Genomic DNA, 55,177 nt, shown 5'->3' with positions numbered 1-55,177 from the left:
TCTCCATCACCACCCCTTCCGGGTCGCGCAGCATGCCGGCCGTGCCGAGCGACTGCTCCGCGAGGTAGCGCTCGATCACCGCCGCCGTCTCGCCCTGGTTGACGAAGAGGATCTGCGCGCCCTCCGTTTCGGCGGCGACCTCCATCATCATCGGCAGCTCGCGGCGGCAGGGCGGGCACCAGGTGGCCCAGAGGTTGACCACCAGCGGCCGGCCCGCCGTTTCGGCCAGCGGGTAGGGGCGGCCCGACAGCTCGGTGAGGTGGATCGCGGGCAGGCGGCCGCCCGCCTGGTCGGGCAGCGCGGCCTGCGTCACCGCGACCCCCGACCCTGCAAGGCCGGCGGCCAGCAGCAGCGGCGGCAGCGCCTTCGGGTGGCGCAGCAGCGCCGCGACCAGCGCGAGGGCCAGCCCGAGCAGGCCCGCCCACGGCGCGAAACCGCCCTGCCAGAGCTTGAACACGTCGAGCGGCGCCGCGCGGAAGCTGTCGGCCTGCATCGCCACGAACCCCGCCCGCGCCGCGATCACCCAGCCGAGCACGGCGATGAGCGACCAGCGCCGCAGCGCCTCGGCCTGCGCCGGACGGCGCCAGGCGGCGATCTCGGTGGCGGCGATGAAGACGAGCACCGCGACGACGGCGAGGAAGCGTTCGCCCGAGAACACCAGCGGGCCGATCGCGACCGCGCTCATCGGATCGCCCGCGCAGAGGCGACGACCTCTTCAACCCCCGGCTCGCCGATCAGGCGGCTGCCCGGGGCCTCGCGCCCCGCCGCGTCGAGAAACACCATGGTCGGCGGGCCGACCGAGCCGAGGTGATCGAGCAGCGCCTGCCCCGCGGTGTCGAACTCCGACAGGTCGGCGGCGATGAGCGTGGTGTCCGCCAGCGCCTCGCGCACCGCCGGGTCGGGCCAGAGACGGCGATCGATCACCTTGCAGGTGACGCACCAGTCGGCGGTGACGTAGATCATCGCCGGCCCGTCGGCCTGCGCCAGCGCGGCGTCGAGTTCCGGCACCGAAGCAACGGGGGTGAAGGCGATCTCGTCCGAGGCGGGGCCGGGCGCAGCCGCGGCCGGGCGCAGGCCGGCCAGCGGGCGCATCGGGTCCTGCCCGCCCGCGGCGGCGCCGAGCCCCATGAACACGGCGACGAGGATCGCGGCGAGACCGGCGGTCTTTCGAAGCCGCGGCGCCGCGCCGGAGCCCGGCTCCAGCCGGTCCAGCCCGCCGATGAAGACGCCCGCGCCGAGCAGCAGCGCCGCCCAGAGCGCCAGCACGGCGGGGCCGGGCAGCAGCCGGCCACCGAGCCAGATCGCCATGCCGAGAAAGACGACGCCGAAGGCGGCCTTGACCCCCTCCATCCACGCGCCCGCCCGCGGCAGCATCCGCGCGCCGAAGGTGCCCGCGATCAGCAGCGGCACGCCCTGACCGAGCCCGAGAGCGAAGAGCGCGCCCGCGCCGAGCCAGGCGTCGCCGGTGCGCGCGATGTAAAGGAGCGCGCCCGCCAGCGGCGCGGTCACGCAAGGCCCCATGATCAGCGCCGAGGTGAAGCCCAGCGCCGCGGCCCCGCCCAGCGTGCCGCCCCGGCCCGCGCCGACACCCGACAGCCGGGCCGTCCAGGCCTGCGGCAGGCGCATCTCGTAAAGGCCGAACATCGACAGCGCCAGCGCCACGAAGATCACCGCGACCACGCCCACGGCCCAGGGCGATTGCAGCACCAGTTGCAGGTTCTGGCCCGACCAGGCGGCGATGAGCCCCAGAAGGCCGAAGGCCGCCGCCATGGCGAGCACGTAGACGCCCGAGAGCAGCGCGCCGCGCCGGGCGCCGACCGTGCCGTCCTGCCCGGCCAGCAGCCCTGCGAGGATCGGGAACATCGGAAAGACGCAAGGGGTGAAGGCGAGCAGCAGCCCGAAGCCGAAGAAGCCCGCCAGCACGAGAATCGGGCCGCCGCGGGCGCTCAGACCGTCGAGCAGGCCGCTGTCCTCGGCCAGGGTGATGCCGCCCCCGGATGCCTGTTCGGCCACCGTCTCCTCGGCGGGGGCGGGGGCGGGGGCAGGAGCGGCCGGGTCCGCCCCGGCGGCGGGCGCGGCCGCGGCCTCGATCGCGGGCAGGGTGTCGGTGACCGGCGGGTAGCAGATCCCGCCATCCTGGCAGCCCTGATAGGTCACGTGCACCGGGCCTTGCACCGGCCCGATCCGCGCCTCGGCCTCTTGGAAATACACCTCGACCGTGCCGAAGGTCGGGTCGTCCTGGGTGATGCCGGGCTCGGTCTCGAGCGGCAGCGTTGCCCCGTCCCCGGTCTCGGCGGAGAGGTAGTCGCGGTAGAGATAGTAGCCCTCGGCGATGTCCCAGCGCAGCAGGCGGCTGCCGTCCGGCTGCGGCTCGACCTCGAGCGCGAAGGCCTCGCGCGGGTCCATCGGCGGCGATTGCCTGTCGAAGGCGTCGCCCTGCGCGAGGGCGGCGGCGGCGAAGAGGGCAAGGGACAGCGCCGCGAGAAGCGGGGCGATGATGGCGCGCCGCAGGGCGGCAGGGTAGGGTGAGATCCGTGTCATGACGCCCCGATCGGCGGGCTACCTTAAGCGACCCTTAAGGCCGGTGGCGCAATGGCGGCGGCAAGGATGACAACCGGAGGCCCGATGCGGATTCTGATCGTGGAAGATGACGAGACGCTGGCCGACGGGCTGAGCGTCGGGTTGCGGCTGCAGGGCTTCACCCCGGAGCTGGTGACCTGCTGCGCCGATGCGCGCGAGGCGCTGGCGCAGGGCGGCTTTTCGGCGGTGGTGCTCGACCTGATGCTGCCCGACGGCTCGGGGCTCGACCTGTTGGCCGCGCTGCGGGCGGGCGGCGACCGGGTGCCGGTGCTGCTGCTCACCGCGCTCGACCAGGTGCGCGACCGGATCGGCGGGCTCGACGCCGGGGCGGACGACTATCTCGGCAAGCCCTTCGATCTCGGCGAGGTCAGCGCCCGGCTGCGCGCGATCATCCGCCGCGCCGAGGGGCGGGCCAGCGCGCTGCTCGAATGGAACGGGCTGCGGCTCGACCCGTCGCGGATGCGCGGCGAGATGGCGGGGCGCGAGCTGCGCTTTTCGCGCCGCGAATTCGCGGTGCTGCGCGCGCTGATCGAGACCCCCGGCGTGATCGTCGAGAAGGACCGGCTGGAAGAGCGTCTCTATGGCTGGCAGGAGGGGGTCGAGAGCAACGCCGTCGAGGTGCATGTCCACAAGCTGCGCGCCAAGCTGGGGGCGGGCTTCATCGAGACGGTGCGCGGCGTCGGCTACCGCCTCGCGGAGGCGCGGCCATGACCTCGATCCGGGTGCGGCTGTTCGCCATCCTGCTGGCGGCGACGGGGGCGGTCTGGCTCTCGGCGGTCTGGTGGATCCAGCACTCCACCCGGGCGGAGGTCGAACAGGTGCTCGACGCGCGGCTCGCCGAGGCGGCGCAGATGGTCTCTTCGCTGATCTCCGACCGGCGGATCGACGTCACCACGGCCGGGCCGGTGGCGCGCGACCTGCCCGTGCCGGCGGCGGGCGCGGACTATGCGCGCCAGCTGTCGTGCCAGATCTGGTCGCTCGACGGGGCGCTGCTGGGCGCGTCTGCGAGCGCGCCCTCGGGGCGGCTCGCGGCCGAGCAGACAGGCTTTTCCGACAGTCTCGTCGATGGCGAGGCCTGGCGGGTCTACACCATGATCAACGAGGATCTGGGGCTGCGGGTGATGGTCGGCGACCGGCTCACCGTGCGCGACCGCCTGGTCGCGGATGTGGCGCGCGGGCTGCTGCTGCCGGCGCTGGCGATCCTGCCGGTGCTGGCGGCGCTGATCTGGATCAGCGTCGGGCGCGGGCTTGCGCCGCTCGGCCGGATGGCGCGGGCGCTGGGGCAGCGCGCGGCCGAGGATCTCGGCCCGGTGGCGGCAGGCCCGCTGCCGCGCGAGATCCGGCCCATGGGGGCGGCGCTCGACGGGCTGTTCGCCCGCGTCGCCGCCGCCCGCGCCCGGGAAAAGAGTTTCACCGCCTTCGCCGCGCATGAGCTGAAGACACCGCTTGCCGGCATCAAGACGCAGGCGCAGATCGCCGCCATGGCACCGGACGAGGCGACGCGGCGGCAGGCGCTGGCGCGGATCGAGAGCGGCGTCGCCCGGACCGACCGGATGGTGCGCCAGCTCCTCGAGCTTGCCGCCGTCGACGGCGCTCCGGCGGGGGGCGGCGAGGTCATCGACGTGACGCGGCTGGTGTCCGATCTGGCGCAGGACATGCAGCGCCTGGCCGCCGGGCGGGAGGTGCGGCTGGTGCTGAAGGTGGCGCCGGGCCTGTTCTGCCGGATCCCCGATCCGGTGCTGCCCGCGGTGGCGCTGCGCAATATCGTCGAGAACGCCGTGCTGGCGAGCCCGGCGGGCGAAGAGGTGGTGATCGAGGGCGTGGCGCGGGATGCGCGGATCACGCTGTCGGTGCTCGACCGCGGCCCCGGCATCCCCGAAGCCGAGCGGACCCGCGTGACCGAGCGCTTCTTTCGCGGCACGAGCGCCCCCGCGGGCGGCAGCGGGCTGGGGCTGGCGATCGCGCAGGTGGCGGTCGAGCGGCTCGGCGGACGGCTTGGCTTCGCGCCGCGGACGGGCGGTGGCGAGGCCGTTCGGATCGCGCTGCCCTGCGCCGGACCGGACCGCGAAAGCGGCAGGACCCCGAAAGGCAAGGACGCGGCCGCGCGCGCATAAGCCTGCCTTGGGCGCGGTGCACCGGTCACGGCAAGGACGCACGCCGACCGCTGACGGGGCGGGGGCTTCGGGCCTCGTCGTAGCGATAGAGCGCACCCTTCGCGCTCTCCGACATCGTGCCGGCCCATGGCGTGCCGTCCGGTCCGGCGATCATGTCGTCGAGGTGGTTGCCCGCCAGATCCGGTTCGGGGTCGTGCAGGATCTCGACCCCGCCGGTACCGCTTTTCGGACCCTAGCGGTGCAACGCCTCGCCGGATCACAGGCATTCGTGCAGCGGATCCCGCAAGAGGGCTTCGCCGCAACCGGCTTTGGCGGTATCACCCCAAATCGGCGATGACACATGCACTTCCCCTGAATAATGTATGATAAGTGATGCCTAGAGTACGAATTGGCGGAAAGTCTTGACATCTGCCACATTCGATATGAACGGTTCGGCATGACTGCGATCGGGCCCATTGCGCTTTCCGCCGGGGAGGACAGCGTCGAGACCTCCTCGTCCTCGATCCATGCCGCCATCCGCCACGATATCCTGTCCGGCGCGCTCGAGGCCGATGCGCGGCTGAAGGTCTCCGAGCTTGCGAAGCGGCACAGGACATCGACCAACCCGGTCCGCGAAGCGCTGCAACAGCTGCGCGGCGAGGGGTTGGTGCTGTTCGTTCCCAACCAGGGCGCGCGGGTGCGGCCGATCGACACCGAGTTCGTGCGCGACGTGGCCGAGGTCGGCTACCAGCTCGAGCCCTATCTGCTGAAGCTCTTCGTCGAGACCGCCAGTGCCGAGGGCATCGCCGAGCTCGAACGCATCGAGCAGGAGATCGAGGGGCTGAACTTCAAGGACAAGGCGCGCCGCCATGAGGGGTGAGACGGGCTGCTGCGGGCCCCGGCGGGAAGGCTCCTGCGCGCCGCCCGTCGTGCCGCCCGTCGTGCCGCCTGCCGCGCCGCCCGTCGCGGAGCCCGGCAAGCATCTGCGCAACTGCGTGGCCGTGCCCGGCGGTGTCGCGCTGCTCGGGACGATGCGGCCCATGATCGAGGGCGATGTCGAAGGCCCCGCCATCCACAAGCGTGTCAGGGATCTGTGGTGGGAGGCCGGGGCGATCAGCGTGGGGCAGTTCCGCCGCTTCGTCGCCGCGACCGGCCATGTCACCGTGGCCGAGCGGCTGGGCTGGTCCTTCGTCTTTCACAGCCATGTTCCGGGCGGCGTAAAGGGCACGCTGGGCGTGGCGGGGCTCGAATGGTGGCGCCGGATCGACGGAGCGGACTGGGCTCATCCGACGGGGCCCGAAGGCGAGGCCCCCGCGGAGGATCTGCCGGTGACGCATGTCGCCTGGCAGGATGCGCGGGCGTTTGCAAGCTGGGCCGGCGGTCGGCTGCCCAGAGAGGTGGAATGGGAGCATGCCGCGCGCGGGGGATTGGGCGATGTCCGGTTTCCCTGGGGCGATGATGAGCCCGGGGAGGAGGGCGAGCACCGCCTGAACATCTGGCAGGGCCGCTTTCCCTCCCAGGATACGGGCGCGGACGGCCATACCGGGCCTGCGCCGGTGATGGCCTTCGCGCCGAACGGCTACGGGCTTCACCAGATGGTCGGAAATGTCTGGGAGTGGACGGCCGAGCCCTTCCGCGTGCGCTCCGCATCGAGCGCGGGCCGGCGGATCAACGCGGAGGCCAGGGGGCGGAAGCTTCTCAAGGGCGGCTCGTTCCTGTGCCACCGCAGCTATTGCTACCGGTACCGTATCGCCGCTCGTACCGGCAACACGCCCGACAGCACGAGCGGCCATACGGGGTTCCGGGTGGTCTATGATGCCCCACCCGGCTGAGGATCAGTCGAACGGGTGCAGGTGCTGCTCGGTCCGGGCGCGAGATCCATCCGGCGCGCCGGATGGATCTCGCGCCCGGCCTCTAGGCCGCACCGGGCGAGGCGGCTGCCTCACCTTGCGGCGGAAGATGGATCTCGTGCCGCATGCCGGGCAGGCTGCGGCTTTCGATCCGGGCGCCGATCTGCGCGCAAAGCCCCGTCACCAGCCCCGCGCCGAGGCCCGAGGCCGGTTCCGCCTCCGCATCATTGCCCGCCCCATCTCCCGGCCCGATCCCGTCATCCGAGACGATGACCCGGATCGCGCCGTCCTGCGCCGTCTCCAGGCGCAACCCGATCCGGCCGCGATTGGCGGGAAAGGCGTATTTGAGGGCATTTGTGACCAGCTCGTTGACCACCAGCCCCAAGGGCACCGCGCGGCCCAGGTCGAGATCGACCGGCACGGTGGTGCAATCGAGCGCGATGTCGGTGCCCTCCAGCGCCGAGCGGCGCAGCTTTTCGGCCATCTCCTCCAGATAGGCGTCGAATCGCAGCCGCCCGGCATCCTCGCCGAAGCCCAGCTGCGCATGCAGGTCGGCCACCGCCTCGATCCGCTTGGTCGCCGCCTCGAAGCATTCGGGCCGGCCCGAGCGGTGCGCCTCCAGCCGCAGCATCGACAGGATCAGGTGCAGGTTGTTCTTCATCCGGTGGTTCAGCTCCGAGAGCAGGATCCGCCGGCGCTCCAGCTCCGCCTCGCGCTCGGCCTCGCGCTGCCGTTCGGCGGTGACGTCGGTCAGCGCGCCGATCAGCCGGGTGCTGCCGTCGAAGAGCCGCACCATCCGCCCGCGGGTGCTGAGCCAGCGCGTCCGCCCTTCGGCGTCCCGCACCCTGTAGACCCCGGCCGTCTCCGCATCCTCCTCCAGCACGGCGCGCAGCTGCGCGCGCATCGCCTCGCGGTCCTCAGGGGCCAGCCGCGCCAGAACCGCGGCCAGCGGCCATGGCGCCTCGTCCTCGGGCAGGCCGAAAAGGGCGGCGGCGCGGGGGCAAGCGGTGATCTTGCGGGTCGCGGGGTCGAGCTCCCAGCTGCCCAGATCGGCGAGATCCGCGCTCATCCGCAGCAGCATCGCGGCGCGGGCGCGGGCCTCTTCGCGCCGGTGCTGCTCGGTGGTGTCGAAATTCACCCCGGTCAGCCGGACCGGGCGGCCCTGCGCATCGCGCGCGAGCCGGCCGCGCCCCTCGATCCAGCGCAGCCCCGTTTCGGGATGCATCACCCGGAACGACATGGTGAGCCGCTCCATCTCGTCCGAATCGAGACATTCGCGCAGATCCGCCGCGCAGCGCGCGCGGTCCTCGGGGTGCAGCTGCCCCATCCAGGCCGCGATCAGCGTGTCGGGGTCGCCCTGCGCGCCGAGATCCGGCGACAGGCCGTAAAGCCGGAACATCTGCTCGGACCATGTCACCCGGCCGGCGGTCATGTCCCAGTCATAAAGCCCCAGCGCCGCGCCCTCCTGCGCCAGCTCCAGCCGGTCCTGTGCATGGGCGAGCGCCTGCAGCGTCTCGCGCCGCTCCGTGATGTCGACGCAGCTGCCGATATAGCCGAGAAGGCGGCCCTGCGCGTCCAGCCGCGGCTTGCCGGTGTCGAGAAACCAGCGCCACGCCCCGTCATGCCGCCGCAGCCGGTATTCGGCCTGGAAGGGCTGGCCATCGCTCAGCGCCGAGGCATAGCCGTCGAGCGCGGGCAGATCGTCGGGGTGGATGCCGGTGAGCCAGCCGCCGCCGATCTCCTGTTCGAGCCTGCGGCCGCGAAAGTCGAGCCAGGCGGTGTTGAAATAGGTGCCTTCGTAATCGGGACCGGACAGCCACATCGGCAGCGGCGCCTCGTCCAGCGCGGCGAGAAAGCCCGCATCCTCGCGATGCCGCCCGGTTCTGTCGAAGCTGCCCGTCTCGATTGCTTCCATCGCGCCCGCCCGTGCTCCCTCCCGACCCATACTTTGGTGTAGCCCCAAGCCGCCCCGCTTGCCAAGATTGCCGCGTCTTGCCCCACGATCGGCGGATCGGCGCCGAGATGCGCGGCGGGGTTGCAGGCTGCCTTGCATCTGCACCGCGTCGGTTTCGGACCCCGAAATGGCGTGCATGGAATTGACCGGGCGCCGCCGAGCCTGTCGCCTGACATCATGTCAGCAGGAGTGCCCATGGGACCGCATGCCGCCCCCTTCGACCGCCCCGAATACGACCGCCGCCTCGCCGCGACCCGCCGGGCCATGGCCCGCGCCGGTCTCGACGTGCTGTTCGTCACCGACCCTTCGAACCAGAACTGGCTCACCGGCTATGACGGCTGGTCCTTCTACGTGCATCAGGGCGTGATCCTGCCGATGGAGGGCGAGCCCTGCTGGTGGGGCCGGATGCAGGACATGGCGGGCGCGCAGCGCACCGTCTGGATGGGAGAGCCCTGCATCCTGGGCTATGACGACCGCTACGTGCAGTCCTCCACCCGTCACCCGATGCAGGATCTCGCCGCGCGGCTGATCGGCATGGGGCGGGGGCGCGCCCGGATCGGCGTCGAGATGGACAACTACTACTATTCCGCCAAGGCGCATGCCGTGCTGGAAACGGCGCTGCCCGATGCGACGCTGGTGGATGCGACGGCGCTGGTGAACTGGCAAAGGCTGGTGAAATCGCCGCCCGAGATCGCGATGATGCGCCGAGCGGCGCGGATCTCGGAGACGATCGCGCATCTGGCGATCGAGCTGGCCGAGCCGGGGCTGCGCAAGAACGAGCTGGTGGGCGAGGTGATGCGCGCCGCCCTGCGCGGTGTGGGCGACGACTGGGGCGATTATGCCGCCATCGTGCCGCTGATGCCCTCGGGCGCCGATGCCAGCGCGCCGCATCTGACCTGGAACGGCGAGGAGATGCGCCGCGGCGAGGCCACCTTCTTCGAGCTGTCGGGCTGCGTGCGCCGCTACCACGCGCCTTTGTGCCGCACCGTGCATCTCGGCCCGCCCCCCGCCGAGATGGCCCGCGCCTCCGAGGCGCTGACCGAGGGGCTGGAGGCCGGGCTCGCCGCCGCGCGGCCCGGCAACACCACGCAGGACATCGCCGCCGCGCTGCACGCGCCGCTCCGGCGGATCGGCATCCATCGCCCCAATCGCTGCGGCTACCCGGTCGGGCTCAGCTACCCGCCCGACTGGGGCGAGCGCACGGCGAGCCTGAGGAAGGGCGACCTGACGGTGCTGGAGCCGGGCATGACCTTTCACTTCATGCCGGGGCTGTGGATGGAGGGCTGGGGGCTGGAGACGACAGAAACCATCCTGATCCGCGAGGAAGGCCCGGCCGAGACGCTGTGCGAGCTCGACCGCAAGCTCTTCGTCAAGCCATGAGCGCGCTGGACGAGACCATAGCGCTCCTGTCGCGCATGATCGCGCATCCCACCGTGTCGGACCGGGGCAACCGCGATCTGGTCGAATTCCTGGCGATCCGCCTGCGCGCCGATGGCGCGCGGGTCCGCATCCTGCCCGATATGGGCGGCGAGAAGGCCAACCTGCTGGCCAGCGTCGGGCCAAAGGCCGATGGCGGGCTGCTGCTGTCGGGGCATCTCGACGTGGTGCCGCCGGGCGAGGGCTGGTCCTCGGACCCGTTCACCCTGCGCCGCGCGGCGGGGCGGCTTCACGGGCGCGGCGCGTGCGACATGAAGGGCTTCGTCGCGGCCTGCGTCACCATGCTGCCGCGTCTGGCGCGGCGCGGCGCGCCCGTGCATCTCGCGCTCACCCATGACGAGGAGGTGGGCTGCCTCGGCGCGCAGGCGCTGGCGCGGGCGATGGCCGCCGAGGGGCCGCGCCCGGCCATGGCGATCATCGGTGAGCCGACGCGGATGCGGGTGATCGAAGGGCACAAGGGCTGCTTCGAATACACCACGCGCTTCACCGGGCGCGATGGCCACGGCTCGGCCCCCGATCTGGGGCTCAATGCGGGCTGGGCGGCGGCGCGCTTCGCGCTGCGGCTCGAGGCGCTGGCGGGCGAGCTCAAGGCGATGCGGCCCGAAGGCGTGTTCGATCCGCCATGGGCGACGGTCAGTTTGGGCCGGATCGAGGCGGGCGTGGCGCGCAACGTGATCGCGGGGCAGGCGGCGGTGGAATGGGAGATGCGGCCCGTCTCCGAGGCCGAGGCGCGCCACGTGAAACAGGCGCTGGCCGATCACGCCGAAACGGAGATGGCGGCGCATCCGGGGCTTGTCATGAAGACCGAATGCTTCGGCGAGGTGGCGGGGCTGGAGCCGCGCGCCGCCAATGAAGCGCGCGACCTCATGCTGGAGCTGGTGGGCGGGACGCCCGGCCTCGTGCCCTTCGGCACCGAGGCCGGGATCTGGCAGGCGCTCGGCATGGATGCGGTGCTCTGCGGTCCGGGCGACATCGCGCAGGCGCACCGGCCCGACGAGTATCTCGAAGAGAGCCAGCTCGCCGCCTGCCTCGACATGCTGGGCGCGCTGGCCGCCCGGCCCTGAGGGGCGGACGACCCGGTGCCGCGCCTCACTCGGTGGCGGGCGCGTCCATGTCATGGCCCGTCTCGCCGTGATCCATGTCGCCGTGATCCATGTCGCCGTGATCCATCGCGCCGTGGCCCATGCCGCCTTCGGCACCGGCCTCGGGCCGCGGCTCGACCACGAATTCGACCGCGACCTCGCCGGCCTCTTCGAAGATCAGCGTCGCGGGAAAGCGCGCACCGGTCTCGAAGGGGGTGTCGAGCCCCATGAACATCACGTGCCCGCCAAGGCCCGGCGCCAGCGACACCGTCTCGCCCGGGGCGATGTCGATGCGCTCCAGCGGCTGCATCGACATCATGCCATCGGCCTCGACCGACTCGTGCAGGCTCACCTTCGGAAAATCGGCCTCGACGCCGATCAGCGCATCCGCCGTCTCGCCGTCATTGCGGATCGTGAGGTAGCCCGCGCCGGTGGTCGCCCGGCTGGCCGTCTCGATGGCAAAGGGGTGCAGCACGGTCAGGCCACCGGCCTCGAAATCATGCGCCTGCGCGGCGCCGGCAAGGCCAAGGGCCGCGATGAGGGCGAGGGGGCGGAAAATCATGGTATCATCCTTGAAACGAGTGCGCCGCATCGGCGCGCGCCTTGCTCATACCAGCGGCGCGGCGAAGCAAAAAGCGACGGCTCGCCGCAGCTTGGCCCGCATCCCGCGCCTGCACGCATTGACCCCGGCCCCTTCCTCTGCGCCTGTGTCGGCCTAGTCTGAAGCGAACTCCGGGCCAGAGGAGCAGGGACCATGACATCATCCGCACCGCCACGCGACGAAACCGCGCTCGCGCCCTTCGTGGGCGCGGTGGCGCGCGGGCCGGGCCGGGGCCGCCACCTCACGCGCGAGGAGGCGGCGGAGGCGCTGCGGCTGATCCTCGACGGCACCGCCGCTCCAGAGGCGGCGGGCGCGCTCCTGATGGTGATGCGCTACCGCGGCGAGAGCGCCGAGGAGATCGCAGGTTTCGCCGATGCGCTGGCCAGCGGCGCGGATTGGCGCCGCGCGGCACCCGCGCTCGACTGGCCCTCCTATGCCGCCGGGCGCACCCGCGGCCTGCCGTGGTTCCTGCTTGCGGCCAAGCTGGTGGCGGGGGCGGGGCACCGGGTGGCGCTGCATGGCTGGAACGCCCATCGCCACGAGATCCGCGACGCGCTGCCGGGCCTCGGCATCCCGGTGGCCGAAAGCGGCGTGGCGCTGGGCGCGGCGCTCGACAGCGCCTCCATCGCCTATGTGCCGCTCGAAGCCTGGTCGCCCGGCGGCCACCGGCTGATCCGCCTGCGCGAGGTGTTCGGGCTGCGCTCCTGCATCAACACGGTGCTGCGCGTCGCCAACCCGTTTGGCGCGGACGCGCAGGTGCAGGGCGTGTTCCACCCCTCCTACCGGGGGCTGCAGACCGATACGGGCGCGCTGATGGGTCAGCGCAACCTGATGATCCTCAAGGGCGCGGGCGGCGAGTTCGAGCGCAACCCGTCGAAGGAGATCGAGCTCTTTGGCCTGCTCGACGGGGCCGAGGTCGACCTGACCGCGCAGGCGCTGCGCGACGAGACGCGGCGGCTGGCCGATCCGGGCGGGCAGGCGGGCGATCTGCGCAGGCTCTGGGCCGGCGAGAGCGACGACGCCTTCGCCACCGCGCTGGTCACCGGCACCGCCGCGCTGGCGCTTCTCGCCCTGCGCGCCGCGCCCGGCCTCGCCCGCGCCGAGGCGCTGGCCGAGGCGCTGTGGCAGGCGCGCGACCGTGCGGCATTGCCCGGGGAGCGCGCGGCATGAAGGCCTTTCCGATGTTCCTCGCCACCACCGGTCGGCGCATCGTCATCCTCGGCGGCGGCGAGCAGGCGGCGCAGAAGGCGCGGCTCGCCATCCGCACCGATGCCGAGATCGTCGTCGCCGGCTTCGAGTTCGACGACGAGCTGCGCGCGCTGGCCGAGGAGGGGCGGCTGCGGCTCGTCGATGCGCATGAGATTCACGCCGACCTGTTCGAGCGCGCCGCCATCACCTTCGTCGCCACCGGCTCGGCCGGGGCCGACGGGGCGCTGCACGCGCTGGCCAAGGGCTTGGGCGCGCCGGTGGTCAACGTGGTCGACCGGCCGGCGCTGTGCGACGCGCTGACACCCTCGATCGTCGATCGCGACCCGGTGGTGGTGGCGATCGGCACGGAAGGCACCGCCCCGGTGCTGGGCCGGCAGATCAAGACGGCGGTGGAGACGATGCTGGAGCCGCGCCTTGGCGCGCTGGCCGCGCTGGCGGGGCGGATGCGCGGCGCGGTGGGGCAAAGGCTCGCCCCCCGCGCGCGGCGCGATTTCTGGGTCTGGGTGTTTTCCGGCCCCGTCCGCCGCGCCCATTCCTCGGGCTCCGAGCGCCGCGCCGCGCAGCTCTTGAAGGCGCGGCTGGAGGAGGGGCCGGGCGCGGCCGAGGGCGCGATCGCCTATGTCGGCGCGGGGCCGGGCGAGGCCGACCTCATGTGCCTGCGCGGCGTGCGCCGGATGCAGGAGGCGGACCTCGTGGTACATGGCCCCGATCTGCCCGCAGGCATCCTCGAACTGGCCCGCCGCGACGCCGAGCGCCGCGTCGCCCCCGATCCGGTCGCGGTGGCGCTGGAGGCGGCGCGGGACGGCGCGCGGGTCGTGCTGCTCGCCCCCGGCGCGGGGCGCGAGCTGCCGCAGGCCTTGAGTGAAGCGCAAGGGCTCGACATCGAGCACGTGCCCGGCATCGGCTGAGCCGCGTCAGACCACGGTGACGTGGGTGCCGATGGCGACGTTCTCGTAAAGCGCCATCACGTCCTCGTTGCGCAGCCGGATACAGCCGTTCGACACCGACGAGCCGATGGTCTCGGGGTTGGTCGTGCCGTGGATGCGGTAATAGGTGTCGCGCCCGTCGCGAAAGAGGTAGAGCGCCCGCGCGCCGAGCGGGTTCTTTGGCCCGCCGGGCACGCCATCGGCGTATTGCGCGTATTTCTCCGGCTCTCGCGCGATCATGTCGTCGGTGGGCCGCCAGGAGGGCCATTCGGCCTTGCGCTGGATCACCGCGCCGCCCTTGAACTCCAGCCCCGCGCGCCCGACGCCGACGCCGTAGCGCATCGCCACGCCCGGGCGGCGGATGTGGTAGAGGTGGTAATCCTCGGGGATCACGTAGATGTCGCCCGGCGCGAGGCCGGGATGAACGCGGACCTCGGTCGGGCGCAGGGCGGCGCGGTCATGCGCCAGCGCGCCACGCGCCAGCGGCGTCGAGAGGGCTGCGAGAAGCAGGCTGCGGCGGGTCAGGGTCATGCGGGGTCTCCTTGTCGCGCATCCGTGCCCCGGGCGGGATCGGGGCGCGGTCTCGCTCCAAGGAAGGGCCGGGGGGCGCGATGGTCAAGAACCCTCGGGCTGTTATCCGATGACGCCCCTTGCCGGACTGGGGTTTCGGCGCGGGCCCCGCCTCAGAAGTCGCGCGGGGCGGCGCCGTCCTGCCAGGGCTTGATGAGGTTGCCAAAGCGGGTGAAGCGGCCCTCGAAGCTGAGATCGACCGAGCCGATCGGGCCGTGGCGCTGCTTGCCGATGATCACCTCGGCCTTGCCGTGCAGACGCTCCATCTCGTCCTGCCAGACCGCCATCTTGTCCATCTCGTGGTCGCCCGGCTTCTCGCGCTCCTTGTAGTATTCCTCGCGGAACACGAACATCACCACGTCGGCATCCTGCTCGATCGAGCCGGATTCGCGCAGATCCGAAAGCTGCGGGCGCTTGTCGTCACGGCTTTCCACCTGGCGCGAGAGCTGCGACAGCGCGACGACGGGAATGTCGAGCTCCTTGGCGATGGCCTTGAGGCCTTGGGAAATCTCGGAGATCTCGTTGACCCGGTTCTCGCCCTTGCCGGTGCCCTTCACCAGCTGCAGGTAGTCGACGAAGAGCGCATCGAGCCCATGCGTCCGCTTGAGCCGGCGCGCGCGGGCGGCAAGCTGGGAGATCGGCAGGGCGGGGGTGTCGTCGATATAGAGCGGGCAACTTTCGAGCTGCTTGGCGGCGTCGACGAAGCGGCGGAACTCGGTTTCGGTCATGTCGCCGCGGCGGATCTGCTCGGAAGGGACTTCGGAGGCCTCGGAAAGAATACGCGCGGCGAGCTGCTCGGCCGACATTTCCAGCGAATAGAAGCCGACCACGCCGCCATTGACCGCGCCCTCGGTGCCGTCGGGGGTGATGCCGCGCTTGTAGGCCTTGGCGATGTTGAAGGCGATGTTGGTGGCGAGCGAGGTCTTGCCCATCGAGGGACGCCCGGCGAGGATCAGGAGGTCAGAGCGGTGCAGGCCGCCGAGCTTCTTGTCGAGATCGACGAGGCCGGTGGAGACGCCCGCGAGGCCGCCGTCGCGCTGATAGGCGGCATTGGCGACCTTCACCGCGTCGGTGACGGCGCGCAGAAAGGACTGGAAGCCGCTTTCGGAGGTGCCCTGCTCGGCGAGCTTGTAGAGCTTCTGCTCGGCCTCGACGATCTGCTCCTTGGGCTCGGAGGAGACCTCGACCTTGGCGGCGCGGTCGGCGATGTCGCGCCCGAGCCCGATCAGCTCGCGGCGGATCGCCAGGTCGTAGATCATCTGCGCATAGTCGCGCGCGGCGAAGCCCGAGATCGCGGCACCGGCGAGGCGGGCGAGATAGGCGGGGCCGCCCAGCTCCTTGAGCCCTTCGTCGTCTTCCAGAAAGGTCTTGAGCGTCACCGGCGAGGCGAGCGCGTTCTTGGCGATGCGCTGGGCCGCGACGTCGAAGATGCGGGCATGGACCGGATCGTAGAAATGATCCTTCGACACGATCATCGCGATCCGGTCGAACACGTCGTTATTGGTCAGGATCGCGCCAAGGAGCTGCTGCTCGGCCTCGATCGAATGCGGCATCTGGTCCGGCTTCGCCTCTTCGAGCGCGCCCGGACGGAATGTCGTGATCTCGTTCATCGCATCTACCCCATGGCCCCGCACGCCGTGCCCGCGGCGCGTATCGACGCTGATAGACAGCGATGGGGCGGGGACGCAACTTGTATAAGGCTGTGGAAAACCGGTGGAGAAGCCGCGCCCTGCCACATATTGGCGCGCGCGGCCCCCTTGGGTCAACATCTGGTTTACGCCGGGGCAGTCTGATCGGCTATTCCAAGCCGACCGTCACTTCCTAGCCACGCGCCGCGGCCCAGCTCGCGGGGTTGCGCAGGTAGCGTTCGACCTCGTCGAGCGTGTCCTTGTCGAAGGCTTCGGAGCGGCGCGCCTCGGCCAGCACGTCCCACCAGGTGCACAGGTGGATGAGGCCGATGCCATGCTCGGCGAGGGATTCGGTCACGCCCTCGAAGATGCCGTAATAGAAGATCACCGCCGTCCAGTCGCAGCGCGCGCCGGTGTCGCGGATCGCCTCGACGAAGGAGAGCTTGGAGCCGCCATCGGTGGTCAGATCCTCGACCAAGAGCGCGCGCTGCCCCTCGCTCATCGCGCCCTCGATCCGGGCGTTGCGACCGTAGCCTTTCGGCTTCTTGCGCACATAGCTCATCGGCAGCGCCATGCGCTCGGCCACCATGGCGGCAAAGGGGATGCCCGCCGTCTCGCCGCCGGCGATGTTGTCGAAGGCCTCGAAGCCCGCCTCGCGCATGATCTGGACGCTGAGGAAATCCATCACCGTGGCGCGGATGCGCGGATAGGAGATGAGCTTGCGGCAATCGACGTAAGTGGGCGCCTGCTTGCCGCTTGCATGGGTGAAGGGCTCGGTCGCGTTGAACTGGACCGCGCCGATCTCCAGCAGCATGCGCGCCGTCAGCCGCGCGATCTCGTCCTTCGGGGGGTAGCCGGTGGGAATCATCGGTATCTCTTCGTCGTGAGGGTCAGTCTTCGACGCGCCAGTGCAGCGCGAAGCCGGGATCGAACAGTGTGACGGGGCCGTCGCCGGTCTCGATCCGCTCGGGGTAGGTGACGGGATCGCCCTTCACCATGGTGATGGTCTCCTCGTTGGGCGGCAGCTTGTAAAAGCGCGGCCCGTTGAGCGAGGTGAAGGCTTCGAGCGCGCCGAGCCGGCCCGCCGCCTCGAACACCTCCGCGAGGCAGGACATGGTGTTGGGCGCGGTGAAGATGCCGGCGCAGCCGCAGGGCTGCAGCTTGGCCGGATCGCTGTGCGGCGCGCTGTCGGTGCCCAGAAAGAAGCGCGGATCGCCCGAGACCGCCGCCTGCACCAGCGCCACGCGGTGCCGCTCGCGCTTGGCCACGGGCAGGCAGTAGTAATGGGGCTTGATGCCGCCGGCGAGGATGTGGTTGCGGTTGATGATAAGGTGATGCGTGGTGATCGTCGCGGCGAGGTTGCGCGGGCTGTCGCGCACGTAATCCACCGCATCCGCCGTGGTCACGTGCTCCATGACGATGCGCAGGTCCGGCGTCTTGCGGCGGATCGGCTTGAGCACACGGTCGATGAACGCCGCCTCGCGGTCGAAGATGTCGATCGCGCCGTCGGTGACCTCGCCATGCACGCAAAGCGGCATGCCGATCTCGGCCATGGTTTCGAGCACCGGGCGCACCTTGTCGAAATCGCGCACGCCGGAGGCGGAGTTGGTCGTGGCCCCGGCGGGGTAGAGCTTCACCGCCGTGGCGATGCCGTCGCGATGGGCGCGGCGCACATCCTCCGGGTCGGTCTCCTCGGTGAGGTAGAGCGTCATCAGCGGCGTGAAGCCCGAGCCTTCGGGCAGGGCGGCGCGGATGCGGCCGCGATAGGCCTCGGCCTGCGCCGCGGTGACGACGGGCGGCACGAGGTTGGGCATGATGATGGCGCGGCCGAAATGGCGGGCGCTCTCGGGCGCCACGGCGTCGAGCATCGCGCCGTCGCGCAGGTGCAGATGCCAGTCATCGGGGCGGCGAAGGGTGATCGAGGTGGGGCGTGCGTCTTTCATGGGCCTTGCCTTACACCGCGCCGCGGGGCCTGACCATAGGTCACGGGTCCGGCGGCGCGCGGCGGGCTCAGCCCGCGCGCGACACCGCGGCGGGCCGTGGCCGGGCGGCTTCGGGCAGGGCGCGCAGCCGCTCGGCGAAATGCGCCGCCTCGTTGGTCCGCAGGCCGCGCTGGCACAGCCGCGCCACCCAGTCGGGCCGGTCGAGCGATTCGACCTGACGCAAGAGGCCACGCAGGTAGAGCGCGTTGTCGTGCCGGGCGCGCCAGAGCCGGGCAAAGGCGGCGCGGTCGAGCCGGTCTTCCATCGCCAGCTCCAGAAGCTCGGGGATGGCGCCGGTCTGGTCGAGGATCTGTTCGAGCCGGGTGCCGGCATGGGCGGCGCGCAGCGTCGTCACGTTGGGCCGCCGGAACAGCGCCGCGTGGATCGAATCGGCGGCGTGGCGCGGGTCGTGCAGCACCACGGCCCGCGAAGCCGCATCGAGCATGTCGGGCGCATAGCCGTAGCGGCTGGTGAAATCGAGCCGCCGCGCCGACAGGTGCCGCCTGTCCCATCCCGCGATCTCGGGGTCGAGCGTGGCCACGGGGCGCAGCGCCAGCACCCGCGCGCCGGGGGCGGCGACCGAATAGGCGGCGGCGGCGTAACCGCCCGCGTGGTGGCCGTAGAACAGCACCCGCTCGAAATCCTCGAAGAAGCCTTCGTCGACGAGCCGGTCGACATAGCCCCAGACGCGCGGCGTGCGAAACCAGCCATCGCCATCGGCGATGAGCGACAGCACCGACCAGCCATTGCGCGCCCAGGCCTCCAGCCCGCGCGGCAGGGCGCGCGGCCTGCGCCGGATCGCCTCGCGCGTCTCGAAGGTGATCAGCAGCCGCGGCCCCGCATCGATGAACAGCGCCGCATGATCGGAGCCGAGCCGTTCGTAATAGCCATGCTCTTCGCCGATCCGGTCGAGACCTGCGTGCCAATCCGCCGGGGACAGGCCACTCAGGTCGAGATCCGGAACGGTCGTGGTGTCGGTCATCTGTCGCTCCGTCGCTTGGGGAGGCGCGATGCGGCCTCCCGTGGCTGTCCAAAATCTTGCGCGATTACGGCGGAAGTTGGCAAGTCGGGTGCTCATTTATCGTCGCGGCCCGGGCCTTCCGTCGCCGCATGTCGGGCGGGTGTTATTGCATAGCCAGGGGGCAGGAGGGAACTGGAGGAGGTGCCGCATGCGTTGCCACCACGACGCCGTCGTTGTGGATCACGCCGCGCGGCCCGAGAGGAGATACGAATGACGCGAACCTATCGAACCGGCACGGCACTGGCGGCCAGCCTGTCGTTGCTTCTTCCCCATGCGGGGGCTTTCGCCCAGGCGCAGGGCGCTTCGGGGCAGGCCGGCGCCACCGGCCCGCTGTTTTGCATCGACGGCGCCACCCCGCCCTGCGAGCAGGAGCCGCAATCGGGCGTGCCGCTGCTGGAGCTGCCGATCGAGGCGCTGCAGGCGCTCGCGGCCGAGGCGCAGCTCGACGACGCGCTGCTTGCGCCCTACGGGCTGTCGGTGGAGCTCCTGGGCGAAGGCACCAAGAAGGAGATCCGCCAGGCGCTGAAGGCGGCCCGCCAGGCCGAGCGCCGCGCGACCCGCCGGGCCGAACGCCAGGCCGAGGCCGCCGCGGAGGAGCAGGGCGACGTAGCCGAGGCGCAGGCGGATGCCGAAGCGCAGGCCACCGCGGACGCTGAACAGGTCGATGAAGAGGCCCGCAAGGCCGAGCGCCGCGCGGCTCGCAAGGCCGAGAAGCAGGCGGAGATCGAAGCGGCCGCGGAAGTGGAGGCCGCCGCCGAGGCAGAGGCTGAGGCTGAGGCTGAGGCTGAGGCTGAGGCTGAAGCCGAACAGGCCGATGAGGAGGCCCGCAAGGCCGAGCGCCGCGCGGCTCGCCGGGCTGAGAAGCAGGCCGAGGTCGAAGCCGCCGCGGAAGCGGAAGCCGCCGCCGAGGCGGAGGCAGAGGCTGAAGCTGAGGCTGAGGCTGAGGCTGAAGCCGAACAGGCCGAGGAGGAGGCCCGCAAGGCGGAGCGCCGCGCGGCGCGCCGGGCCGAGAAGCAGGCCGAGATCGAAGCCGTCGCGGAAGCGGAAGCCGCTGCCGAAGCGGAGGCAGAGGCCGACGCGGAAGCGCAGGCCCGCAAGGCCGAGCGCCGTGCGGCGCGCAAGGCGGAGAAGCAGGCTGAACTCGAAGCTGAAGCCGAAGCCAACGCCACCGCGGAAGCCGAAGCCGAAGCAGAAGCAGAAACGGACGCCGAAGCCGAAACCGACGCGCAGCCGAAGCTGACGGCCGAGGAGCGCGCGGAGCGCCGGGCCAAGCGGGCGGCCCGTCGGGCCGAGCGCCGCGCCCGGGCCGAAGAGGAAGAGGTCGATCCCACGGCGAACGAGCCGCAGGAAACCGTCGCCGCCGCCGGCGGCACCGAGGCGCAGCCCGCGGGCGAGGTGACCGAGACCGAGATCGACGAGGAGAACTCGCGCCAGAGCGACGAGGAATTCGAAGCCGCCGTCGGCGCCGAGGCCGAGATCGAGGCCGGCGAGGATGATGACGGTCTGTCGAACTTCCAGAAGGCGCTGCTCTTGGGCATCGGCGCGGTGACCGTGGGTTCGCTGCTCAACAATGGCCGCGAGGTCGTCGCCAATACCGGCGACCGGGTGGTGGTCGAGGGTGATGACGGGCTCGAGATCTACCGCGACGACGATGCGCTGCTGCGCCAGCCCGGTGCCGATCTGCGCACCGAGACCTTCTCGGACGGCTCGACGCGCTCCACGCTCACCCGCGAGGACGGCACGCAGGTCGTGACCATCCGCAACGCCGAAGGCCGGGTGCTGCGCCGCAGCCGCATCTTCGCCGATGGCACCGAGGTCGAGCTGTTCGACGATCTGGCGCAGTCCGAGCCGGTCGATGTGCGCAGCCTGCGCGAGATGGAGCCCGAGCCGGTCACGGTTTCGGCCTCCGACCGCGAGGCGCTTCTGGCGGCCCTGCGGGCCGAGCAGGCGGTCGACACCGGTCGCAGCTACAGCCTGCGCCAGGTGCGCGAGATCCAGGCGGTGCGCGCGCTCGTCCCGGCGATCGATCTCGACACGCTGACCTTCGACACCGGCTCGGCGGCGCTGCGGCCCGAGCAGGCCGGGGCGCTGGTCGATCTCGGTCTGCTGATCGAGGACCGGCTGGCCGAGAACCCGCGCGAGGTGTTCCTGATCGAGGGGCATACCGACGCGGTGGGCGATGACGCCTACAATCTCGCCCTGTCGGACCGGCGCGCCGAGACGGTGGCGCTGGCGCTGACCGAAACCTTCGACATCCCGCCCGAGAACCTCGTCGTGCAGGGGTACGGCGAGCGCTATCTCAAGGTGAACTCCGAGCAGAGCGTCGAGGCGAACCGCCGCGCCACGGTGCGCCGGATCACGCCGCTGCTGCAGCAGGTCGCCTCGGCGCAGTGAGGCCCCTGCAAGAGCCATGAGCGATGACGGGCCGCCCCCCCCCCTCGGGCGGCCCGTTCGCGTCCGGCCCTGCCGCATTGCAAGGGGGGCGGAACGACATCAGGCCGCCCCGGGGGGGCGGCCTGTCGCATCACTCATGCCGGATCGCGGCGTTACTTCTGGACCGGGCCGATCATCATGACCATCTGGCGGCCTTCCATCTTCGGCATGTTCTCGACCTTGCCGATTTCGGAGACGTCGCTTGCCACGCGTTCGAGCAGCTCGCGGCCCAGCTCCTGGTGCGCCATCTCGCGGCCCCGGAAGCGCAGCGTCACCTTCACCTTGTCGCCGCCTTCGAGAAAACGCAGCACGTTGCGCATCTTCACGCCGTAGTCGTTCGAGTCGGTGTTGGGCCGGAACTTGACCTCCTTGATCTCGAAGGTCTTCTGGTTCTTGCGCGCCTCGGCCTCTTTCTTCTGCGTCTCGTATTTGAACTTGCCGAAATCCATGATCTTGCAGACCGGGGGCACGGCATTGGGCGAAATCTCGACGAGGTCGAGACCGGCCTCTTCGGCCAGCGTCAGGCCACGCTCTGGGCTGACGACGCCGATGTTCTCGCCGTTCTGTCCGATCAGTCGGATTTCGGCCACGCGAATACGATCATTGATCCGGGGGCCGGTGTCGCGCGTGGGCGGCGCGTTATGTGGTCTGCGGGCTATGGTGCAAGTCCTTCGGTTGTTCGATTGGATAGGGCGAAAGGTAGTCGCCCCGGTAGTGCGTTTCAAGCCGCAAAACAAGGCCAATACGCGCCACCCGCTTCCCTCCCGCGGTGGCTTCTGCCATAGGCCGTGCTATGTGAGCCGGCAAAGGTTCAGGATTTTCAGCAAGGATGAGCACAATGATGAAGATTGTCGGCATCATCGTCGCCGCGGTGCTCGCGGTCGTCGTGGTGACAAGCATCTGGGGCGGCGACGACGCCGAGGTGACGACGAATTCCGCCACCGATGACGGCGGCATCGACCAGCTGGCCGAAGCTCCCACCGCCGATATCGTCGATGACGAGGCCGAGGCGCCCGCCGCGGATATCGAACCCACCGACGAGATGGGCGAGATCACCCCGCCCGAAGGCGGCGCGGCCGATACCGAGGCGCTGACCGAAGAGGTCGAGCAGGAGACCGTGCCCGCGCCCGAGGGCACCGAGCCGGTGGTCCTGATGGACGACGTGAACCTCGCCGAAGAGGTGGAGCAGGAGGCCGAGGAGGCGCTCGGCACCGAGGCCGCCGGCACCAATGAGGGGCTCGCCATTCTCGACGCGGCGCTCGCGCCCGAGACCTTCGACTACGAGGCGGTGCAGCAGGCGATCGCCGACAGCGCGCTCGAGAGCGACCGTCGCGAGCAGCTGGCCACCGCGCTGGAGCGCGCGCGCCGCTACCCTGCGATCCGCGATTCGCTGCTGGACGACCTCCGCACCGAGCTGGGCGTCGAGTGACATGAGCGCGGCCCGGGCGACCGGGCCACGCCTCCAGCCGAACGACCTCGCCACATGAAAACGCCGCGCGGATCGCTCCGCGCGGCGTTTTTCATGCGGTGAGGCGGCGGTTCAGCCGACGAAGGCCTTCTCGATCACGAACTCGGCCGGATCGGAATTGGCGCCCTCGCGCAGCCCGGCCTGTTCCAGCAGTGCCTTGATGTCGAGGTTGAAGGCGAGGCTGCCGCAGACCATGGCGCGGTCGGTCTCGGGGTCGAGCGCGGGCACGCCGAGATCCGAGAAGACCTCGCCGCTTTCGATCAGGTGGGTGATCCGGCCCATCTTCGCGCTCTCTTCGCGCGTGGTGGTCGGGTAGTAGACCAGCTTGTCGAGGTTATCCTCGCCGATCAGCTCGCGCAGCATCTCGTCTGACTTGACGCTCTCCACCAGCTCGCGGCCATAGGTCAGCTCGGCCACGTCGCGGCAGGTATGGGTAACGATCACCTGCTCGAACTTCTCAAAGGTCTCGGGATCGCGCAGCAGCGAGGCGAAGGGCGCGAAGCCGGTGCCGGTCGAGAAGAGCCACAGCCGCTTGCCCGGGATCAGCGCGTCATGGACGAGCGTGCCCACGGGCTTGGGGCGCAGGATGATGTGATCGCCCTCCTGGATGTGCTGGAGCTTGGAGGTGAGCGGGCCGTCGGCGACCTTGATCGAGTAGAATTCCAGCTCCTCGTCCCAGTTGGGGGAGGCGATGGAATAGGCGCGCATCAGCGGCTTGCCGTTGTCGCCCATCAGCCCGATCATCACGAATTCGCCCGAGCGGAAGCGCAGGCTCGCGGGGCGGGTCACGCGGAACGAGAACAGGCTGTCGGTGTAGTGACGCACGGCGGTGACGACCTGCGCATCGGGGGATTGGGCCACGCGGGCGGCGTTGGTCTGGGTCACTGGGCTTTGCTCGGTCATGTCTTTCTCGCTCGGCTCGAATAGGGGAGGGGGCGGGCGGGGTAAAGGCGGCTCAGCCGCGCAGCCGCGCCTGGTAGTCATGCGCCTTCCAGTCGGCGCGGGCCAGCCATTGGTCCTCGGGCTGGCGTTCGGCCAGATCGTCGGAGATCTCGACCTCGTCGAAACCCGAACGCCGGGCCATGGCGTATTGATCCGCGATCACATGGCCGCTCGCGCGCAGCCGCCCGGTGAAGCCAAGGCTGCGCAGGTCGCGCGCATGGGTGAAGCCGCGCCCGTCGGAGAAGGCGGGGAAGGTCACGCGGATCGCCGCGATTTCGCCCAGCCGGCCCACCAGCGCGCGCGGATCGTCGACGGGCGCGATCTCGATCGCAGTGTCCTCGGAGCCCGCCTCGGCCAGCGGCACGAAGCCGCCTTCGAAATCATCGGGGCCAAAGCCCTTGTCGGTCACGATCACGCTCATCTCGTCCTCTGGGGGCCGCGCCCCTGTTCATCTTTCCGTAAATACGCAGATCCGGCGGCGTCAACCGGCGATGTCGGCGGGTTTGCCGCGCACCATCTTCCCGTTCACGAAGTGGATGCCGCATTCTTCCTTGTCGCTGTCGCGCCAGCGCCCGGCGCGCGGATCCTCGCCCGCCTCGACCTTGCTGGTGCAGGGCGCGCAGCCGATCGAGGGGTAGCCCTGCGCCACCAGCGGGTGCCGCGGCAGGCGGTTTTCGGTGATATAGTCCTGCAGGTCGCTGCTGGTCCAGTGCGCCAGCGGGTTGATCTTGATGCGCAGGTCGTCCTCGTTCTCGAAGAACTCCAGCGCGGCGCGGGTCTTGCCCTGGTAGCGCTTGCGCCCGGTGATCCAGCTGTCGAAGCCCGACAGCGCGCGTTGCAGCGGCTCGGTCTTGCGGATGGCGCAGCACAGGTCGGGGTTCGAGCGGTGCAAGAGCCCCTCGGGGTCCTGCTCGGCCAGCGCCTGCGGGCGCGCCTTGACGGTGCGCACATCCTTGAGGTTCAGCCGCTCCGAGAGCTCCATCTGGTATTCGAGCGTCTCGGTGAAGAGCATCTCGGTGTCGACGAAGAGCACCGGGGTGGTGCGGTCGATCACCGAGACGAGGTGCAACAGCACCACCGATTCCGCGCCGAAGGAGCTGACCATGGCGATCCGGCCGAGCGCGTGCTCGGCCAGCGCCTTTTCCAGCACCGCGGTCGCGCCGTGATGGCGGTAGCGGGCGTTCAGGTCACGGACGGTCTCGCCGATGCGATGCGGCGTCTCATGCAGCATCTGCCCGCTCCCGCTTCGCTTCCTGCTCGGGGTAGAGCACCGCCTTGAACGGTGCCGGCCCGAGGCGGCGATAGGCGGCGAGGAAGCTTTCCTCGGGGCTGTCGCGCAGCTCCAGATAGCCCAGCACCAGCCGCTCGATCGCGGGCACGATCTCGTCCGCCGAGAAGCCGGGCCCGGCGCGCTCGCCGATGCTCGCCGTTTCGTCGCCCGAGCCGCCCAGCGTCACCTGGTAGTTCTCGACGCCGGCGCGGTCGAGGCCGAGGATGCCGATATGGCCGACATGGTGATGGCCGCAGGCGTTGATGCAGCCCGAGATCTTGATCTTGAGCGGGCCGACATCGTGTTCGAGCTTCAGCTCCTCGAAGCGCAGCGCGATCTGTTGCGCCACGGGGATCGAGCGGGCGGTGGCCAGCGCGCAGTAATCCATGCCGGGGCAGGCGATGATGTCCGACACCAGCCCGATATTGGCCGCCGCGAGGTCGTGCTCGCGCAGCTTGGCGTGAAGCGCGGGCAGGTCCGACTTGTGGACATGCGGGAGGATCACGTTCTGCTCGTGGCTGATGCGCAGCTCGTCATGGCCGTAGGCCTGCGCCAGATCGGCCAGCGCGCGCATCTGCGCGGCGGTGGCGTCGCCCGGCGTCTGGCCCGGCTTCTTGAGCGAGACGCTGACGATGGCGTAGCCCTCGGCCCGGTGCGCGGTGAGGTTGGTGTCGGCCCAGCTGCGGAACAGCGGGTCGGCCTCGTAGGTCGCGTCATAGGCGTCCACGGGCGCGTTGCGCCATGCGGGCGGGGCGAACTGGGCGCGGATCTCTTCGAAGAGCTTCACATCCACGCCCGAGAAGGCGGGCTTGGTGCGAGCGAACTGCTCGTTCACCGCGTCGCGGAACGCGTCGAGGCCGTTTTCGAAGACGGTGATCTTGATCCGCGCCTTGTACTTGTTGTCGCGCCGGCCCAGCAGGTTGTAGGCGGCGACGATGGCCTCGCAGTAGGGCAGCAGGTCTTCCTGCGCGACGAATTCCTCGATCACCTTGCCGATCATCGGGGTGCGCCCGAGGCCGCCGCCGACCAGCAGCTTGTAGCCGATCTCGCCCTTGGCGTTCTCGACGATCTGGATGCCGATGTCATGCGCCTGGATCACCGCGCGGTCATGCGCGGCGCCGGTGACGGCGATCTTGAACTTGCGCGGCAGGAACTGGAATTCCGGGTGGTCGGTCGACCACTGGCGCAAGAGCTCGGCCACGGGGCGCGGATCGGCGATCTCGTCCTCGGCGGCGCCGGCGAAATGGTCGGCGGTCACGTTGCGGATCGTGTTGCCGGAGGTCTGGATCGCGTGCAGGCCGACATCGGCCAGCGCCTGCAGCATGTCCGGCACGTCGCTCAGGGCGGGCCAGTTGTACTGGATGTTCTGGCGGGTGGTGAAATGGCCGTAGCCGCGATCCCACTTCTCGGCCAGAAGCGCCAGCGTGCGCATCTGGTCCGAGCGCAGCGTGCCGTAAGGGATCGCCACGCGCAGCATGTAGGCGTGCAGCTGGAGATAGAGGCCGTTCATCAGGCGCAGGGGACGGAACTCCTCCTCCTTGAGCGAGCCGTCGATGCGGCGCTCCACCTGGCCGCGGAACTGGTTGACGCGCTCCTGGACGAAGGCGCGGTCGAAATCGGTGTAGTGATACATGTTCAGAGCTCCACCTGCTTGCCGTGGGCGTAGTTCGACGGGCCGCGGGTGCGGAAGGTCTCGCGGAAATGCGTGGGCTCGGGGCCGGCGGTGCCCGCGACGGCATCGGCGAGGTAGGGGCCGACGACGAGATCGGCCTGGCTTTGCGCGACCAGCAGCCGCAGCTCGGCATGGGCTTCCTCGTCGAGCAGCTCGGCCTCGCGCATGTCCGGGGTCCAGCGCCCGTCGGCGGTGAGCCAGACGGCATCGCCTTCGAGCAGGCGGTTGGCGGTCACGACCTTGGGCGTGAACTTGCGGGGCATGGCACGGTCTCCGTCCTCTTGTTCGAGACTGATATAGGACAGATGTCTTGCTTTTGGCCACCGCTGCGGGCAGATAAGGAATGCGTGTTCTTCCCTAGGGGATTTGCAGGACATGCGTTCCATATTGAAGAGAGGCCGCGAATGTCGTTCCAACCCGACGAGATCGACCGGAAGATCCTGATCGAACTGCAGCGCGACGCCGGCCGCTCGCTCGACGAGATCGCCAAATCGGTGGGCTCCTCCAAGACGCCGGTCTGGAACCGGATCCGCAAGATGCGCGAGCGCGGCATCATCGGGCCGCAGACGGTGGTGCTCGATGCCGAGGCGCTGGGTTTCGAGGCCTGCTTCTTCGTGCTGATCCGCACCAGCGCGCATGAGGCGGACTGGCAGGCCCGGTTTCTCGCCACGCTGCGCGACCGGCCCGAGGTGCAGGAGGCGCATCGGCTGGCGGGCGATATCGACTACATCCTCAAGGTGCGGGTCAGGAACGCGCGTGCCTATGACGCCTTCTACCAGGCGCTGATCGCGGAGGTGCGGGTGCAAAGCGTCACGGCGCTGTTGTCGATGGAGGAGATCAAGTCGACCGTCGCCCTGCCGCTCTGAAAGAGCGCCACAAGCCTGCCGCTCTGAAAGAGCGAAAGGCCTGCCGCGCTAGAAGGCGCGCACCATCAGCCGCTCCAGCCCGTGGAAATGGTAGAGATCGGCGTAGCGCGGCTCTTCGGCGAGGCGCAGCTCGGGGCAATGCCGCATGAGCTGCGACAGCGCCACGCGCATTTCCAGCCGTGCCAGCGGCGCGCCGACGCAAAAATGGATGCCCGCGCCGAAGCCCATATGGGCCGGCCCCTTGCGGGCCGGGTCGAAGCGATGCGGCTCGGGATAGGCTTCGGGGTCGCGGTTGGCCGCGCCGAGCAGGCAGGCGATCCGGTCGCCGCGTTCGAAGCGCTGGCCGAAGATCTCCAGATCCTCGTAGACCCAGCGGGTGAACATGTGCAGCGGCGGATCGAGCCGAAGCAGCTCCTCGACGCAAGGCGCGTCGATCTCGCGGTGATCGTGCTCCAGAAGCGTCTTCACCGCGTTGCCCAGGGAATGCACCGTCGCCTCGTGGCCGGCGTTCAGCAGCAGGATGCAGGTGGAGATCAGCTCCTCGGTTGTCAGCTTCTCGCCCTGCTGCTCGGCCACGATCAGCTCGGAGATCAGGTCGTCGCCCGGCGTGCGGCGCTTTTCGGCCACATAGACCGCCAGAAAATCGCAAAAGGCCTGCGTGGCGAGCTCCGCCGCATCCTCCATCGCGCGGGTGCGGCCCGCCTGGTACATGCCGACCATGGCGTTGGACCAGGCCAGGAGATCGTCGGCCCGGCTTTCGGGCAAGCCCATCAGCCGGGCGATGATGATCACCGGCACCTGCCGCGCATAGGCGTCGAGCAGGTCGAACTCGCCTTGGGGAAAGCCGTCGATCAGCCTGTGGCACAGCGCCTCGATCTCGGGCGCGAGGGCGTTGATGCGGCGCGAGGTGAAGGCGTGCAGCACCAGCTTGCGCAGCCGCGTATGGGCGGGCGGCTCCAGCTCCAGCATGGAATGCGCCTCGCAGGCGTAGAAGGCGGCGAGATGATCGGGAACATCGGTCGCGCGTTCGGCCGGGGCCTCGCGCCCCATGCGCCTCTCGCGCAGGATCGCCGAGACCTCGGCATGGCCCACGGCGCAGGCCATGTCGTAATCGGTCCAGTGGAACAGGGGCCCCGCCGCCCGCGCCCGGTCGTAGAACGGGTAGGGGTCCTGCACGAAGGCGGCGTCGGTCGGGGACTGTGTTAACTTTTGCATGACAAGACCGTGACCCGTGGCCGTGGTCTTGGCAAGCGCGCATGCGGCGCAATGCGCCGGTTGGTCGGATCTCGGATCGGGCGGACGCCGCCGCTGCCCGAGGCCGGGATGGGGCAGACAGACCCTCGCCGAACGACGCCCCGGCCATCGAGACGCGAAAGGGCGCCCCGCGGGGCGCCCTTCTTCAGGTCCGGCGATAGCGCCTCAGACGGTGGATTCGAGCGCCGAGATGATCGGCGAGAAATCGGTCGATTTCAGGCTGGCGCCACCGACCAGCGCGCCGTCGACATTCTCCACGGCGAAGATCTCGGCGGCGTTGTCGGGCTTGACCGAGCCGCCATAGAGCAGGCGGATGCCCTTCGCATCCTCGCCGAAGCGCTCGACGAGCTTGGCGCGCAGCGCGCCATGCAGCTCGGCGATCTGTTCCGTCGAAGGCACCTTGCCGGTGCCGATCGCCCAGATCGGCTCATAGGCGACGACGGTGTTGGCCGCGGTCGCGCCTTCGGGCAGAGAGGCCGCGAGCTGGCCCGAGACCACGTCGAGCGCCTCGCCCGCCTCGCGCTGATCGAGGCTCTCGCCCAGGCAGATGATGGCGGTGAGCCCGGCCTTGTGCGCGGCCTCGGCCTTGGCGCGGACCATGTCGTCGGTCTCGTGATGATCGGCGCGGCGCTCGGAATGGCCGACGATCACGTAGCGCGCGCCGGCTTCCTTAAGCATTTCGGCCGAGATGTCGCCGGTATGGGCGCCGCTCGCGGCGGCGTGGCAATCCTGGCCGCCGACCCGGATCGGCTGGCCGCCGAGCGAGAAGGCCATGCGGGACACCAACGTCGCGGGCGGGCAGACCACGATGTCGACGCGCGGGGCCGCCCACGCGATGCCCAGCGCCTCGATCTCCTTGAGATCGGCGTTGGTGCCATTCATCTTCCAGTTTCCCGCGACCAGTTTGCGACCCATGTGGCGTCCTTTCCTGTGAGAAGAGTTGCGCCTGTGTAGACCAAATGCCCCCCGGGCAAAAGCCGAGGGGCCGGCCCCTTGCGGAACCGGCCCCCTCGCACGTCGTGCCCTGCGGCCTCAGCCGTTCCGGCGCTCGGCGGTCAGCTCGTTCACATCCTTGAACTTGATCGATTCGCCGCAGCCGCAGGCGTCCTCGACATTCGGGTTGCGGAACTTGAAGCCGCTTTCGAGCAGCGAGGTCTCGTAATCGATCTCGGTGCCGAAGAGGAACATCTGCGCCATCGGCGCGATCATCACCCGCGCGCCGTCCTGTTCGACCGTCTCGTCATTGGGGTCGGCGGCGTCGACGTAATCCATGGTGTATTCCATGCCCGCGCAGCCGCCCTTCTTGAGGCCGATGCGCAGCCCTGCATGACCGCCCTTTTCCATCAGCCGGGCGATCTGGCGGGCGGCGGCGGGAGAGATGCTGACGGCCTGCTTGCCGGGGATCGAGAACATGCGTGCCTCCTGTTGCGGCGCATGCCCTACATAGGTGCCATGCCGCGCCGGCTCAAGCGGGGCCCGAGCGGGGGGTCAGGCGGCCTCGGCCGGGTTGGCCTGCGGAAACATCGGCTGGCCGTCGCGCGCCAGAGCGCGGGCGCGGTCCAAGAGCGCCTCGCGCACCTCGCAAGACAGGGTCCAGGCCGTGTCGGCCTTGGCGCAGGCGAGGCAGAACCAGACCTCCTGGCCGAACACGTCCTGATCGGCGACCATGACGAAGTGCTGGTCGCGTTCCTGCACCTCCTCGGGGTCCTGCTCGTCGACGATCTCGAAGAAGGCATCGCGCAGGGGCTGCACCTCGGTGTCATGCGCCAGCTTGAGCTTGATGGTGCGGATCATCGAGGGGTCGTTCATGGTCCAGTTCTCGAAATGCTCGGCCACGAATTCCGAGACCGGCACGACGAGCCGGATGCCGGTCCAGTCGAGCAGCTGGACATAGGTGAAGTTGATCCGTTCGACGGTGCAGATATGGCCGCGGAACTCCAGCTTGTCGCCGATCTTGGCCGAGCGGTTCATCGCGATCTGCAGGCTCGACATGATATTGCCGAGGATATGGCGCGCGGCGAAGCCCAAGAGCAGGGTCAGCGCCCCCGCCGAGGCCAGCGCCGAAAGGCCGAGACCGCCGAAGAACTGCGCCTCCGACAGCACGATCGCGCCGCCGACCAGCACGATGGCGACGATCAGCACCCGCCGCCAGGCCGCGATGCGGGTGGCGAGGTTGCGGCGGTTCTCCATGCGCGGGTCCGACAGCTTGTCATCCTCGAAAGGCACGACGCGGTCCAGCACGGCATCGACGCCGTTCATCACGAAGATCAGCGCCGCGGCGGTGAAGCCCAGCGCGATCAGCGGCGTCAGCACGGAGTTGATCCGGCCCGAGAAGATGAACAGCGAATTGCTGAAGATCAGCAGAAGCGCCGCGCAGATCGCGAGGATGATCGGCATCCGCGTGGCGCGCAGCACATCCGTGAGCAGGCGGCTTTCGACCCGCCGCGCCAGCGCCGCCTGCGCCTTGCCGGCGGTCCATCCGGCCGCGCCCACCAAAAGCAGCATCGCAGGCAGGGCGACCCATTCCCAGCGCCTGAGCCCCCAGAGGGTCTCGGTCCGCCATGCGGGGGGCAGCTCTTCCTCGAACCATGTGGGGCCATAGAGCTGGTGCAGCCTGGGGATGTTGGCGACGGTCTGGCGCGAGAAGACCCAGACCGGATCGCCGCTGGCGGGTTTGAGCCGGTTCAGCCGGATCGCCACCGGGCGCTTGTCGGTCTCGACCAGGTCGATCAGGATGGAGCGCTGCGCCTGGCCCGCGACCGGGTTGTCGGAGCTGGCATTGGCATCGAGCGCATCGGGGCGTTCGAGCAGGTCGTCCCAGTCGATCACCGCCTTGCGCTGCAGCACGGCGACGAGATCGGCCGCGAGCCTGCCGCCTTGCGTGGCCTGTTGCTCGGGGGGGATGTCGCGCAGATCGAGCAGATGCGCGGCCTGCTCGCGCTTGCCCGCCGCGACAAGGTCGAGCAGCGCCTCCATGCTCGATTGCGGCGTGTCGCGATCGAGCGTTTCGGGCGGCGGCGCGAGCCCTTCGTTGAGCGTCTCGACCTCGAAGACCTGGGTCTCCTGCGCAAGAGCGGCGAGGCCCGTGCCGAGCCAGATCAGCGCGGCGGCGAGAAAACGGAACAGCAAGGGCTTGGGCAAGGTCGGGTCTCCCGCAGTATCGCGGGACCAACCGGGCAGGGGCCACCCGGTTCCGGCGGCATCTGCGATGCAGGCGGGCGGGCCAGAGCCCGCCGCGCCGGGCTTACATGAAACCCAGCTCCAGCCGCGCCTCGTCGGACATCATCTCCATGCCCCATTGCGGCTCCCAGACCAGATCGACATCGACCTGCTTGACGCCGGGCACCGCGCCCACCGCATCGGCGACCCAGCCGGGCATCTCGCCCGCGACCGGGCAGCCCGGCGCGGTCAGCGACATCTTGATGCCGGTCGCGCCCTCTTCGTCGATATGGATCGTGTAGATCAGGCCGAGGTCATAGATGTTCACCGGGATCTCGGGGTCGTAGACCGAGCGGCAGGCCTCGACGACCTGATCATAGAGCGGGTGATCGGTCGTGGAGGGCGCGATCAGCGGCGTGCCTTCGAGTTGGGTGTCGGGCATGGGCTGTCCTTGGGCTGGAGCGGGGCGCGCTTTGGCGGCGCCGATACCTGAGCGATCATATAGGAAAAGCGAGGGGCGGGGTAAAGGGTGCAGCCTTGCGGCCGGCGCAAGGCAGGCCAGCCGATGCGCCATGCGTATTTGAAAGAAAGATGAATGGGCAGCGGACGCGCCCGGGCTGCCGATCCGGCGCGCCCCCGTGGTTCATCTTTCCTCAAATACGCAAATCCCGCCGCTGCCTCCCGCGCCGCCGCCGGGGCCTCATCCCACCCGGCGCCCTTCGGTGTCGATCACCGGGCTGCCGTCTTCCTTGAAGAGCGGCCCGGGCGGAAGCCGGTCGAGCAGGTCGAGCACCCTCTCCGAGGGCCGGCACAGCCGCACGCCCCTGGGCGAGGCGACGATGGGCCGGTTGACCAGCACCGGATGCGCCACCATCGCGTCGAGCAGCGTCTCGTCATCGACGCCGTCCTCCAGAAGCCCCAGCTCGGCGGCGGGCGATTTCGTGGTCCTGAGCGCGTCGCGCGGGTTGAGCCCGGCGGCGGCGAAGAGCGCGAGAAGCTGCGGCTTCGTCCAGCCGGTGTCGAGATATTCGATCACCACCGGTTCCGTGCCCGAGGCGCGGATCAGCTCCAGCACGTTGCGCGAGGTGCCGCAGCCGGGGTTGTGATGGATGACGATGCTCATGCGGGTTTCTCCTGCGTGCGTTCCGGGGCGAAGAGCCAAGCCGCCACCGCCACGCCGATCAGCGCGCCCGCCAGTTGCGCGACGACGAAGCCGGGCAGGTCGAAGGGCCGGATGCCCGAGAAGGTGTCGGTGAAGCTGCGCGCGATGGCGACGGCGGGGTTGGCGAAGCTGGTGGAGGCGGTGAACCAGTAGGCGGCGGTGATGTAGAGCCCGACCAGCCACGGCACCGCGGCGGGGGCCTGCCGGATACCGGCAAAGATGGTGAAAACGAGCCCGAAGGTCGCCACCGCCTCGGCCAGCCATTGCGGCCCGCCGGTGCGGATCTTCGTTGCGGTCTGCAGCAGGTCGAGGTCGAACATGCCATGCGCCAGCGCCGCGCCCGCGATGCCGCCCGCCACCTGCACGAGGATATAGGGCGCGACCTCGCTCCATGGCGCATGGCGGCGCACCGCGAAGGCCAGCGTCACCGCCGGGTTGAAATGCGCGCCCGACAGGGGGCCGAGTATGGTGATCAGCACCACGAGGATCGCCCCCGTCGGCAGGGTGTTGGCCAGCAGCGCGAGGGCGACGTCGTCGGTCAGGCTCTCGGCCATGATGCCCGATCCGACCACGGCGCAGACGAGAAGGCCGGTGCCCAGCCCTTCGGCGAAAAGGCGGCGCGACAGGCTCATGCGCGGCTCTCCTGCGGCGCGCACAGCTCGGGGCGGCCACCGCAGCAATCCTCGACGAGGAAATCGATGAGCGCGCCGACGCGGGGCATGGCCGCGAAATAGCGGATCGAGCGCCCCTCGCGGCGGCTTTCCACCAGCCCCGCGCCGTGCAGCACGGAAAGGTTGGCCGACATGGTGTTCTGCCGCGCGCCCAAGGCCTGCGCGATCTCGCCCGCGGCCATGCCCTCGGGCCCCGCCTTCACCAGCAGGCGAAAGGCGTCGAGCCGCGAAGGCTGGGCGAGGGCCGCGAAGGCGGTGATGGCGTCTGTCTGTTCCATGTATCCCGAAGTATCGATATGGTTTGCGCCGGTCAAGCCATGCCGATTGCGCGGCGCGCCATTGGGCGCTATCGGCTGGGGCATGAGCTTTTCCTTTTCCCTGAACGCCACTGACGGCGCCGCCCGCACCGGGGTCATCTCCACCCCGAGGGGCGAGATCCGCACGCCCGCCTTCATGCCCGTGGGCACCGCCGCCACGGTCAAGGCGATGATGCCCGAAAGCGTGCGCCAGACCGGCGCCGACATCCTTCTGGGCAACACCTATCACCTGATGCTGCGCCCCTCGGCCGAGCGGATCGACCGGTTCGGGGGCCTGCACAAATTCATGAACTGGGAGCGGCCGATCCTCACGGATTCGGGCGGCTTCCAGGTGATGAGCCTCGCCAGCCTGCGCAAGCTCACCGAGAAGGGCGTCACCTTCAAGAGCCATATCGACGGCTCCAAGCACGAGATCACGCCCGAGCGCTCGATGGAGATCCAGAAGCTTCTGGGCTCCGACATCGTCATGGCTTTCGACGAATGCCCCGCACTGCCCGCCGACCGCGAGCGGATCGCGGAGTCGATGCGCCTGTCGATGCGCTGGGCGCAGCGCTCGCGCGACGCCTTCGGCGACCGGCCCGGCCACGCGCTCTTCGGCATCCAGCAGGGCGGGCTGGAGCGCGACCTGCGCGAGGAAAGCGCCGAGAAGCTGCGCGAGATCGGCTTCGAGGGCTACGCGGTGGGCGGGCTCGCCGTGGGCGAGGGGCAGGAGGCGATGTTCGGCTGCCTCGATTATGCGCCCGGCCAGCTGCCACAGGACAAGCCGCGCTATCTCATGGGCGTGGGCAAGCCCGACGACATCGTCGGCGCCGTGAAGCGCGGCATCGACATGATGGACTGCGTGCTGCCCTCGCGCTCGGGGCGGACAGGACAGGCCTGGACCCGGCGCGGGCAGGTCAACCTGCGCAACGCCCGCCACGCCGACGATCCGCGCCCGCTCGACGAGGCGTGCAGCTGCCCGGCCTGCGCCAGGTATTCGCGGGCCTATCTGCATCACGTCGTGCGTTCTCAGGAGATGATCGCGGGGATGCTGCTGACCTGGCACAACCTGCATTATTACCAGGAGCTGATGGGCGGCATGCGCGCGGCCATCGCGGCGCAGGATTTCGCGGGCTTCGAGGCGCGGTTTCATGCGCAGCGCGCCGAGGGCGATATCGAGCGGCTCTGAGCCGGCGGCGGGATTTGCGTATTTTTTGAAAGATGAACGGGGGGGCGGCGCTCCTGTCGCCCCGGTTCCCCGAAGGGCGGTGCGCGAGCGCACAGGGCCTCGCGCGGCGCCCCGGCTTGCGGCACTGCGGCGGCGGCATATTTCGGCTCCAACCTTTTCGGAGAGGACCGAAACATGACCGACAAGCTGTTCACCCCCGGCAAGCTGGGCGATGTCGAGCTGAAGAACCGCGTGCTGATGGCGCCGCTGACCCGCAACCGCGCGAGCCGCGAGGGCGATGCGCCCTATGACATCCATGCGGAGTATTACCGCCAGCGCGCGGGCGCGGGGCTGATCATCACCGAGGCCACGCAGATCACCCCCGAGGGCAAGGGCTATATCCAGACCCCCGGCATCTACAGCCGCGAGCAGATCGACGGCTGGAAGAAGGTCGTGGGCGCGGTGCATGGCGAGGGCGGCAAGATCGCGCTTCAGCTGTGGCATGTGGGCCGGATCAGCCATGTCTCGCTGCAGGAAGGCGGGCAAAAGCCGGTCGCGCCCTCGGCGATCCGGGCCGAGGCGCAGACGGTGACCGAGGAGGGCTTCGTCGATGTCTCCGAGCCGCGCGCGCTCGAGACGGACGAGATGCCGCGCGTGGTCGCGGATTATCGGCGCGCGGCGCAGAATGCCAAGGAGGCGGGCTTCGACATGGTCGAGATCCACGCCGCCAACGGCTACCTGCTCGACCAGTTCATCCGCGACGGTGCCAACAGGCGCGACGACGCCTATGGCGGCAGCGTCGAGAACCGGGCGCGGCTGGTGCTCGAAGTGGTCGACGCCGTGGTCGAGGTCTACGGCGCGGGCCGCACCGGCATCCGCCTGTCGCCGCTGATCGAGGTGGCGGGGCTTTCCGACAGCGACCCGATGGCCGTCTTCGGCCATCTGATCCCCGAGCTGAGCCGCCGCGGCCTCGCCTATGTCCACATGGTCGAGCCGGGCACGCAGGGCGACATGGATCAGGAGTTGGGCGCGCAGACCGCGCGGCTGCGCGAGCTGTTCGACGGCGCCTATATCGCCAATGCGGGCTACGGGCGCAAAACCGCGATTCGCGTGGTCGAGAGCGGACAGGCCGATTTCGTGGCCTTCGGGCGGCCCTATATCGCCAACCCCGATCTCGCGCGGCGGCTCGAACTCGATGCAAAGCTGAACGAGGGCGACCCCTCGACCTATTATGGCGGCGGCGTCGAGGGCTATCTCGATTATCCGACGCTCGAAGAACACAAAGCCGCCTGAGACAAACGCGGCGGGCCGGGCATCTCGCCTTGCCCGCCCCCTCCCGGGCAGGCACATTGCCGCGAGAGCCGCGCGACACGCGCTTGAACTGGCCGGTGCCTTCACCCAAGTAACATCCCGGACAGGAGACGGTCACAGGGTTGCCGCGCAGCGGGACCTGATCGTCTTGCCAAGAACAAGGATACTAAGAGCATGCAAGAGCCCCTCAGCCCCTCCTACCCGGTGCTGCCTCTGCGCGACATCGTGGTGTTCCCGCACATGATCGTGCCGCTGTTCGTGGGCCGCGAAAAATCGGTGCGCGCGCTCGAAGAGGTCATGGCCGACGACAAGCAGATCCTGCTGTCGAGCCAGGTCGACCCCGGCGTCGACGATCCCACCTCCGAAGGCATCTACAAGGCCGGCGTCCTGGCCAACGTGCTGCAGCTGCTGAAACTGCCCGATGGCACCGTGAAGGTGCTGGTCGAGGGCAAGTCGCGCGTGCGCATCGCCGAGTTCGTCGAGAATGACAGCTTCTTCGAGGCGAAGGCCGAATACCTGACCGAGATGCCCGGCGACCGCGACATCGTGGCCGCGCTGGTGCAAAGCGTCGCGCAGGAATTCGAGCGCTATTCGAAGATCCGCAAGAACATCCCCGAAGAGGCGCTCTCGGCCGTCACCGAGGCGACCGACCCCGCCAAGCTCGCCGATCTCGTCGCGGGCCACTTGGGCATCGACGTGAAGCAGAAGCAGGATCTGCTGGAGACGCTCGACGTCGCGCAGCGGCTCGAGAAGGTCTATGGCCTGATGCAGGGCGAGATGTCGGTCCTGCAGGTCGAGAAGAAGATCAAGACCCGCGTCAAGTCGCAGATGGAGAAGACCCAGCGCGAATACTATCTGAACGAGCAGATGAAGGCCATTCAGAAGGAGCTGGGCGACGGCGAGGAGGGCGAAGGCGAGGTCGCCGAGCTCGAAAAGCGCATCGAGGAGACCAAGCTCTCCGACGAGGCCCGCGAAAAGGCCGAGGCCGAGATCAAGAAGCTCAAGAACATGAGCCCGATGTCGGCCGAGGCGACGGTCGTGCGCAACTATCTCGACTGGCTGCTCTCGATCCCGTGGAACGCGCCCTCGCGCACCAAGAAGGATCTGGGCCACGCCCAGAAGGTGCTCGATGACGACCATTTCGGCCTCGAGAAGGTCAAGGAGCGGATCGTCGAGTATCTGGCGGTCCAGCAGCGCTCGAAGAAGCTCAAGGGGCCGATCATGTGCCTCGTCGGCCCTCCGGGCGTCGGCAAGACCTCGCTTGGCAAATCGGTCGCCAAGTCCACGGGGCGCGAGTTCATCCGCATCTCGCTGGGCGGCGTGCGTGACGAAAGCGAGATCCGCGGCCACCGCCGGACCTATATCGGCTCCATGCCGGGCAAGATCATCCAGGCGCTGAAGAAGGCCAAGACCTCGAACCCGCTGATCCTGCTCGACGAGATCGACAAGATGGGCCAGGACTTCCGCGGCGATCCGGCCTCGGCGATGCTCGAGGTGCTCGATCCCGAGCAGAACGGCACCTTCGTCGATCACTATCTCGAGGTGGAATACGACCTGTCGAACGTGATGTTCCTGACCACGGCGAACTCCTACAACATGCCGGGGCCGCTTCTGGACCGGATGGAGATCATTTCGCTCGCGGGCTACACCGAGGAAGAAAAGCGCGAGATCGCGCGCCAGCACCTGCTGCCCAAGGTCCTGAAGAACCACGGGCTGAAGGAAAAGGAGTTCTCGATCGACGACGCGGCGCTCACCGAGATGGTGCGCACCTATACCCGCGAAGCCGGCGTGCGGAACCTCGAGCGCGAGCTCAGCAAGATCGCCCGCAAGGCGGTCACCAAGATCGTGCGCAAGGAGGTGACGGCCGTCGAGGTGACGCCCGAGAACCTCGGCGACTTCCTCGGCGTGAAGCAGTACCGCTACGGTCTGGCCGAGAAGGAGGATCAGGTGGGCGTGGTCACGGGTCTGGCCTGGACCTCCGTGGGCGGCGACCTTCTGCACATCGAGGCGCTCAAGCTGCCCGGCAAGGGCCGGATGAAGACCACCGGCAAACTCGGCGACGTGATGAAGGAATCGATCGACGCCGCGTCGAGCTACGTGCGCTCCATCGCGCCCACGATCGGGGTGAAGCCGCCGCGCTTCGACCGGATGGACATCCACGTCCACGTGCCCGATGGCGCGACGCCGAAGGACGGCCCCTCGGCCGGCCTCGCCATGGTGACTTCGATCGTCTCGGTGCTCACCGGCATCCCGATCCGCAAGGACATCGCCATGACCGGCGAGGTGTCCTTGCGCGGCAACGCCATGCCGATCGGCGGGCTGAAGGAGAAGCTTCTCGCGGCGCTCAGGGGCGGCATCAAGACGGTGCTGATCCCCGAGGAGAACGAGAAGGATCTCGCCGAGATCCCCGACGTGGTGAAGGACGGGCTCAAGATCATCCCGGTGAGCCATGTCTCCGAGGTTCTGGAGCACGCGCTGGTGCGCAAGCCCGAGCCGATCGAGTGGGACGAGGAGGCGGAGGAAGCCGCCGCCGCCGCCCGCGCTCTGGAGGGCCGCGATAGCGGCTCGGGCGCCACGGCGCATCACTGAGGACCGCGAAGGGCGCCCCTCGGGGCGCCCTTTTCGCATTTCGTCGAAATTGCCGCCGGGGAGGTCTTGCGCCCCGCGGCGGCTGGCGCTAAACGACGCGCCAACGGGTGATTAGCTCAGTGGTAGAGCGCTTCGTTCACATCGAAGATGTCAGGGGTTCAAATCCCTTATCACCCACCATGATACGGAAGGCGCGCCCCTCAGGGGCGCGCCTTTTGCGTTCTGCCCCTCACTCCTGCGGCATGCGCCGCAACACCGCCCGCATCAGCCGGGCCGAATTCGCCGCCGCCACCGACAGGAAGGCCGCGATCTCGTTTTCGCCACCGCCGCCCCCCGCGAGATCCGACAGCGAGCGGAAGGCGATGAAGGGCACGTCGTTGGCATAGGTCACCTGCGCGACGCTGGCGCTTTCCATGTCGAGCACCCTCGCCCCGAAGGCGGCGAAGGCGTGGTCGCGAAAGCCCGCATTGTCCATGAAGACCGGCCCCGAGACGCCATTGCCGCCGACCGCCACTTTCGGGGGCAGCTCGCCGCCCGCATTTTCCAGCTCCAGCCCCTCGGCCGCCAGGCGCGCGATGTCGAGCAAAGCGGGGTCGCTGTCGAACCAGAAGCGGCTTTCGGGCGCATCGCCCCCGGGCGGCACCACGTCGACGCCGCGGGTGTGGATCATGCCGAAATTCGCGACCGCGCCATCCATCCAGCCGGGCAGGGCATAGCCCTGCGGCGTCTCGCGCGCGAAGGCGCCTTCGAGGTAATGCGCCCAGCGCTCGGCCACGACGACGTCGCCGATGCCGAGGTTTGGGTCGACGCCGCCCGCGATGCCCGAGAACAGCACGGCGGTGATGTCGAAATGATCGAGCGCGGCCTGCGTCGTCATCGCGGCGTTGACCGTCGAGATGCCCGACAGGAACAGCACCACATCGCGCCCTTCGAGTTGGCCGGTCGTGTAGTGCGCCGGGCCGATGCGCCGGGTCTCGGCCCCCTCCAGCGCGGTTTCGAGAATCGCGATTTCCGGCGCGAAGGCCGAGATCACCGCGATTCGCGGGCGGGCGTCGGGCGGCAGGTCGGTGTGGCGCCGGGCCTGCGGGGCGCCGTCCGGGCCAAGGGGAAACTGGGTCATGCGTTCTCCGGGTCGATGGGCTCGGCCCCGTGCTACGGCGCGGAGACGGCGCGCGTCCAGTGGCCGCGCGCTTCAAAACCGCCGCCCCCCGATGCCCACCACGGGCGGGCAGGGGTCTGCATCGGGCTCGAACCCGAGATCGCGCGCAAGATGGCGATTGGCCCGCAACTCGCGCAGCCGCAGCAACCGGCCCGCGCGGCGCATGGAGTGCAGATCCTCGCATGACGCGTCGTCGAGCGGATCGTGGCCGCGCCCCCGTGGGGCGAGCTTCGCGGCAAGGCGGCGCAGCGCGCGGAGGGGATGCGGCGGGCGGGGCAGGGTGATGCTCATGGTCTCAGGCTCCTCGGGGCTTGCGATTTTGTTCGGGAGCCCGCAATCTGCGACCTCAAGTAAGGTTGAGGTCAAGCGCCATGTCGAAAAAGCCTATGCCATCGGATCTCAGCGTCGGAGAATTGGCCGCGCGAGCGGGCGTGCCGGTCTCGACGCTGCATTTCTACGAGGCCGAAGGGCTGATCCGAAGCTGGCGCAACGCGGCCAATCATCGCCGCTACGACCGGCGCGAGCTGCGGCGCGTGGCGATCATCAAGGTGGCGCAATCGGTGGGGGTGGCCCTGTCGGAGATCCGCGAGGTGCTCGACCGGCTGCCGCGCGACCGCGCGGTTTCGGCGCGCGACTGGGCCGAGGCGGCCGCGCCATGGCGCGAGATGCTAAGCGAGCGGATCACGCTGATGACCCGGCTGCGCGACCAGATGGGCCATTGCATGGGCTGCGGCTGCCTCTCGGTCGAAAGCTGCCCGCTCTACAACGCCGAGGACCGGCTGGGCCGCACGGGCCCCGGCCCGCGGCGCTGGACCGGCACCCCGGAGCAGCGCGCGTGATGGCCCCCGAGCTCTACGTGATGCGGCATGGCGAGACCGAGTGGAACCGCGCGCGCCGGATGCAGGGCGGCTTTGATTCGGCGCTGACCGAGCGGGGCCGTGCGCAGGCCCGCGCCATGGGGCGGATGCTGGCCGCGCGCGGGGTCGGCGCGGGCAGCCACCGGATTCTCTCCTCGCCGCAGGGCCGCGCGTCTGAGACGGCGCGGCTGGCTTTCGGCGCGGAACCCCATATCGAGCCGCGCCTGCGCGAGATCGCGATGGGCGACTGGTCCGGGCTCGACCGGGGCGAGATCGATGCGCGCTGGCCCGGCCCGCCGGGCGAGCATTTCGTGGAGTTCTACGCCCGCGCCCCGAATGGCGAGGGCTTCGCCGCGCTCTGGGCGCGCTGCGCGGCGCTCCTGGCCGATCTCGACGGGCCTGCCATCCTCGTGACCCACGGCATGACCTCGCGCGTGCTGCGCACCATCGCCACGGGCGGGGCGATGGCCGACCTCGCGAAGCTGCCCGGTGGGCAGGGGGTGGTGTTCCGGCTTTGCGGCGGGCGGCACGAGGCTCTGAGCGCGCCGCTTGCGCATGGGGAAGGGGGGCGCTAAACGAAGCGTCGCGGGTGGTTAGCTCAGTTGGTAGAGCGCTTCGTTTACACCGAAGATGTCGGGGGTTCGAGCCCCTCACCACCCACCATCCTTTCCCCCACGGATCGTCCGCCGCGCCCTGCCTCGGGGCAGGGTTATCGGAATGACGCGCCGCCTGCCGCGCGCCCGGATATTGCCGAGAGAAGGGGAATGCCCCCTCGCCGGGATAGCCAAACCGGCACCTGCCCCGGGGTCATGAAAACAATCTCGCGCGGGGAGCGTTTTTGCGCCGATCGGCGCTTGACGCCCCCCGCCGCACTGCCTAGAACCCGCCTCACGTTCGGTGCTACCGGACGACGAGATGCGCGGTTGTAGCTCAGTTGGTTAGAGTACCGGCCTGTCACGCCGGGGGTCGCGGGTTCGAGCCCCGTCAACCGCGCCATTCTCGTCTGTTTCGGATCGTCGACCGTGCGCGGTTGTAGCTCAGTTGGTTAGAGTACCGGCCTGTCACGCCGGGGGTCGCGGGTTCGAGCCCCGTCAACCGCGCCACCAACGCCATCACGGCCCCGTCGCTCGTCCGAGCGCGGGGCCGTTTGCGTTTTGGGCGGCTTGGCAAGGATCGCGCCGCGCGCTTCGCGGACCCTTCGGGATTTGCGTATTTGAAGAAAGATGAACGAGGGCCGCGCGCCCTGTTCCGCCGCCGGCCCCTTGGCGGGCGGGGTGGGCATGGCGGGGCCCTTCGGTTCATTTTCCCATAAATACGCAAATCGACCGGCCCGCCCTCCCGCGCGCCGGTCGGGGCCTTTTGCGCTCAGCCCTGCTCGGCCAGCGCCGCGAGCACCCGCGCCCAGCTGCGGATGCCCTTGTGAAAGCTGCGCAGGTCGTATTTCTCGTTCGGGCTGTGGATCAGGTCGTCATTGTTGGCGAAACCCAGCAGCATAGAATCCATGCCCAGCTCGGTCTTGAAATATCCCGCGATCGGGATCGAGCCGCCCGCGCCGACAAAGGCCGCGGGCTTGGGCCATTCAGGGCCGAGCGCCCGGCGCGCCGTCTCGAAGGCCGGGGCGTCGGTCGACATGACGCTGGCGGGGGCGGCGCCATGGCCGTGGAACTCGACCGTGCAGTCGGGCGGCAGCATCGATTGCACATGGGCGCGAAACGTCTCCCGGATGCGCGCGGGGTCCTGCTGGCCGACGAGGCGAAAGCTGATCTTGGCGCTGGCCTGGCTCGGCAGCACGGTCTTGAAGCCCGCCCCCGCATAGCCGCCCGCGATGCCGTTGACCTCGCAGGTGGGCCGCGCCCAGATCATCTCGAGCGCGGTGCGATCGGCCTCTCCCGCCGGGTGCGAAAGCCCGACGCCGCCCAGAAAATCGCCCTCGTCGAAACCCAGGCCCTCCCACTGCGCGCGCAGCTCGGGCGTGATCTCGGGCACGCCGTCATAAAAGCCGGGCAGGGTGACGCGGCCATGATCGTCATGCAGCGCCGCGATGATCCGGGCCAGCACCCGGATCGGGTTGATCGCCGGGCCGCCGTAAGCGCCCGAATGCAGGTCGCGGTCGGGGCCGGTGATGACGATCTCCTCGCCCACGAGGCCGCGCAGCATGGTTGTGATCGCGGGCGTGTCGCGGTCGAACAGCCCGGTGTCGCAGATCAGCGCCAGATCGGCGCGCAGCTCGGCGGCGTGGTCGCGCAGGAACGGCACCAGCGAGGGCGAGCCGCTCTCTTCCTCGCCCTCGAACAGGATGGAGATCCGCGCGGGCAGGGCGCCATGCACCGCCACCCAGGCGCGGCAGGCCTCGACGAAGGTCATCAGCTGGCCCTTGTCGTCCGAGGCGCCGCGCCCGCGGATCACCGCGCCCTCCGGCGCCTGTTCGACCGAGGGCTCGAAGGGCGGGGTCTTCCAGAGCTCCAGCGGATCGGCGGGCTGCACGTCGTAATGGCCGTAGAACAGCAGATGCGGCCCGGTCTCGCCCATCGTGCCCGTGACCATCGGCTGGCCGGGCGTGTCGCGCAGCCGCGCATCGGCAAAGCCGATGGATCGCAGATCCTCGGCCAGCCATTCGGCGGCGGCGCGGCAATCGGCGCGATGCGCCGGATCGGTCGAGATCGAGGGGATGCGCAACAGCCGCAAGAGCCGCTCTGTGGCGGCCTCGAGATCGGCGTCGATGCGGTCGAGAACGGGGTCGAGTCTCATCACGGCTCCTGCTATGCTTGGCCCGGAGCGTGACCGGCCACGGCCCTGCTGTCCAGTGGCTCTGCCGCCTTGCGCCCGGTGCATGGCCAATCTGCGGCCGCGTGGCAAATTGTAGCGTGTTGTTCGCGGAACAGAGCCTTTATATGGAGGCAGACGGCAATTGCCGGGGCGGCATGCCCCGCCAGACGAAGAGGGGAAGCATGCCCGTGGATTACAAAGCAGGTCTCGACGACGCCATCGGCAGGCTCCACAGCGAGGGCCGCTACCGCACCTTCATCGACATCGCGCGGCACAAGGGCCAGTTCCCGCATGCCACCTGGCACAAGCCCGATGGCACCGAGGCCCCCGTGACGGTCTGGTGCGGCAACGACTATCTCGGCATGGGGCAGCACCCGGCCGTGCTCGGCGCGATGCACGAGGCGCTCGACGCGGTGGGCGCGGGCTCGGGCGGCACGCGCAACATCTCGGGCACCACGGTCTATCACAAGCGGCTCGAGGCCGAGCTCGCGGACCTGCACGGCAAGGAGGCGGCGCTGCTCTTCACCTCCGCCTACATCGCCAACGACGCGACGCTGTCGACCCTGCCGCGGCTCTTTCCCGGGCTGATCATCTATTCCGACGCGCTCAACCATGCGAGCATGATCGAGGGCGTGCGCCGCAATGGCGGGGCCAAGCGGATCTTCCGCCACAACGATATCGCCCATCTGCGCGAGCTTCTGGAAGCCGACGACCCGGACGCGCCCAAGCTCATCGCCTTCGAGAGCGTCTATTCGATGGATGGCGATTTCGGGCCGATCGCCGAGATCTGCGATCTCGCCGAGGAGTTCGGCGCGCTGACCTATATCGACGAGGTGCACGCGGTCGGCATGTATGGCCCCCGCGGCGGCGGCGTCACCGAGCGCGACGATCTCGCGCATCGGATCGACATCATCAACGGCACGCTGGGCAAGGCCTACGGCGTGATGGGCGGCTATATCGCCGCCTCGACCAGGATGTGCGACGCGGTGCGCTCCTATGCGCCGGGCTTCATCTTCACCACCTCGCTGCCGCCGAGCGTCGCGGCGGGGGCGGCGGCGAGCGTCGCGCATCTGAAGACCGACAGCGCGCTGCGCGAGCGGCACCAGACCCAGGCCAGGATCCTCAAGACGCGGCTGCGCGGCCTGGGCCTGCCGCTGATCGACCATGGCAGCCACATCGTGCCGCTGATCGTCGGCGATCCGGTGCACACCAAGCTTCTGTCGGACATGCTGCTTGCCGATCACGGCATCTACGTCCAGCCGATCAACTTCCCCACCGTGCCGCGCGGCACCGAGCGGTTGCGTTTCACGCCCTCTCCCGTGCACGGTCCGCGCGAGATGGACGCATTGGTGCAGGCGCTCGACGCGCTTTGGTCGCATTGTGCGCTGAATCGCGCCGAACTCGCCGGGTGATCACATCTTCCCGTGCGGGAGAAACGCTGCCGTGCTAGGATGAACCCCAAGACATTTCGGGAGTTGTGCGAAAGACAGCCCCGGTATGTCACCGGGGGCGGGCAGAGACGGGAACACTCGATATGATCGGGCGAAGCTTCAGGCGCGCGAGCGCCGCACAGGAGGCCGAGGCCAAGGGGTTCGATGCTTTCGAGCTTCGGCTTGGCGACCTCATGCGCGGTGAACGGGCCACGCTGGGCAAGAGCCTGCTCGACGTGCAGCGCGAGCTGAAGATCAAGGCCGCCTATATCGCCGCCATCGAGAACTCCGACCCCACCGCCTTCGACACGCCGGGCTTCATCGCGGGCTATGTGCGCTCCTATGCGCGCTATCTCGGCATGGACCCCAACACCGCCTACGAGACCTTCTGCCGCGAATCGGGCTTCACCACCGCGCATGGCATGTCGGCCGCGGCCTCGACCGTGCGGTCGCACAAGGCCGTGCAGAGCACGAGCCTCGGCAAGGACATCTTCTCGGACTCCGCCACCCCCTTCCTGCCACCCGCCGAGCGCATCCTCGCAGGCTTCGAGCCGCGCGCGCTGGGCTCGGTCGCGGTGCTGCTCATGGTGATGGGCGGGCTCGGCTATGGCGGCTGGTCGCTTCTGCAGGAGGTGCAGAAGGTGCGGCTGGCCCCGGTCGAGCAGACGCCGATGATCCTGTCGCAGGTCGATCCGCTCGCCGGTGGCGCGGGCGCGGGCACGGATGAGGCGGCGCTGGCCGACCCGGTGACGCTCGCCGCTGCCTCGCCCGAGGCGCTCGACAGGCTCTACCGCCCGCAGGCGCTCGACGTGCCGGTGATGACCCCGCGCGACGGCCCGATCGCGGCGCTGGTCACCATGCCGCGCCGCCCCGGACAGGATGCGCAGGTCGTTCTCGCTGAGGGGGATGCCCCCTCCACCACGCAAGGTTCGCGCGCCGTCAGCCCGATGCTGGCCGCGCTCGATGCCGCGCAGGAGCCCGAGATCGACCTGCCCGATATCGACCTGCCGGATATCGAGATGGCCCTCGTCGAGGCCGGTGTCGAAGCGCCGAGCGTGCAGGTGACCGAAGGCCCGGCGCCGACGATCCGCATGGTGGCGGTGCGGCCCGCTTGGGTGCGCGTCACCTCCGCCGATGGCACGACGCTGTATGAGGGCATCATGAACGGCGGCGATAGCTGGGAGGTGCCCGCGCTCGAGACGCCGCCGACCCTGCGGGTGGGCGAATCCGGCGCCCTCTACTTCGCCGTGGCGGGCGAGCATTACGGCCCCGTCGGCGATGCCGGCACCGTGACGTCGAACCTGGCCTTGTCGGTGGACAATCTGACCACCAGCTATCAGGTTGCCGATCTGCAAAGCGACTCCGACCTGGCCGAGCTGGTCCGGGTGGCGGAGGTCGTCCCGACAGAATGACGCCGCGCCGGTCCTGACCCCGCGGCCCGATCCGCGAGAGGTTTCCCATGTCCCTGAACGCCGTGCGCCCCTGGCGCGAGATCCAGCGCCGCAAGTCGCGCCAGATCATGGTCGGCTCCGTCCCCGTGGGCGGCGATGCGCCGATCTCGGTGCAGACCATGACCAACACCGAAACGACGGATGTGCGCGGCACGCTCGACCAGGTGATCCGCGCCGCCGATGCGGGTGCCGACATCGTCCGCGTCTCCGCCCCCGACGAGGACAGCACCCGCGCGCTGCGCGAGATCTGCGCCGAAAGCCCGGTGCCGATCGTCGCGGACATCCATTTCCACTACAAGCGCGCCATCGAGGCCGCCGAGGCGGGCGCGGCCTGCCTGCGGATCAACCCCGGCAATATCGGTGACGCCAGGCGCGTGGCCGAGGTGGTGCGCGCCGCCAAGGATCATGGCTGCTCGATCCGCATCGGCGTCAATGCGGGCTCGCTGGAGCGGCATCTGCTGGAGAAATACGCCGAGCCATGCCCCGACGCGATGGTCGAAAGCGGGCTCGATCACATCAAGCTCTTGCAGGATCACGACTTCCACGAGTTCAAGATCTCGGTGAAGGCCTCCGACGTCTTCCTCGCCGCCGCGGCCTACCAGCAGCTCGCCGACGCCACCGACGCGCCCATTCATCTCGGCATCACCGAGGCGGGCGGGCTGATGTCGGGCACGATCAAATCGGCGATCGGCATGGGCAACCTGTTGTGGTCCGGTATCGGCGACACGATCCGCGTCTCCCTCTCGGCCGATCCGGTCGAGGAGGTGAAGGTCGGCTTCGAGATCCTCAAATCCCTCGGCCTGCGCCATCGCGGCGTCAACATCATCTCCTGCCCCTCCTGCGCGCGGCAGGGCTTCGACGTGATCAAGACGGTCGAGGCGCTGGAGCAGCGGCTCGAACACGTGAAGACTCCGATGTCGCTCTCGATCATCGGCTGCGTCGTGAACGGCCCCGGAGAGGCGCTGATGACCGATGTCGGCTTCACCGGCGGCGGCGCTGGAAACGGCATGGTCTATCTCGCCGGCAAGCAGAGCCACCGCATGTCGAACGACCGGATGATCGACCACATCGTCGAAGAGGTCGAGAAGAAGGCCGCCGAGATCGAGGCGCGCGACAAGGCCGCCGCCGAGGCCCCCGAGGCCACTGAAGCCGCCGAATGAGTTGATCCGGCATCGGGCGGGAGCCGGTCGGTTTCCGCCGATGCCTTGGCAATTTCCCGCCTGATTTCCCGGGCTTGCCCATATGTGGGGAGAACCCGGACCGCCCCTTTCTCGTTTCTTGCCCAGACGCGCCGCCCAAGCGGCGCCCCATTGGACAAGAGTACGACAGATGACCAAGCAATCGCTCCTGATGACGACCGCCGCCGCCCTCGTGGCCGCGATGCCGGCCTTCGCGCAGACCGCGACCACGGAAACGACGGCCGAAACCACCGCCAATGCCGAAACCGCGATGGCGGGCACCACCGCCACCGCCGCGACCGAGCTGAACCTGCGCGCCGGCCCCGGCCCCGAGATGGAGATCGTCGACGTGATCCCCGCCGATGGCGAGGTAACGGTCGAGGGCTGCCTCGAAGAGGCCAACTGGTGCCGCGTGACGCTCGACGGCACCACCGGCTGGGCCTATGGCGATTACCTGACCGTCGAGATGGCCGAAGCCGAAGAGCCGGTCGTGGTGATCGACAACCGCGCCGAGCTCGAGATCGAGACCGTCACCTATGACAACTCGGCCAACAATGCCGCCGCCACCGCCGCCGGGGCGGGGGCTGCCGCCGCCGGTGCCGCGGCACTCGCCGCCGGTCCGGTCGGCGTCCTCGGCGCCGCGGCGCTCGGTGCCCTGGCCGGCGATGCAGCCACGCCGAATGACGAGACCATCACCTATGTCCGCGAGAACCCGGTCGAGCCGGTCGTGCTCGGCGGCGAGGTCGTGGTCGGCGCCACCGTGCCCGCCGAGGTCGAGCTGACCCCGGTGCCGGAAGCCGAATACAGCTACCTCTATCTCAACGGCACCCCGGTCGTGGTCGAGCCGCAGGAGCGCCGCATCGTCCACATCATCCGCTGATCGCCGAGCGGCAAGCCATGAGGAAAGGGCGGCCCGAAGGCCGCCCTTTCACCCATGTCACCGGCTGGAAGCGCGATCACTCGCCGCGCTCGGCCGACACGATCTCGCGCATCTGCGCCAGCGGCACATAGCCGCGCAGCATCTGCTCGCCCATCACGAAGCTCGGCGTGCCCGAAACCTGCATCGCCTGCGCCAGCTGCCGGTTCTCGGCGATGACGCGCGCCACCTCGGGGCTCTCCATCTCCTGCTGCACCGCCTCGAAATCGGCGTCGAGGCTGTCGGCCAGCGCCTTGAGCGACTCCTCGGTCACGTCCGAGCGCATCGTCATCAGCGCGTTATGCGCCTGCTTGTAGGCCGCGTCGCCCTCCAGCGCCCGCACCGCCAGCGCGAATTGCGACGCCATCAGCGACTGCTCGCCAAGGATCGGGAATTCCTTGAGGATGTAGCGGATGTTACCGTCGCTCTCGACCAGCTCCTCGACCTCGGGAAAGGCGCGGCGGCAATAGCCGCACTTGTAATCCATGAACTCGACCACGGTGATGTCGCCATCCGGGTTGCCGCCCTGCCAGTCGCCCTCGTAGTCGAACAGCGCGTCCGAATAGGCGGCGATCATCGCGCTGTCGCCCTGCGCCGCGGCCTCGGCCTGCCGCTGGTCGAGCACGGCGATCGCCTCCATCAGCACCTCCGGGTTCTCCAGAAGGTAAGCGCGCACCTGCGCGCCGAAGGCCTCGCGCTCGCCCTCGCTCATCGCGTCGAGATCGAGGGCGGCGGCAGGACCGGCAAGCGCCAGGGTGACGGGCAGGGCGCGGATAAGGCTGCGCAGCATGGGATGTCCTTTCATCGTGTCGGGATCGTGCAGACCACATCGCCGCCCGCCTGCCAAGTTCCCGCACCATGAAGCCGGCCCATTGACGGCGGGGGCGCGGGATTGGCACAACCGCGCCAAAGCTTAGGGAGACTGTCATGCGGAACTCAAGGCGCGGCGAGGTCGATCCCTTCATCGTGATGGATGTGATGGAGGCGGCCCGGCAGGCCGAGGCGGCGGGCCGGCACATCATCCACATGGAGGTCGGCCAGCCCGGCACCGGCGCGCCGCGCGAGGCGGTCGAGAAGGTGGCGCGCGAGATGGCGACGGGGCCGATGGGCTACACCGTGGCGCTCGGCCTGCCGGAGCTGCGCGCGCGCATCGCGCGGCATTACGGCGAATGGTACAACGTCGATCTCGACCCGGCCCGCGTCGTCGTCACCTCAGGCGCGTCGGGAGCGTTCCTTCTGAGCTTCACCCAGCTCTTCGACACCGGCGCGCGGGTGGGCTTGGGCGCGCCCTGCTACCCCTCCTACCGCCAGATCCTCAAGGCGCTCGACATGGCGCCGATCGACATCGCCACCCGGCTCGAAAACCGGATGCAGCCGGTGCCGGGCGACGTCGAGGCGCATGCGCTCGACGGGCTGGTGCTGGCCTCGCCCTCGAACCCGGCGGGCACCATGCTAGACAAGGATGGGATCGCGGCGCTGGCCGAGGCCTGTGCCGCGCGCGATGCGGCGCTCATTTCGGACGAAATCTATCACGGCATCGGCGGACGCGGCACCTCGGCGCTGGAGGTCACGGACGAAACCCATGTGATCGGGTCGTTCTCCAAGTATTTCTCGATGACCGGCTGGCGCGTCGGCTGGCTGATCGTGCCGCCCGAACACGTGCGCGGCATCGAGCGGATCGCGCAGAACATGTTCATCTGCACCTCGCACGCTTCCCAGCGCCTCGCCCTGCACGCCATGGACGCGACCGGGGAGTTGGAGGCCAACGCCGCCGTCTACGCCGCCAACCGCCGCCTGATGCTGGAGCGGCTGCCAAGGGCGGGCTTCACCCGCTTCGCGCCGCCCGACGGCGCCTTCTACGTCTATGCCGATGTTTCGGCCTTCACCGATGACAGCCGCGCCTTCGCCGCCGAGATCCTCGAAGAGGCGGGCGTGGCGGTGACGCCGGGGCTCGATTTCGACCCCGCCGAGGGGCATCGCTGGATTCGCTTCTCCTACGCCCGCTCCACCGCCGATATCGAGGAGGGGTTGGAGCGTCTGACCCGCTTCATGGCGGCGCGCGGCCATGCGGAGACGGGCGCCGCATGAGGCCCCGGCGCGGCGCACGGGGCAGGCCGGGTATGCGTATTTGGAGAAAGATGAAAGGGATCGGGCTCGCGCTGCTGCTGGCCGCGCCGCTTCAGGCGCAGGAGTTCTCGGGGCTGGCGCGGCTCGATCCCGCGAAAAGCCGGATCGAGGACAGCCGGAAGGGCGTCGAGATCGATCTCGCGCTGAGCCAGCCGGTGCCGTGGCGCATCTTTACCCTCGACGCGCCGCGCCGCCTCGTGCTCGATTTCGCCGAGGCCGACTGGAGCGGGGCCGATCCGGCCGCGCTGCTCTCGGGCGAGCGCGCCACCGCGCTGCGGCTCGGGCGCGGGCGGCCGGGCTGGTCGCGCCTCGTGCTCGATCTGGCCGAGCCGCTCGGCATCGACAGCGCCGAAATGCGCACCACCTCCGCAGGCGCCGCGCGGCTGCGCGTGGCGCTGGGGGCGGTGACGGCGGAGGAGTTCGCCGCCCGCGCCCGAACGCAGGACCCGGCGGGCGAGGTGCTGGCAGCGCCCGAACGGGCGGCGCAGGGCCCGCTCGTGGTGGCGGTGGATGCGGGCCATGGCGGCGTCGATCCCGGCGCCATGCGCGAAGGGCTGATCGAGGCCGATCTGATGCTGCGGCTGGCGCGCGAGACGGCCGAGGCGATCAACCGCACCGGCACCATGCGCGCCGTGCTGACCCGCGACGACGACGCCTTCGTGTCGCTCTCCGAGCGGATGACCATCGCCCGCGCCGCGGGCGCGGGGCTGCTCTTGTCGCTGCACGCGGATGCGCTGGAGGAGGACGAGGCCTCGGGCGGGTCGGTCTATACCCTGTCGGACGAGGCGCAGGATGCCGCATCGAGCCGGATGGTCGAGCGGCACCAGAGGGGCGATCTGCTGTCGGGGCTCGATCTCAGCCGGCAGGACGACCGGGTCGCGACGGCGCTGATGGACCTGGCCCGGCTCGACACCGCGCCGCAAAGCGCGCGGCTGGCAAGCGCGCTGGTGGCGGCGCTGCGCGAGGCGGGGGCGCATCTCAACACCCGGCCGCGCCGCAGCGCGCCGCTGGCGGTGCTCAACGCCGCCGATTTTCCCTCCGTGCTGGTCGAGGTGGGGTTCTTGTCCAACGCGGGCGACCGCGCGCGGTTGATCGATCCCGTGCAGCGCGCGCGCATCGTCTCGGGCCTCGTCGCGGGGATACAGGCGTGGTCCGCGGAAGAGGCGGCGCGCGCGCCGCTCAGGCGGCGCTGAGGCGCGAAGGGCCCCGCGCAAGGATGCGCGGGGCCCTTCGAAGGAAAGCAGAGGCGGCCGGGCGGCTCAGCCCTTCTTGGAGCCGTCCTCGCGCGGCACACCGTCGAAACGCGCCAGCCAGACCGAATGCATGCCGCAATCGGGGTCTTCGGGGATGAAGGCCAGCGGCATGAAGCCGTGCATCTCCAGAAGACCCTTGTAGGTCTTGGGGCTGAGGCTTTCGTGGAAGATCGGCTTGCCGGCCACCTCGCCGATGGCGGTCCCGGCCGAGGGGCCGGAGGTGAACATCAGCGCGCAGCCCGGCGCGGCATGCTCGGTGAAGGTCGGGAACATCGCCTGCTGGTCGGGGGCCGAAAGGTGGAAGAAGCTGTCCCAGGCCAGGATCGCGTCGAACTTCTCCGACAGGCGCAGCCCGCGCATGTCGTGATGAAAGGCGCGCGCGCGCGGCATGTTCTTCTGGAACATGCCCAGCATCACCCGGCTCGCATCGACGCCGGTCACCTCGGCGCCGCGATCGGCGATGTATTGCGCGATCGGCGCGCCGGTGCCGCAGCCCAAGTCGAGCACGCGGCGGCGGCCACCATTGCGCGGCGCCGCGGCCAGCATCCGGTCGACCCAGCGCCGCTCGATCAGGCGGCGATCGCGCGCCTTGGCCCATTCGGGGCCGACGGCGTCATAGGTCGCGATCACGTCATCAGGCGTGGCGCGGCGGGGGGAAGAGGTTTCGGTTGCCATCATGTACGCCCTTTTGGGTCCCATCTGCCGAGAGCGCAATCCCCTCGCCAAAGCGTGACCCTGCTTTCGGGCGTTTTGCCGCCGATTTCAAGCCCTGTGCTTTTGACCCGGGGCGGGGGCTTGCCTATAAGCCACCCCATTCCTCCCGGAGAAATATCGTGCTGCGCTTCATCATGTCCTTCTTTGGCGGCATCTTCTCGATGCTGACCCTCGGCCTCGCCATGGGGGCGCTGACGCTCGGCGCGATCTTCTATGTCTATGGCCGCGATCTGCCGAGCTACGAGACATTGGCGCAATACACGCCGCCCACCATCAGCCGGGTCTATGACGGCGAGGGCGAGATCCTCGACGAATTCGCCTCCGAGCGGCGGCTCTTCACCCCGGCCGAGGAAATCCCCGAGCTGGTCAAGCACGCCTTCGTCTCGGCCGAGGACCAGAATTTCTACGTCCATTCCGGCTTCGACATCAAAGGCATCCTCGCCGCCGGGGTCGAGGCGGTGCGCTCGCGCGGCGAGGACATCCGTGGCGCCTCGACCATCACCCAGCAGGTGATGAAGAACTTCCTGCTCGACGGCTCGCGCACGCTGGAACGCAAGATCAAGGAACTGATCCTCGCCGTGCGCATCGAGGGCGCGATGGACAAGGAGCGGATTCTCGAGCTCTATCTCAACGAGATCTTCCTCGGGCAGAACTCCTACGGCGTCACCGCCGCCGCGCAGACCTATTTCAACAAGCCGCTGAGCGCGCTGGAGCCGGGCGAGGCCGCCTATCTCGCGGCGCTGCCGCAGCGCCCCGGCACGCTGCACCCGGTGCGCGAATACGCCGACGCGGTGAACCGCCGCAACTACGTGCTGCGCCGCATGTGGGAGGATGGCTATATCGACCGCGCCACCTATGAGGAGGCGCGCGGCCGCACGCTCGACACGGTGCAGTCGGGCGATATCGAGAGCTTCCGCGCCGCGCTGCCGCCGCGCGACTACTTCACCGACGAGGTGCGCCGCCAGCTTTCGGCCGAGTTCGGCGAGGACGAGTTCTTCGGCGGCGGGTTGTCGATTCGCGCCACGCTCGACGGCGAGCTTCAGATCGAGGCCGCCCATGCGCTGCAACGCGCGCTGGAGCGCTATGATCGCGGCCTCGGGCGCTGGCACGGCACCGGCAAGACCATCCCCGTCGAGACGCTGGATGACGAGATCGCCTGGCGCAAGGCGCTGTCGGAGGTCGACGTGCCGCGCGACGTGACGCTGGAGAGCCGCTGGCGCCCGGCGGTGGTGATGGAGATCGGCGACAGCCAGATGCGCCTCGGGATCGAGGGGCTGGCCGATGACGGCACCGAGCCGCATGTCGTCCCGCGCGAGGACATCGCCTGGATGCGCGGCAGCTTCCACGACAATTTCGAGCGCGGCGACGTGGTGCTGGTGCGCCGGATGATCACCGATGAGGGCGGCGATTTCATCCGCTGGACCCTGCGCCAGACGCCCAAGGTGCAGGGCGGCTTCATGGCGATGGACGTCAACACCGGCCGCGTTCTGGCGATGCAGGGCGGCTTCTCCTACCAGGATTCGGTGTTCAACCGCGCCACCCAGGCGCAGCGCCAGCCCGGCTCGTCCTTCAAGCCCTTCGTCTATGCTGCAGCACTCGACAGCGGCTATACGCCGGCGACGATCATCGTCGACGCCCCGATCGAGATCAACACGCCGCAGGGCATGTGGCGGCCGCAGAACGCCTCGAACCGCTTCTATGGCCCGACGCCGCTCCGCACCGGCATCGAGCGGTCGCGCAACATCATGACGATCCGCCTCGCGCAGGAGGTCGGCATGGATGTGGTCGCCGAATATGGCGAGCGCTTCGGCGTCTATGACGATCTCGGGCCCTACCTGTCGAACGCGCTGGGCGCGCAGGAGACGACGCTGTTCCAGATGGTCGCCGCCTACGCCATGTTCGCCAATGGCGGCGAGCGGGTCGAGCCGACGCTGGTGGACCGGGTGCAGGACCGCTACGGCAACACCATCTACCGCCACGACCAGCGCAACTGCGTCGATTGCTCCCTCGCGGCGCTGCCCGCGGGCGAGGTGCCGACCATCCAGTCGAACCGCGAGCGGATCATGAACGCCGTCACCGCCTACCAGCTCACCTCGATGATGCAGGGCGTGGTCGAGCGCGGCACCGCGCGC

The 55,177-nt window shown here is 69.5% G+C and carries 51 protein-coding genes and 4 tRNA genes (2 of these 55 cut by a window edge); 27 read left to right on the top strand and 28 right to left on the bottom strand.

What is annotated here, in order from left to right:
• Window positions 1-685, bottom strand: partial view of a TlpA disulfide reductase family protein gene (locus tag CJ301_RS11840; RefSeq protein WP_099277544.1) — the 5' portion only. Its footprint begins 134 nt before the window's first position; 685 of the gene's 819 nt are visible here — the first part of the coding sequence; it begins with the start codon at window positions 683-685; its stop codon lies beyond the left edge, outside the window.
• Entirely contained in the window at window positions 682-2,541 is a 1,860-nt protein-coding gene (gene dsbD, locus CJ301_RS11835; protein WP_099277542.1) for a protein-disulfide reductase DsbD, read from the bottom strand. The genes CJ301_RS11840 and dsbD overlap by 4 nt, the downstream gene beginning before the upstream one ends.
• Before the next feature lie 84 nt (window positions 2,542-2,625).
• Here dsbD and CJ301_RS11830 point away from each other — a divergent pair, with 84 nt between their 5' ends.
• The 4 genes from CJ301_RS11830 to CJ301_RS11815 all read left to right on the top strand — a co-directional run bounded on the left by CJ301_RS11830 (window position 2,626) and on the right by CJ301_RS11815 (window position 6,505).
• A complete protein-coding gene (locus tag CJ301_RS11830) occupies window positions 2,626-3,291 on the top strand; it encodes a response regulator (RefSeq protein ID WP_099277541.1) in 666 nt (221 codons plus the stop codon).
• Window positions 3,288-4,694, top strand: coding sequence for an ATP-binding protein (locus CJ301_RS11825; protein ID WP_099277539.1), 1,407 nt, complete (start codon window positions 3,288-3,290; stop codon window positions 4,692-4,694). The genes CJ301_RS11830 and CJ301_RS11825 overlap by 4 nt, the downstream gene beginning before the upstream one ends.
• A gap of 436 nt (window positions 4,695-5,130) precedes the next feature.
• Window positions 5,131-5,553 (top strand): GntR family transcriptional regulator, encoded by a 423-nt coding sequence (locus CJ301_RS11820; protein ID WP_099277537.1) that lies wholly within the window; start codon window positions 5,131-5,133, stop codon window positions 5,551-5,553.
• A complete protein-coding gene (locus tag CJ301_RS11815; RefSeq protein WP_099277536.1) occupies window positions 5,543-6,505 on the top strand; it encodes a formylglycine-generating enzyme family protein in 963 nt (320 codons plus the stop codon). Before CJ301_RS11820 ends, CJ301_RS11815 begins: the two co-directional genes overlap by 11 nt.
• 82 nt (window positions 6,506-6,587) lie before the next feature.
• Here CJ301_RS11815 and CJ301_RS11810 read toward each other — a convergent pair whose 3' ends face one another.
• Window positions 6,588-8,438, bottom strand: coding sequence for a PAS domain-containing protein (locus CJ301_RS11810; protein ID WP_162620510.1), 1,851 nt, complete (start codon window positions 8,436-8,438; stop codon window positions 6,588-6,590).
• 234 nt (window positions 8,439-8,672) lie between these two features.
• On the opposite strand from CJ301_RS11810, the gene CJ301_RS11805 reads away from it, so the two are divergent.
• Window positions 8,673-9,857, top strand: a complete 1,185-nt coding sequence (locus tag CJ301_RS11805) for a M24 family metallopeptidase (protein WP_099277533.1) — start codon at window positions 8,673-8,675, stop codon at window positions 9,855-9,857.
• Window positions 9,854-10,978, top strand: coding sequence for an acetylornithine deacetylase (argE, locus tag CJ301_RS11800; protein WP_099277532.1), 1,125 nt, complete (start codon window positions 9,854-9,856; stop codon window positions 10,976-10,978). The genes CJ301_RS11805 and argE overlap by 4 nt, the downstream gene beginning before the upstream one ends.
• A 25-nt stretch (window positions 10,979-11,003) precedes the next feature.
• Here argE and CJ301_RS11795 read toward each other — a convergent pair whose 3' ends face one another.
• A complete protein-coding gene (locus CJ301_RS11795) occupies window positions 11,004-11,558 on the bottom strand; it encodes a copper chaperone PCu(A)C (RefSeq protein WP_173812356.1) in 555 nt (184 codons plus the stop codon).
• A 192-nt stretch (window positions 11,559-11,750) separates the two neighbouring features.
• On the opposite strand from CJ301_RS11795, the gene CJ301_RS11790 reads away from it, so the two are divergent.
• Window positions 11,751-12,767, top strand: a complete 1,017-nt coding sequence (locus tag CJ301_RS11790; protein ID WP_099277530.1) for a glycosyl transferase family protein — start codon at window positions 11,751-11,753, stop codon at window positions 12,765-12,767.
• Window positions 12,764-13,714 (top strand): siroheme synthase, encoded by a 951-nt coding sequence (locus CJ301_RS11785; RefSeq protein WP_099277529.1) that lies wholly within the window; start codon window positions 12,764-12,766, stop codon window positions 13,712-13,714. The genes CJ301_RS11790 and CJ301_RS11785 overlap by 4 nt, the downstream gene beginning before the upstream one ends.
• A gap of 6 nt (window positions 13,715-13,720) precedes the next feature.
• Here CJ301_RS11785 and CJ301_RS11780 read toward each other — a convergent pair whose 3' ends face one another.
• From CJ301_RS11780 to CJ301_RS11760, 5 genes are all read right to left on the bottom strand, one after another.
• A complete protein-coding gene (locus CJ301_RS11780) occupies window positions 13,721-14,263 on the bottom strand; it encodes a L,D-transpeptidase (RefSeq protein WP_099277527.1) in 543 nt (180 codons plus the stop codon).
• Between the two features lie 152 nt (window positions 14,264-14,415).
• Complete coding sequence (locus tag CJ301_RS11775; protein WP_099277526.1) at window positions 14,416-15,912, bottom strand: replicative DNA helicase; 1,497 nt, start codon at window positions 15,910-15,912, stop codon at window positions 14,416-14,418.
• A 211-nt stretch (window positions 15,913-16,123) separates the two neighbouring features.
• The gene (locus CJ301_RS11770; protein ID WP_099277524.1) at window positions 16,124-16,798 is read right to left on the bottom strand and encodes an orotate phosphoribosyltransferase; all 675 of its coding nucleotides are present in this window, start codon (window positions 16,796-16,798) and stop codon (window positions 16,124-16,126) included.
• Window positions 16,799-16,820: 22 nt separating this feature from the next.
• On the bottom strand, window positions 16,821-17,873 hold the full coding sequence (pyrC, locus tag CJ301_RS11765) for a dihydroorotase (RefSeq protein WP_099277523.1): 1,053 nt from the start codon (window positions 17,871-17,873) through the stop codon (window positions 16,821-16,823).
• Window positions 17,874-17,940: 67 nt separating this feature from the next.
• Window positions 17,941-18,894, bottom strand: coding sequence for a hypothetical protein (locus tag CJ301_RS11760; RefSeq protein ID WP_099277522.1), 954 nt, complete (start codon window positions 18,892-18,894; stop codon window positions 17,941-17,943).
• Between the two features lie 249 nt (window positions 18,895-19,143).
• On the opposite strand from CJ301_RS11760, the gene CJ301_RS11755 reads away from it, so the two are divergent.
• Window positions 19,144-21,327 (top strand): OmpA family protein, encoded by a 2,184-nt coding sequence (locus CJ301_RS11755; RefSeq protein ID WP_099277521.1) that lies wholly within the window; start codon window positions 19,144-19,146, stop codon window positions 21,325-21,327.
• 152 nt (window positions 21,328-21,479) lie between these two features.
• Here CJ301_RS11755 and infC read toward each other — a convergent pair whose 3' ends face one another.
• Window positions 21,480-21,974: a translation initiation factor IF-3 gene (gene infC / locus CJ301_RS11750; RefSeq protein WP_432644200.1), complete on the bottom strand. Its 495-nt coding sequence runs from the start codon at window positions 21,972-21,974 to the stop codon at window positions 21,480-21,482.
• A gap of 230 nt (window positions 21,975-22,204) precedes the next feature.
• On the opposite strand from infC, the gene CJ301_RS11745 reads away from it, so the two are divergent.
• Window positions 22,205-22,795 (top strand): hypothetical protein, encoded by a 591-nt coding sequence (locus CJ301_RS11745; protein WP_099277518.1) that lies wholly within the window; start codon window positions 22,205-22,207, stop codon window positions 22,793-22,795.
• Between the two features lie 111 nt (window positions 22,796-22,906).
• Here CJ301_RS11745 and CJ301_RS11740 read toward each other — a convergent pair whose 3' ends face one another.
• From CJ301_RS11740 to CJ301_RS11720, 5 genes are read right to left on the bottom strand one after another with little or no spacing between them, the layout of a single operon-like run.
• Window positions 22,907-23,737: a ferredoxin--NADP reductase gene (locus tag CJ301_RS11740; protein ID WP_099277517.1), complete on the bottom strand. Its 831-nt coding sequence runs from the start codon at window positions 23,735-23,737 to the stop codon at window positions 22,907-22,909.
• A gap of 52 nt (window positions 23,738-23,789) precedes the next feature.
• Window positions 23,790-24,197 (bottom strand): DUF934 domain-containing protein, encoded by a 408-nt coding sequence (locus tag CJ301_RS11735; RefSeq protein WP_099277515.1) that lies wholly within the window; start codon window positions 24,195-24,197, stop codon window positions 23,790-23,792.
• Between the two features lie 60 nt (window positions 24,198-24,257).
• On the bottom strand, window positions 24,258-25,007 hold the full coding sequence (locus CJ301_RS11730) for a phosphoadenylyl-sulfate reductase (RefSeq protein ID WP_099277513.1): 750 nt from the start codon (window positions 25,005-25,007) through the stop codon (window positions 24,258-24,260).
• The gene (locus tag CJ301_RS11725; RefSeq protein ID WP_099277511.1) at window positions 24,997-26,679 is read right to left on the bottom strand and encodes a nitrite/sulfite reductase; all 1,683 of its coding nucleotides are present in this window, start codon (window positions 26,677-26,679) and stop codon (window positions 24,997-24,999) included. The genes CJ301_RS11730 and CJ301_RS11725 overlap by 11 nt, the downstream gene beginning before the upstream one ends.
• A gap of 2 nt (window positions 26,680-26,681) precedes the next feature.
• Window positions 26,682-26,981 (bottom strand): DUF2849 domain-containing protein, encoded by a 300-nt coding sequence (locus tag CJ301_RS11720; protein ID WP_099277509.1) that lies wholly within the window; start codon window positions 26,979-26,981, stop codon window positions 26,682-26,684.
• Window positions 26,982-27,122: 141 nt separating this feature from the next.
• Here CJ301_RS11720 and CJ301_RS11715 point away from each other — a divergent pair, with 141 nt between their 5' ends.
• On the top strand, window positions 27,123-27,584 hold the full coding sequence (locus CJ301_RS11715; RefSeq protein WP_099277507.1) for an Lrp/AsnC family transcriptional regulator: 462 nt from the start codon (window positions 27,123-27,125) through the stop codon (window positions 27,582-27,584).
• A gap of 48 nt (window positions 27,585-27,632) precedes the next feature.
• Here the strand turns inward: CJ301_RS11715 and CJ301_RS11710 are convergent, their stop codons facing one another.
• The 8 genes from CJ301_RS11710 to CJ301_RS11675 form a co-directional block, all read right to left on the bottom strand.
• A complete protein-coding gene (locus tag CJ301_RS11710) occupies window positions 27,633-28,799 on the bottom strand; it encodes a cytochrome P450 (protein ID WP_099277506.1) in 1,167 nt (388 codons plus the stop codon).
• Between the two features lie 204 nt (window positions 28,800-29,003).
• Window positions 29,004-29,753: a triose-phosphate isomerase gene (gene tpiA, locus CJ301_RS11705; RefSeq protein WP_099277504.1), complete on the bottom strand. Its 750-nt coding sequence runs from the start codon at window positions 29,751-29,753 to the stop codon at window positions 29,004-29,006.
• 117 nt (window positions 29,754-29,870) lie between these two features.
• Entirely contained in the window at window positions 29,871-30,251 is a 381-nt protein-coding gene (locus CJ301_RS11700) for a HesB/IscA family protein (protein WP_099277502.1), read from the bottom strand.
• A 75-nt stretch (window positions 30,252-30,326) separates the two neighbouring features.
• On the bottom strand, window positions 30,327-31,979 hold the full coding sequence (locus tag CJ301_RS11695) for a mechanosensitive ion channel family protein (RefSeq protein ID WP_099277500.1): 1,653 nt from the start codon (window positions 31,977-31,979) through the stop codon (window positions 30,327-30,329).
• A 103-nt stretch (window positions 31,980-32,082) separates the two neighbouring features.
• Window positions 32,083-32,439 (bottom strand): SUF system Fe-S cluster assembly protein, encoded by a 357-nt coding sequence (locus CJ301_RS11690; protein WP_099277498.1) that lies wholly within the window; start codon window positions 32,437-32,439, stop codon window positions 32,083-32,085.
• 258 nt (window positions 32,440-32,697) lie between these two features.
• Window positions 32,698-33,120 carry an arsenate reductase (glutaredoxin) gene (gene arsC / locus CJ301_RS11685; protein ID WP_099277496.1) on the bottom strand — a complete coding sequence of 141 codons (423 nt, stop codon included), beginning with the start codon at window positions 33,118-33,120 and terminating at the stop codon, window positions 32,698-32,700.
• Window positions 33,117-33,791 carry an aquaporin gene (locus CJ301_RS11680; RefSeq protein ID WP_099277494.1) on the bottom strand — a complete coding sequence of 225 codons (675 nt, stop codon included), beginning with the start codon at window positions 33,789-33,791 and terminating at the stop codon, window positions 33,117-33,119. Before CJ301_RS11680 ends, arsC begins: the two co-directional genes overlap by 4 nt.
• Window positions 33,788-34,108, bottom strand: a complete 321-nt coding sequence (locus CJ301_RS11675) for an ArsR/SmtB family transcription factor (protein ID WP_099277563.1) — start codon at window positions 34,106-34,108, stop codon at window positions 33,788-33,790. The genes CJ301_RS11680 and CJ301_RS11675 overlap by 4 nt, the downstream gene beginning before the upstream one ends.
• Window positions 34,109-34,190: 82 nt before the next feature.
• Between CJ301_RS11675 and tgt the strand changes: the two genes are divergently transcribed.
• The 4 genes from tgt (at window position 34,191) to CJ301_RS11655 (ending at window position 39,374) form a co-directional block, all read left to right on the top strand.
• Window positions 34,191-35,315, top strand: coding sequence for a tRNA guanosine(34) transglycosylase Tgt (gene tgt / locus CJ301_RS11670; RefSeq protein WP_099277491.1), 1,125 nt, complete (start codon window positions 34,191-34,193; stop codon window positions 35,313-35,315).
• A gap of 174 nt (window positions 35,316-35,489) precedes the next feature.
• Complete coding sequence (locus CJ301_RS11665; protein ID WP_099277489.1) at window positions 35,490-36,587, top strand: alkene reductase; 1,098 nt, start codon at window positions 35,490-35,492, stop codon at window positions 36,585-36,587.
• 192 nt (window positions 36,588-36,779) lie between these two features.
• Window positions 36,780-39,194 carry an endopeptidase La gene (gene lon / locus CJ301_RS11660; RefSeq protein WP_099277487.1) on the top strand — a complete coding sequence of 805 codons (2,415 nt, stop codon included), beginning with the start codon at window positions 36,780-36,782 and terminating at the stop codon, window positions 39,192-39,194.
• A gap of 105 nt (window positions 39,195-39,299) precedes the next feature.
• A tRNA-Val gene (locus CJ301_RS11655) sits at window positions 39,300-39,374 on the top strand.
• Between the two features lie 49 nt (window positions 39,375-39,423).
• Here the strand turns inward: CJ301_RS11655 and CJ301_RS11650 are convergent.
• Together CJ301_RS11650 and CJ301_RS11645 are read right to left on the bottom strand one after the other, a co-directional pair.
• Window positions 39,424-40,314, bottom strand: a complete 891-nt coding sequence (locus tag CJ301_RS11650; RefSeq protein WP_099277485.1) for a 5'-methylthioadenosine/S-adenosylhomocysteine nucleosidase — start codon at window positions 40,312-40,314, stop codon at window positions 39,424-39,426.
• A 72-nt stretch (window positions 40,315-40,386) separates the two neighbouring features.
• Complete coding sequence (locus CJ301_RS11645; RefSeq protein ID WP_099277483.1) at window positions 40,387-40,644, bottom strand: hypothetical protein; 258 nt, start codon at window positions 40,642-40,644, stop codon at window positions 40,387-40,389.
• A gap of 95 nt (window positions 40,645-40,739) precedes the next feature.
• On the opposite strand from CJ301_RS11645, the gene soxR reads away from it, so the two are divergent.
• The 5 genes from soxR to CJ301_RS11620 all read left to right on the top strand — a co-directional run bounded on the left by soxR (window position 40,740) and on the right by CJ301_RS11620 (window position 42,313).
• Window positions 40,740-41,192 carry a redox-sensitive transcriptional activator SoxR gene (soxR, locus tag CJ301_RS11640; RefSeq protein ID WP_254050141.1) on the top strand — a complete coding sequence of 151 codons (453 nt, stop codon included), beginning with the start codon at window positions 40,740-40,742 and terminating at the stop codon, window positions 41,190-41,192.
• Window positions 41,192-41,785: a histidine phosphatase family protein gene (locus tag CJ301_RS11635; RefSeq protein ID WP_367869647.1), complete on the top strand. Its 594-nt coding sequence runs from the start codon at window positions 41,192-41,194 to the stop codon at window positions 41,783-41,785. Before soxR ends, CJ301_RS11635 begins: the two co-directional genes overlap by 1 nt.
• Before the next feature lie 12 nt (window positions 41,786-41,797).
• Window positions 41,798-41,873: transfer RNA gene (locus CJ301_RS11630), tRNA-Val, on the top strand.
• Window positions 41,874-42,129: 256 nt separating this feature from the next.
• A tRNA-Asp gene (locus CJ301_RS11625) sits at window positions 42,130-42,206 on the top strand.
• Between the two features lie 30 nt (window positions 42,207-42,236).
• Window positions 42,237-42,313: transfer RNA gene (locus tag CJ301_RS11620), tRNA-Asp, on the top strand.
• A 262-nt stretch (window positions 42,314-42,575) separates the two neighbouring features.
• Here CJ301_RS11620 and CJ301_RS11615 read toward each other — a convergent pair.
• The gene (locus CJ301_RS11615) at window positions 42,576-43,958 is read right to left on the bottom strand and encodes a M20/M25/M40 family metallo-hydrolase (RefSeq protein ID WP_099277479.1); all 1,383 of its coding nucleotides are present in this window, start codon (window positions 43,956-43,958) and stop codon (window positions 42,576-42,578) included.
• A gap of 206 nt (window positions 43,959-44,164) precedes the next feature.
• On the opposite strand from CJ301_RS11615, the gene hemA reads away from it, so the two are divergent.
• The 4 genes from hemA to CJ301_RS19245 all read left to right on the top strand — a co-directional run bounded on the left by hemA (window position 44,165) and on the right by CJ301_RS19245 (window position 48,915).
• Window positions 44,165-45,388 carry a 5-aminolevulinate synthase gene (gene hemA, locus CJ301_RS11610; RefSeq protein WP_099277559.1) on the top strand — a complete coding sequence of 408 codons (1,224 nt, stop codon included), beginning with the start codon at window positions 44,165-44,167 and terminating at the stop codon, window positions 45,386-45,388.
• Window positions 45,389-45,510: 122 nt separating this feature from the next.
• Window positions 45,511-46,818 (top strand): helix-turn-helix domain-containing protein, encoded by a 1,308-nt coding sequence (locus CJ301_RS11605; protein ID WP_099277478.1) that lies wholly within the window; start codon window positions 45,511-45,513, stop codon window positions 46,816-46,818.
• Window positions 46,819-46,865: 47 nt separating this feature from the next.
• Window positions 46,866-48,017, top strand: a complete 1,152-nt coding sequence (gene ispG / locus CJ301_RS11600; protein WP_099277476.1) for a flavodoxin-dependent (E)-4-hydroxy-3-methylbut-2-enyl-diphosphate synthase — start codon at window positions 46,866-46,868, stop codon at window positions 48,015-48,017.
• Window positions 48,018-48,186: 169 nt separating this feature from the next.
• The gene (locus CJ301_RS19245; RefSeq protein WP_099277475.1) at window positions 48,187-48,915 is read left to right on the top strand and encodes a DUF1236 domain-containing protein; all 729 of its coding nucleotides are present in this window, start codon (window positions 48,187-48,189) and stop codon (window positions 48,913-48,915) included.
• Between the two features lie 76 nt (window positions 48,916-48,991).
• Here the strand turns inward: CJ301_RS19245 and CJ301_RS11590 are convergent, their stop codons facing one another.
• Entirely contained in the window at window positions 48,992-49,741 is a 750-nt protein-coding gene (locus CJ301_RS11590) for a DsbA family protein (RefSeq protein ID WP_099277473.1), read from the bottom strand.
• A 137-nt stretch (window positions 49,742-49,878) separates the two neighbouring features.
• Between CJ301_RS11590 and CJ301_RS11585 the strand changes: the two genes are divergently transcribed.
• Together CJ301_RS11585 and CJ301_RS11580 are read left to right on the top strand one after the other, a co-directional pair.
• On the top strand, window positions 49,879-51,039 hold the full coding sequence (locus CJ301_RS11585; protein WP_099277470.1) for a pyridoxal phosphate-dependent aminotransferase: 1,161 nt from the start codon (window positions 49,879-49,881) through the stop codon (window positions 51,037-51,039).
• Between the two features lie 50 nt (window positions 51,040-51,089).
• Window positions 51,090-52,271 carry an N-acetylmuramoyl-L-alanine amidase gene (locus tag CJ301_RS11580; RefSeq protein WP_254050140.1) on the top strand — a complete coding sequence of 394 codons (1,182 nt, stop codon included), beginning with the start codon at window positions 51,090-51,092 and terminating at the stop codon, window positions 52,269-52,271.
• A gap of 66 nt (window positions 52,272-52,337) precedes the next feature.
• Here CJ301_RS11580 and CJ301_RS11575 read toward each other — a convergent pair whose 3' ends face one another.
• Window positions 52,338-53,006, bottom strand: coding sequence for a class I SAM-dependent methyltransferase (locus tag CJ301_RS11575; RefSeq protein WP_099277557.1), 669 nt, complete (start codon window positions 53,004-53,006; stop codon window positions 52,338-52,340).
• 158 nt (window positions 53,007-53,164) lie between these two features.
• Here CJ301_RS11575 and CJ301_RS11570 point away from each other — a divergent pair, with 158 nt between their 5' ends.
• Window positions 53,165-55,177, top strand: the 5' portion of a protein-coding gene (locus CJ301_RS11570) for a penicillin-binding protein 1A (RefSeq protein WP_162620509.1). 510 nt of this gene lie beyond the right edge of the window; 2,013 of the gene's 2,523 nt are visible here — the first part of the coding sequence; it begins with the start codon at window positions 53,165-53,167; its stop codon lies off the right edge, out of view.

This window comes from Limimaricola cinnabarinus (assembly GCF_002723615.1).
Lineage (GTDB): Bacteria > Pseudomonadota > Alphaproteobacteria > Rhodobacterales > Rhodobacteraceae > Limimaricola > Limimaricola cinnabarinus_B.
Note: the sequence above shows the minus strand (reverse complement) of the source record. Positions and strands in the feature narration are given on the sequence as shown.

Bases quoted from the DNA above. Each gene is read 5' to 3' on its own strand.
- dsbD (WP_099277542.1), bottom strand. From the start codon at position 2,541: ATGACACGGATCTCACCCTACCCTGCCGCCCTGCGGCGCGCCATCATC.
- CJ301_RS11830 (WP_099277541.1), top strand. From the start codon at position 2,626: ATGCGGATTCTGATCGTGGAAGATGACGAGACGCTGGCCGACGGGCTG.
- CJ301_RS11825 (WP_099277539.1), top strand. From the start codon at position 3,288: ATGACCTCGATCCGGGTGCGGCTGTTCGCCATCCTGCTGGCGGCGACG.
- CJ301_RS11820 (WP_099277537.1), top strand. From the start codon at position 5,131: ATGACTGCGATCGGGCCCATTGCGCTTTCCGCCGGGGAGGACAGCGTC.
- CJ301_RS11815 (WP_099277536.1), top strand. From the start codon at position 5,543: ATGAGGGGTGAGACGGGCTGCTGCGGGCCCCGGCGGGAAGGCTCCTGC.
- CJ301_RS11810 (WP_162620510.1), bottom strand. From the start codon at position 8,438: ATGGAAGCAATCGAGACGGGCAGCTTCGACAGAACCGGGCGGCATCGC.
- CJ301_RS11805 (WP_099277533.1), top strand. From the start codon at position 8,673: ATGGGACCGCATGCCGCCCCCTTCGACCGCCCCGAATACGACCGCCGC.
- argE (WP_099277532.1), top strand. From the start codon at position 9,854: ATGAGCGCGCTGGACGAGACCATAGCGCTCCTGTCGCGCATGATCGCG.
- CJ301_RS11795 (WP_173812356.1), bottom strand. From the start codon at position 11,558: ATGATTTTCCGCCCCCTCGCCCTCATCGCGGCCCTTGGCCTTGCCGGC.
- CJ301_RS11790 (WP_099277530.1), top strand. From the start codon at position 11,751: ATGACATCATCCGCACCGCCACGCGACGAAACCGCGCTCGCGCCCTTC.
- CJ301_RS11785 (WP_099277529.1), top strand. From the start codon at position 12,764: ATGAAGGCCTTTCCGATGTTCCTCGCCACCACCGGTCGGCGCATCGTC.
- CJ301_RS11780 (WP_099277527.1), bottom strand. From the start codon at position 14,263: ATGACCCTGACCCGCCGCAGCCTGCTTCTCGCAGCCCTCTCGACGCCG.
- CJ301_RS11775 (WP_099277526.1), bottom strand. From the start codon at position 15,912: ATGAACGAGATCACGACATTCCGTCCGGGCGCGCTCGAAGAGGCGAAG.
- CJ301_RS11770 (WP_099277524.1), bottom strand. From the start codon at position 16,798: ATGATTCCCACCGGCTACCCCCCGAAGGACGAGATCGCGCGGCTGACG.
- pyrC (WP_099277523.1), bottom strand. From the start codon at position 17,873: ATGAAAGACGCACGCCCCACCTCGATCACCCTTCGCCGCCCCGATGAC.
- CJ301_RS11760 (WP_099277522.1), bottom strand. From the start codon at position 18,894: ATGACCGACACCACGACCGTTCCGGATCTCGACCTGAGTGGCCTGTCC.
- CJ301_RS11755 (WP_099277521.1), top strand. From the start codon at position 19,144: ATGACGCGAACCTATCGAACCGGCACGGCACTGGCGGCCAGCCTGTCG.
- CJ301_RS11745 (WP_099277518.1), top strand. From the start codon at position 22,205: ATGATGAAGATTGTCGGCATCATCGTCGCCGCGGTGCTCGCGGTCGTC.
- CJ301_RS11740 (WP_099277517.1), bottom strand. From the start codon at position 23,737: ATGACCGAGCAAAGCCCAGTGACCCAGACCAACGCCGCCCGCGTGGCC.
- CJ301_RS11735 (WP_099277515.1), bottom strand. From the start codon at position 24,197: ATGAGCGTGATCGTGACCGACAAGGGCTTTGGCCCCGATGATTTCGAA.
- CJ301_RS11730 (WP_099277513.1), bottom strand. From the start codon at position 25,007: ATGCTGCATGAGACGCCGCATCGCATCGGCGAGACCGTCCGTGACCTG.
- CJ301_RS11725 (WP_099277511.1), bottom strand. From the start codon at position 26,679: ATGTATCACTACACCGATTTCGACCGCGCCTTCGTCCAGGAGCGCGTC.
- CJ301_RS11720 (WP_099277509.1), bottom strand. From the start codon at position 26,981: ATGCCCCGCAAGTTCACGCCCAAGGTCGTGACCGCCAACCGCCTGCTC.
- CJ301_RS11715 (WP_099277507.1), top strand. From the start codon at position 27,123: ATGTCGTTCCAACCCGACGAGATCGACCGGAAGATCCTGATCGAACTG.
- CJ301_RS11710 (WP_099277506.1), bottom strand. From the start codon at position 28,799: ATGCAAAAGTTAACACAGTCCCCGACCGACGCCGCCTTCGTGCAGGAC.
- tpiA (WP_099277504.1), bottom strand. From the start codon at position 29,753: ATGGGTCGCAAACTGGTCGCGGGAAACTGGAAGATGAATGGCACCAAC.
- CJ301_RS11700 (WP_099277502.1), bottom strand. From the start codon at position 30,251: ATGTTCTCGATCCCCGGCAAGCAGGCCGTCAGCATCTCTCCCGCCGCC.
- CJ301_RS11690 (WP_099277498.1), bottom strand. From the start codon at position 32,439: ATGCCCGACACCCAACTCGAAGGCACGCCGCTGATCGCGCCCTCCACG.
- arsC (WP_099277496.1), bottom strand. From the start codon at position 33,120: ATGAGCATCGTCATCCATCACAACCCCGGCTGCGGCACCTCGCGCAAC.
- CJ301_RS11680 (WP_099277494.1), bottom strand. From the start codon at position 33,791: ATGAGCCTGTCGCGCCGCCTTTTCGCCGAAGGGCTGGGCACCGGCCTT.
- CJ301_RS11675 (WP_099277563.1), bottom strand. From the start codon at position 34,108: ATGGAACAGACAGACGCCATCACCGCCTTCGCGGCCCTCGCCCAGCCT.
- tgt (WP_099277491.1), top strand. From the start codon at position 34,191: ATGAGCTTTTCCTTTTCCCTGAACGCCACTGACGGCGCCGCCCGCACC.
- CJ301_RS11665 (WP_099277489.1), top strand. From the start codon at position 35,490: ATGACCGACAAGCTGTTCACCCCCGGCAAGCTGGGCGATGTCGAGCTG.
- lon (WP_099277487.1), top strand. From the start codon at position 36,780: ATGCAAGAGCCCCTCAGCCCCTCCTACCCGGTGCTGCCTCTGCGCGAC.
- CJ301_RS11650 (WP_099277485.1), bottom strand. From the start codon at position 40,314: ATGACCCAGTTTCCCCTTGGCCCGGACGGCGCCCCGCAGGCCCGGCGC.
- CJ301_RS11645 (WP_099277483.1), bottom strand. From the start codon at position 40,644: ATGAGCATCACCCTGCCCCGCCCGCCGCATCCCCTCCGCGCGCTGCGC.
- soxR (WP_254050141.1), top strand. From the start codon at position 40,740: ATGCCATCGGATCTCAGCGTCGGAGAATTGGCCGCGCGAGCGGGCGTG.
- CJ301_RS11635 (WP_367869647.1), top strand. From the start codon at position 41,192: ATGGCCCCCGAGCTCTACGTGATGCGGCATGGCGAGACCGAGTGGAAC.
- CJ301_RS11615 (WP_099277479.1), bottom strand. From the start codon at position 43,958: ATGAGACTCGACCCCGTTCTCGACCGCATCGACGCCGATCTCGAGGCC.
- CJ301_RS11605 (WP_099277478.1), top strand. From the start codon at position 45,511: ATGATCGGGCGAAGCTTCAGGCGCGCGAGCGCCGCACAGGAGGCCGAG.
- ispG (WP_099277476.1), top strand. From the start codon at position 46,866: ATGTCCCTGAACGCCGTGCGCCCCTGGCGCGAGATCCAGCGCCGCAAG.
- CJ301_RS19245 (WP_099277475.1), top strand. From the start codon at position 48,187: ATGACCAAGCAATCGCTCCTGATGACGACCGCCGCCGCCCTCGTGGCC.
- CJ301_RS11590 (WP_099277473.1), bottom strand. From the start codon at position 49,741: ATGCTGCGCAGCCTTATCCGCGCCCTGCCCGTCACCCTGGCGCTTGCC.
- CJ301_RS11585 (WP_099277470.1), top strand. From the start codon at position 49,879: ATGCGGAACTCAAGGCGCGGCGAGGTCGATCCCTTCATCGTGATGGAT.
- CJ301_RS11580 (WP_254050140.1), top strand. From the start codon at position 51,090: ATGAAAGGGATCGGGCTCGCGCTGCTGCTGGCCGCGCCGCTTCAGGCG.
- CJ301_RS11575 (WP_099277557.1), bottom strand. From the start codon at position 53,006: ATGGCAACCGAAACCTCTTCCCCCCGCCGCGCCACGCCTGATGACGTG.